The 52,026-nt window shown below is 31.4% G+C and carries 39 protein-coding genes; 33 read left to right on the top strand and 6 right to left on the bottom strand.

Features of this window, described 5'->3' with window-relative positions:
* Nucleotides 1-193 precede the first annotated feature (193 nt).
* From IJE13_RS07905 to IJE13_RS07845, 13 genes are all read left to right on the top strand, one after another.
* Nucleotides 194-3,187, top strand: coding sequence for an N-6 DNA methylase (locus IJE13_RS07905; protein ID WP_292779086.1), 2,994 nt, complete (start codon nucleotides 194-196; stop codon nucleotides 3,185-3,187).
* A 148-nt stretch (nucleotides 3,188-3,335) separates the two neighbouring features.
* Nucleotides 3,336-3,944 (top strand): hypothetical protein, encoded by a 609-nt coding sequence (locus IJE13_RS07900; RefSeq protein ID WP_292779084.1) that lies wholly within the window; start codon nucleotides 3,336-3,338, stop codon nucleotides 3,942-3,944.
* A gap of 106 nt (nucleotides 3,945-4,050) precedes the next feature.
* A complete protein-coding gene (locus IJE13_RS07895) occupies nucleotides 4,051-5,583 on the top strand; it encodes an LA2681 family HEPN domain-containing protein (protein ID WP_292779082.1) in 1,533 nt (510 codons plus the stop codon).
* A gap of 156 nt (nucleotides 5,584-5,739) precedes the next feature.
* Nucleotides 5,740-6,072 carry a helix-turn-helix transcriptional regulator gene (locus tag IJE13_RS07890; protein WP_292779079.1) on the top strand — a complete coding sequence of 111 codons (333 nt, stop codon included), beginning with the start codon at nucleotides 5,740-5,742 and terminating at the stop codon, nucleotides 6,070-6,072.
* A gap of 2 nt (nucleotides 6,073-6,074) precedes the next feature.
* On the top strand, nucleotides 6,075-6,800 hold the full coding sequence (locus IJE13_RS07885; protein WP_292779076.1) for an ImmA/IrrE family metallo-endopeptidase: 726 nt from the start codon (nucleotides 6,075-6,077) through the stop codon (nucleotides 6,798-6,800).
* A 12-nt stretch (nucleotides 6,801-6,812) separates the two neighbouring features.
* A complete protein-coding gene (locus IJE13_RS07880) occupies nucleotides 6,813-7,337 on the top strand; it encodes a nucleic acid-binding protein (protein WP_292779073.1) in 525 nt (174 codons plus the stop codon).
* Between the two features lie 10 nt (nucleotides 7,338-7,347).
* On the top strand, nucleotides 7,348-8,484 hold the full coding sequence (locus IJE13_RS07875; RefSeq protein WP_292779071.1) for a YaaC family protein: 1,137 nt from the start codon (nucleotides 7,348-7,350) through the stop codon (nucleotides 8,482-8,484).
* Nucleotides 8,468-9,379 carry a hypothetical protein gene (locus IJE13_RS07870; protein ID WP_292779068.1) on the top strand — a complete coding sequence of 304 codons (912 nt, stop codon included), beginning with the start codon at nucleotides 8,468-8,470 and terminating at the stop codon, nucleotides 9,377-9,379. The genes IJE13_RS07875 and IJE13_RS07870 overlap by 17 nt, the downstream gene beginning before the upstream one ends.
* A gap of 34 nt (nucleotides 9,380-9,413) precedes the next feature.
* Nucleotides 9,414-9,803 (top strand): hypothetical protein, encoded by a 390-nt coding sequence (locus IJE13_RS07865; RefSeq protein ID WP_292779065.1) that lies wholly within the window; start codon nucleotides 9,414-9,416, stop codon nucleotides 9,801-9,803.
* Between the two features lie 9 nt (nucleotides 9,804-9,812).
* A complete protein-coding gene (locus IJE13_RS07860) occupies nucleotides 9,813-11,519 on the top strand; it encodes an AAA family ATPase (protein WP_292779063.1) in 1,707 nt (568 codons plus the stop codon).
* Between the two features lie 352 nt (nucleotides 11,520-11,871).
* Nucleotides 11,872-12,174: a hypothetical protein gene (locus IJE13_RS07855; RefSeq protein ID WP_292779060.1), complete on the top strand. Its 303-nt coding sequence runs from the start codon at nucleotides 11,872-11,874 to the stop codon at nucleotides 12,172-12,174.
* A 24-nt stretch (nucleotides 12,175-12,198) separates the two neighbouring features.
* Complete coding sequence (locus tag IJE13_RS07850) at nucleotides 12,199-12,624, top strand: hypothetical protein (protein ID WP_292779057.1); 426 nt, start codon at nucleotides 12,199-12,201, stop codon at nucleotides 12,622-12,624.
* Nucleotides 12,625-12,723: 99 nt separating this feature from the next.
* Nucleotides 12,724-13,374: a hypothetical protein gene (locus IJE13_RS07845; RefSeq protein WP_292779055.1), complete on the top strand. Its 651-nt coding sequence runs from the start codon at nucleotides 12,724-12,726 to the stop codon at nucleotides 13,372-13,374.
* A gap of 90 nt (nucleotides 13,375-13,464) precedes the next feature.
* On the opposite strand, the gene IJE13_RS07840 is transcribed toward IJE13_RS07845, so the two are convergent.
* Nucleotides 13,465-14,748 carry an O-acetylhomoserine aminocarboxypropyltransferase/cysteine synthase family protein gene (locus tag IJE13_RS07840; RefSeq protein ID WP_292779053.1) on the bottom strand — a complete coding sequence of 428 codons (1,284 nt, stop codon included), beginning with the start codon at nucleotides 14,746-14,748 and terminating at the stop codon, nucleotides 13,465-13,467.
* Nucleotides 14,749-15,086: 338 nt separating this feature from the next.
* On the opposite strand from IJE13_RS07840, the gene IJE13_RS07835 reads away from it, so the two are divergent.
* Complete coding sequence (locus IJE13_RS07835; protein WP_292779051.1) at nucleotides 15,087-15,641, top strand: hypothetical protein; 555 nt, start codon at nucleotides 15,087-15,089, stop codon at nucleotides 15,639-15,641.
* A gap of 130 nt (nucleotides 15,642-15,771) precedes the next feature.
* Nucleotides 15,772-16,908: a toxic anion resistance protein gene (locus IJE13_RS07830; RefSeq protein WP_292779049.1), complete on the top strand. Its 1,137-nt coding sequence runs from the start codon at nucleotides 15,772-15,774 to the stop codon at nucleotides 16,906-16,908.
* 239 nt (nucleotides 16,909-17,147) lie between these two features.
* Here IJE13_RS07830 and IJE13_RS07825 read toward each other — a convergent pair whose 3' ends face one another.
* The gene (locus IJE13_RS07825) at nucleotides 17,148-17,423 is read right to left on the bottom strand and encodes a hypothetical protein (protein ID WP_292779048.1); all 276 of its coding nucleotides are present in this window, start codon (nucleotides 17,421-17,423) and stop codon (nucleotides 17,148-17,150) included.
* Nucleotides 17,424-17,732: 309 nt separating this feature from the next.
* On the opposite strand from IJE13_RS07825, the gene IJE13_RS07820 reads away from it, so the two are divergent.
* From IJE13_RS07820 to IJE13_RS07795, 6 genes are all read left to right on the top strand, one after another.
* Nucleotides 17,733-19,301 (top strand): asparagine synthase-related protein, encoded by a 1,569-nt coding sequence (locus tag IJE13_RS07820; RefSeq protein WP_292779045.1) that lies wholly within the window; start codon nucleotides 17,733-17,735, stop codon nucleotides 19,299-19,301.
* A 187-nt stretch (nucleotides 19,302-19,488) separates the two neighbouring features.
* On the top strand, nucleotides 19,489-19,704 hold the full coding sequence (gene gatC / locus IJE13_RS07815) for an Asp-tRNA(Asn) amidotransferase subunit GatC (protein WP_292779042.1): 216 nt from the start codon (nucleotides 19,489-19,491) through the stop codon (nucleotides 19,702-19,704).
* A gap of 89 nt (nucleotides 19,705-19,793) precedes the next feature.
* The gene (locus IJE13_RS07810) at nucleotides 19,794-20,279 is read left to right on the top strand and encodes an amino acid-binding protein (RefSeq protein ID WP_292779039.1); all 486 of its coding nucleotides are present in this window, start codon (nucleotides 19,794-19,796) and stop codon (nucleotides 20,277-20,279) included.
* An 11-nt stretch (nucleotides 20,280-20,290) separates the two neighbouring features.
* Entirely contained in the window at nucleotides 20,291-21,307 is a 1,017-nt protein-coding gene (locus tag IJE13_RS07805) for a homoserine dehydrogenase (protein WP_292779036.1), read from the top strand.
* A gap of 168 nt (nucleotides 21,308-21,475) precedes the next feature.
* Nucleotides 21,476-22,687, top strand: a complete 1,212-nt coding sequence (locus tag IJE13_RS07800; RefSeq protein ID WP_292779034.1) for a cofactor-independent phosphoglycerate mutase — start codon at nucleotides 21,476-21,478, stop codon at nucleotides 22,685-22,687.
* Between the two features lie 249 nt (nucleotides 22,688-22,936).
* A complete protein-coding gene (locus IJE13_RS07795) occupies nucleotides 22,937-24,130 on the top strand; it encodes a hypothetical protein (protein ID WP_292779031.1) in 1,194 nt (397 codons plus the stop codon).
* Between the two features lie 132 nt (nucleotides 24,131-24,262).
* Here the strand turns inward: IJE13_RS07795 and IJE13_RS07790 are convergent, their stop codons facing one another.
* Nucleotides 24,263-25,051 (bottom strand): winged helix-turn-helix domain-containing protein, encoded by a 789-nt coding sequence (locus tag IJE13_RS07790; protein ID WP_292779028.1) that lies wholly within the window; start codon nucleotides 25,049-25,051, stop codon nucleotides 24,263-24,265.
* A 348-nt stretch (nucleotides 25,052-25,399) separates the two neighbouring features.
* Between IJE13_RS07790 and IJE13_RS07785 the strand changes: the two genes are divergently transcribed.
* The 8 genes from IJE13_RS07785 (at nucleotide 25,400) to uvrA (ending at nucleotide 35,923) form a co-directional block, all read left to right on the top strand.
* Nucleotides 25,400-25,744, top strand: coding sequence for a helix-turn-helix transcriptional regulator (locus IJE13_RS07785; protein WP_292779025.1), 345 nt, complete (start codon nucleotides 25,400-25,402; stop codon nucleotides 25,742-25,744).
* The gene (locus IJE13_RS07780; protein ID WP_292779022.1) at nucleotides 25,734-26,519 is read left to right on the top strand and encodes an ImmA/IrrE family metallo-endopeptidase; all 786 of its coding nucleotides are present in this window, start codon (nucleotides 25,734-25,736) and stop codon (nucleotides 26,517-26,519) included. Before IJE13_RS07785 ends, IJE13_RS07780 begins: the two co-directional genes overlap by 11 nt.
* A gap of 216 nt (nucleotides 26,520-26,735) precedes the next feature.
* Entirely contained in the window at nucleotides 26,736-27,197 is a 462-nt protein-coding gene (locus IJE13_RS07775; RefSeq protein WP_292779019.1) for a hypothetical protein, read from the top strand.
* A 231-nt stretch (nucleotides 27,198-27,428) separates the two neighbouring features.
* The gene (locus tag IJE13_RS07770) at nucleotides 27,429-28,685 is read left to right on the top strand and encodes a zinc ribbon domain-containing protein (RefSeq protein WP_292779016.1); all 1,257 of its coding nucleotides are present in this window, start codon (nucleotides 27,429-27,431) and stop codon (nucleotides 28,683-28,685) included.
* Between the two features lie 320 nt (nucleotides 28,686-29,005).
* Complete coding sequence (locus IJE13_RS07765; protein ID WP_292779013.1) at nucleotides 29,006-29,950, top strand: replication factor C small subunit; 945 nt, start codon at nucleotides 29,006-29,008, stop codon at nucleotides 29,948-29,950.
* A 52-nt stretch (nucleotides 29,951-30,002) separates the two neighbouring features.
* A complete protein-coding gene (locus IJE13_RS07760; protein WP_292779012.1) occupies nucleotides 30,003-31,586 on the top strand; it encodes a replication factor C large subunit in 1,584 nt (527 codons plus the stop codon).
* 156 nt (nucleotides 31,587-31,742) lie between these two features.
* On the top strand, nucleotides 31,743-32,705 hold the full coding sequence (locus IJE13_RS07755; protein WP_292779010.1) for a M48 family metalloprotease: 963 nt from the start codon (nucleotides 31,743-31,745) through the stop codon (nucleotides 32,703-32,705).
* 314 nt (nucleotides 32,706-33,019) lie between these two features.
* The gene (gene uvrA, locus IJE13_RS07750; RefSeq protein ID WP_292779008.1) at nucleotides 33,020-35,923 is read left to right on the top strand and encodes an excinuclease ABC subunit UvrA; all 2,904 of its coding nucleotides are present in this window, start codon (nucleotides 33,020-33,022) and stop codon (nucleotides 35,921-35,923) included.
* Between the two features lie 157 nt (nucleotides 35,924-36,080).
* Here uvrA and IJE13_RS07745 read toward each other — a convergent pair whose 3' ends face one another.
* On the bottom strand, nucleotides 36,081-37,724 hold the full coding sequence (locus tag IJE13_RS07745) for a HEAT repeat domain-containing protein (protein ID WP_292779006.1): 1,644 nt from the start codon (nucleotides 37,722-37,724) through the stop codon (nucleotides 36,081-36,083).
* Nucleotides 37,725-37,787: 63 nt separating this feature from the next.
* Entirely contained in the window at nucleotides 37,788-38,591 is an 804-nt protein-coding gene (locus tag IJE13_RS07740) for a DUF368 domain-containing protein (protein ID WP_292779088.1), read from the bottom strand.
* A gap of 489 nt (nucleotides 38,592-39,080) precedes the next feature.
* On the opposite strand from IJE13_RS07740, the gene IJE13_RS07735 reads away from it, so the two are divergent.
* The 3 genes from IJE13_RS07735 to IJE13_RS07725 all read left to right on the top strand — a co-directional run bounded on the left by IJE13_RS07735 (nucleotide 39,081) and on the right by IJE13_RS07725 (nucleotide 41,981).
* Entirely contained in the window at nucleotides 39,081-41,264 is a 2,184-nt protein-coding gene (locus IJE13_RS07735; protein ID WP_292779004.1) for a hypothetical protein, read from the top strand.
* Nucleotides 41,265-41,487: 223 nt separating this feature from the next.
* A complete protein-coding gene (locus IJE13_RS07730; protein WP_292779001.1) occupies nucleotides 41,488-41,667 on the top strand; it encodes a hypothetical protein in 180 nt (59 codons plus the stop codon).
* A 29-nt stretch (nucleotides 41,668-41,696) separates the two neighbouring features.
* Complete coding sequence (locus IJE13_RS07725) at nucleotides 41,697-41,981, top strand: hypothetical protein (protein ID WP_292778999.1); 285 nt, start codon at nucleotides 41,697-41,699, stop codon at nucleotides 41,979-41,981.
* A 1,405-nt stretch (nucleotides 41,982-43,386) separates the two neighbouring features.
* Here IJE13_RS07725 and IJE13_RS07720 read toward each other — a convergent pair.
* Nucleotides 43,387-50,448 carry a DUF3320 domain-containing protein gene (locus IJE13_RS07720; protein ID WP_292778997.1) on the bottom strand — a complete coding sequence of 2,354 codons (7,062 nt, stop codon included), beginning with the start codon at nucleotides 50,446-50,448 and terminating at the stop codon, nucleotides 43,387-43,389.
* 408 nt (nucleotides 50,449-50,856) lie between these two features.
* On the opposite strand from IJE13_RS07720, the gene IJE13_RS07715 reads away from it, so the two are divergent.
* A complete protein-coding gene (locus tag IJE13_RS07715; RefSeq protein ID WP_292778994.1) occupies nucleotides 50,857-52,005 on the top strand; it encodes an aldo/keto reductase in 1,149 nt (382 codons plus the stop codon).
* Nucleotides 52,006-52,026 lie beyond the last annotated feature (21 nt).

Below are 52,026 nucleotides of genomic sequence, written 5' to 3'. Positions count from 1 at the left end.
TTTTTATATTTTTATTTCCTTATGTTAATTTAAAAGAATAATTTATCAATATTTCTATTGAAAAAGAATTTAAATGAATAATATTAAATGATAAATTATTCAAATCCTTTATTCACCAATTTTTTGCTAAATTATTTATATTTATTAATGATAAGGAATATATTTTTATTTAAGTAAAGGATTGGTGTATAATATGGTTGATTTTGAATCCAGTAAAGAACAAATCGCAAATTTAGTCGATGAATTTAAAGCAAATGAACATTATTTTAAATCTGTTTCTTTTGATGAAGAAAATACAAAAATTAACTTCATCAACAAATTTTTTATAGCATTAGGCTGGGACGTGTACAATGATGCGGGTGTCGCTCCACAATACAAGGATGTTGAATTTGAAGACACTGTTCTAGTTAGTGGAAAGCCAAAAAATCCAGACTATTCATTCAGAGTGGGCGGAACAAGAAAATTTTTTGTAGAGGCTAAAGCACCTCATGTCAATGTTGAAAATAGTAAGGAATATGCTTTTCAACTAAAAAGATACACTTGGAGTGGAAAATTATCTGTTGGTTTATTAACTGATTTTGAAGAATTATCAATCTATGTACCAAAATCCGCTCCAAAACTAAGCCATCACCCTAAAACAGATAGGATCAAGTACTACAAATATACAGATTATGTTGAAAATTGGGAAGAAATTTATAATATTTATAGTAAAGAAGCAGTATTATCTGGAAAATTTGATAATTACTTTAGTGATAAAGATCTTGATGGAAAGAACCCCACATCTTCTGTAGATTCCGAATTTTTAAAAACAATTGAAGAATGGAGATTAATCTTAGCAAGAAACATTGCATTAAGAAACAAAGAATTAGAAGTTGAAGAGTTAAATTATGCTGTTCAACTCATCATAGATAGGATTATCTTTTTAAGGATTGCAGAAGATAGGGGCATTGAAAGATATGGAAAATTGAAAAAATTACTGGATTTAGCAGAGAATAACATAGATAAATGTCCTGTCTATGAAGGTTTTATAGAATTATGCAAAAAAGCGGATGCAAAATATAATTCAGGATTATTTCATTTTACTGAAGAAGAAGACATCAATTTAGATGCGGATATATTAACACCAACTTTGCATGTTGATGATGGCACATTGAAAAAGATTATCAAAGGATTATATTATCCTGATTGCCCATATGAATTTAGTATGATTTCCACAGAAATCTTAGGAAACATCTATGAACAATTTTTAGGAAAAGTCATTAGGTTAACTGATGCTCATCATGCAAAAGTAGAAGACAAACCTGAGGTTAAAAAAGCAGGAGGTGTATTTTACACTCCACAATATATTGTAGATTATATAGTGGAAAATACAATCGGTGAACTCTTAAAAGGAAAAACACCGAATAAAGTTTCTGAACTACGAATTGTAGATCCTGCTTGTGGGTCTGGAAGCTTTTTATTAGGGGCTTATCAAAAACTCTTAGATTGGCATACAGATTATTATTCTAATTTAGATCAACCTCCAAAAAATGTAATATATACTGATAAAAAAGGAATTAAAAGATTAACTATCCAAGAAAAGAAAAGAATTCTTTTGAATAATATTTATGGTGTTGACATTGACTCTCAAGCTGTAGAAGTAACAAAATTATCTTTGCTTTTGAAAGTTTTAGAAGATGAGAATAAAGATGTTCTTGAGCAACAACAAAAATTAATCCAAGAAAGAGCATTGCCATATCTTGGGAATAATATAAGATGTGGTAACAGTTTAATTGGAACTGACATATTAGAAGAAGAGGATTTGACTGATGATGACATATCAAAAATTAATCCATTTGATTGGGAAGATGAATTTTCTGACATATTTGAAAATGGAGGTTTTGATGCGGTAATTGGCAATCCGCCATGGGGAGCTTCATTTTCAGATTTCGAACTTGAATATTTAAAAGAGAAAAATGGTGAGATAGTGGTAAGAATGATAAATTCATTTTTATATTTCACTTATGTATTTTCAAAAAAACTTACTAATAATGGATTATTTGGAATGATTGTTCCAGATGTTATTTTATACCAATCAAGTTATTTATTACTCAGACAATATTTGATAAAAAATTATCATATTTCACAATTGCTTAACATGGGTATGAATGTTTTTAAAGGAGTTAATCAACCGTCAGCGATTATAATCTTTAAAAATAAAGAAACTTATAACTCAAAAATTGTAGCGGGTAATTTTACTAATATTTCAGAAAAACCTCGAGCTATATTAAAACACTCTAATTTCAATACTTACAATCAAAAATTATTAGAGTACATCCCTTCAAACCTTTTTATAACTGATAATGTTAAAAATTATTCTCTTTTAGAGAAAATAGAAAATAAATCTAATTTAACTATTGATGATATTTTAGATGAAGATAAAATGCAAAGAGGAGCTTCACCGGATTATAAACAAGCTTTTATGGTTGATGAAGAAACAAAACTAAAAAACAATTTAGAAGAAACTCATGTAAAAAAAGCAATTTTTGGTGGTGTTCAAATCAAAAGACATTATATTGATTATAAGGACACTTATTTAATTTATACTACAAAAAAAGATAATTTTTCAACTATCCCTAATATATGTTCATATATAAAACAATTCAGAGATAAAATTACTTGTAAGGAAGTTAAAACCAAAAAACACCCTTTATATTCTCTTCATAGGCCTAGAAAAGAAAAAATATTCCTTAAAGATAAAAAAATTGTTGGTGTCATAACTGCGGATAAATTAATTGTTGCAGTAGATGAAAATAAACTTTATGCTACAGATGGAGTTTATCTTTTTGGAACAAACGAAAAATTTGACCCTTACTTTGTAACTGCAATTTTAAATTCTAAATTATATAGTTTCATTTATCGTCTTTATTCATTGGAAAATGGAAGAATTTTACCTCAAGTGAAACCTGTTATAGTAAAAGCAATGCCTTTCATTGATATTGGAATAAAGGATCAACTTCCGTTTATAGAATTATCTCATAAATTAAATAATTTAATTAAAGAACTTTTAGTTTCTAAAACTCCTTTTAAGAAAAGATTAATAGAACAACAAATTAAAATCACTGATAAAAAAATTAATCAACTTGTTTATGAATTATATGATTTAACGGATGAAGAAATTGAAACAATTGAATCTAGTTTAAATTAATTATTTATTTCTAATTATAACTATGATATTGAAGAGAAACAAATGAAATTTTTTATATATTCATGGATAAATATATAGAAAAAATACTCAAAATATTTTAATTTTTAAAATAATTAATTGGGAAATTTAAGAAAAATGTATGATTGTTATGACTGAATTAAAAAATACATTAATTAGTGCAATATTTGGAGCTATTATAACAAACATAACAAATCTTATTATTAGTTTGTTATTCTCAACAGATAAAAATTTATTTATTTTTGATCAACTTTATTTAAACTTTATAAATCATTGGATTATATTTTTATTAATATTTTTAATTACTTTTACAATAGCTTTCATAAGATTAAAAATGATTGAAAAGCCTCCTTATTTGTACATTCCTATAAACGATTTTGAAAAACGTTACAGTTTACTAGTTAGGAATAATAAAAAATTATTTTGGGAAGTGCATATTGAAGAACTTTTTGCTATGGTTTATAAAAGAAATTATCATTTTTATGTTGGTGATCCAATTTGTCCTAATGAATTAGAGGATAATACTTTATGTTTAACTGAATTACAGATAAAAGATTATGGGTTGTTCTATTTAGAAAGTTGTGTAAACTGTAGAAAAAATTATATCAGATTCAGTAATTTTGATAAAGAAAGACATGAAGTTCAATTAAAAATTGATGCCCTTATAAAAAGGAATATTTCTAAAATAAATTCTGCAAATGATTTGTTTAGTCTTCTAAAGAAAAATTGGGATTTATAATCTAAAAAATTAAGATATTTTAATATTTAGGTTTTGAATTGATGTCCGAGTGGACAATATTATTTACAAATGATTTAATTATATAAAAAGGAAAATATTTGATAATATGTTAAATAGGGATGAAATTGAAAAATTATATAAAGAAGCATATATTTTTTTAGAATCTAATGATTTAGAAGAGGTTTGGAGAATTATAAGCAAATTAGAAAGATCAAAATCTAAATATGCATGCTCTCTCTTGAGTAATTTATATATAGATTTAGGTTTAGAAACAAAAGATTCTTCCTTAATAAATAAAGGCATTATTTATATTGAAGAACATTTAGATTATATTTCACAAATTTTTACACCTGCTTCGATTTATTATAATTTGGCAAACGGGTACTTGAATTATTATTCAATTACCTCAGAAAAATTTGTTAATGGAGAGAATATTATAATTAAAATTAAAGATTTATACAAAAGGTCTTTAACTTATAATAATGGGGCTGAGTTAAATATTAAAGTTCAATCTTTAGTAAACTTGGGAAATTTACATATGGGTCTTGGAAGGTATATAGATGCACTAGAATATTATGAAAATGCATTGAAATTAAATCCAAATTTTGGGATGGCTTTAGTAAATAAAGGTTTATGTTTATTAAAATTAAGATTTCTTGTTAATCATGATGATTTAATATTAAAAGATTCATATCTTTCATTTAAAAAAGCATTGAAAAGTAATAATTTAACATTTTCAGCAAGAAATATTGCTCAAGAACATATTAAAATTTTTGAAGAGAATAATTCTAAGGAATTTTTAGATAATATAAAAATTTCAAGATTTAAAATAAATGATAATTATACAAATTTGGAGGAATTCTCAAATGTTTTTTGCTTAAAAAATAAGTTATATTTAAATTTATGTAATTTTTGTCAACAGTGTGTAAATTGTATTGGTGATTCTATATGTATAAAACGAATGACTCTTCCAATTAAAGAAAATGAAAAACTTGAGGATGACAAATTTTTAATTTTGTCTTCTTATTTAAATCAGATAAAAATGGATTTTATTTCAAGCAGATTAAATTTAATATTATCACAATATAATAAATTAGATTTAAGTTTTATAAATAATAATGTTATTATTATTGATTCCTATGATTATGAATTACACAATATTAGAATACAATTATTAAAAGATTCATTCAAGAATTTTTATAATATATTAGACAAAATTGCATTTTTTATAAATTTCTATTTAGATTTAAATATTAATAAAAAGCAAGTAAATTTTAAAGGACTTTGGTATAAAGACTTTAAGAAGAAAAAAATAAGAGAAACTTTTGATTTTGAGAATAATGGTTTAAAAGCTTTATTTAATATTCATGAAGATATTTTATATGGTGAAGAGAAAAAACTTAATGATATTAGGAATGCATTAACTCATAGGTCTTTAAAAATTAAATTATATCCTAAAGAAGATGAAAATGATGCAATGACTGAAGAGGAGCTATTAGAAGCTGTAATAAAAATATCTAAAATTGTTAGGAATGCAATAATTTATTTATTATATTTTGTGGACACTATTGAATCTGAAAAACAAACAGATAATTCTATGGTATTATTTGCATCAGAAATTCCGAATGATTTAAAATAAGTTATTTTATAAAAAATTATAAATACTTTTTATAATTTCACAGATATTTAAAAATTGTTAGCATCCAATTTTTCAACCATTTGGAATATTTTTTAGTTAAATTTATATAATAAAATATTCCAATATATTATTAAATGAATAGTGGGGTTTAAAAATATGGTAGAAACAGTAGGTGATAGATTAAAAAGAATGAGATTAGAACATAATTTCACTCAAAACCAAATAGCAGAATATCTTGGATTCAAACAGGGTCAAATAGCTAAGTTGGAAAGTAATGAAAGAAAATTAAAGAGTGATTCTATAATCAAACTATCTAATCTTTACAGATGCTCTCCAGAATATATAATATTAGGTATTGGAGAGTATTCCAAAACTAATATGGCATTCAGATCAAATAATAGAAACTTATCTTTAGAAGATATTGCAGAGATGAATAGAATAATTAATAATTTAGAATTCTTATCAAGGGTTACAAATAAACAGGAGTAATTATGTATTTGGAAATGAATGAATTGGCTTGTGCTTGCAGGAGACAATGGAAAATCGATATAAATGAATCCATTGACATATTTTCACTTGCCATAAATAAAATAAAGAACTTGACAATAGTATTTAAAGTAATGGATGATGACATTAGTGGAGCTTGTCTAAGATTAAATAATGAAAACATAATATTCGTAAATTCAAGGCATAGGAAAGGAAGACAGGCTTTCACAATAGCTCATGAATTGTATCACTTAAAGTATGATGATAATAATTTTAATATTTGTGGATTAGACAGTGATGATGAGATAGAGAAAAAGGCAGATCTTTTTGCATCATGCTTATTGATGCCTCATGGGGCAATAGAAACATATAAATTAAACAATGATATTCAAAGGTGGGATTTGGATTCAATAATAGATGCTGAACAATACTTCCAAATATCACATCAAGCTTTATTATTGAGACTCAGATTCTTCTTAAATGAAATTACTTATGAACAGTATATGGTATTTAAGGAAGATGTTATTCGTAATGCATCCATTAGAGGTTATGATTCAAGCTTATACACTCCGTATTTAAATAAGGAATATTTGACCATTGGAAATTACATCAAATTAACAGAAAAAGCATTTGAAGAAGATTTAATCTCCCAAGGAAAAAAAGAGGAACTATTATTAGATGCTTTTCGTGAGGATATGGTGTACAATTTAAATGATAATGAATCATTCTAAGTAGGTGATAAGATGAAGCCTACTTTTTATGATACTGATTGTTTAAGCTGTTTTATTGTAATAGATGATACCTCCATTTTAGAAAAACAATTTGAATGCATTTTCCTTCCTTATGAAGTTTATGAGGAATTTGACAGACCACATATACAAAAACTTAAGAATAGAGTTGATAATCTAATTGATAAGGGTTTTGTTAAAATAGTTAAATTTGATACAGATACGGAAGATTATCTTCTTTTTATGAAATTATCTTCAAATTATTTCTCAGATAAAACTATAGGAAAAGGGGAAGCAGCTGTCATTGCTCATGCCAAAAAGCATAATGGTATTGTGGCAAGCAATAATACAAAAGATGTAATGCCTTATGTGGAAAAATATAATTTGGAAAGAATCACTACAGGAGATATTCTTGTAATGGCCTTAAAAAAGGGTATAATCACTGAAAAAGAAGGTAATTTGATTTGGTCAAAAATGTTAAAATATAATAGATGGTTAAATGCAGATAGTTTTACAAGTTATTTAAGAAAAAATAAATAATATGATTATTATGGAAAAAGAAATTATTTTAACAGAAAATCCCAATAAAGAACTATGGAACCAATTTAAAAAATTTGAAAATATTGATATTTGTTTGAATTATTTTAAAAAAAATTGTAAAAAGTTTGATAATAGTGAAAAGTTCGAAAAGAGAGCATATTTGATGAAATATTATATTACTCAAGCAAAAGAGTATTATGTTTCCTCTAGAGATGCATCTGTCTTAACTAAACCTACATTGTTATATTATGGAGCATCATGTTTAGTGAAAGCCTTAATATTAGCAAAAAGATGTTATCAGGATGATTCAACAGGACATGGTTTAAACGTCCATAAATTCAAATCTGAAGATTTGCTTGATTTTAAAATTTATCCTGTAACAGGAACTTTTTTGCAATTATATCAAGTTTTAGAAAATAGTGATATTAGTTATATTAAGTCTTTTGATTTTAATTTAGATGATTTACTTTCATTTATTCCAGAATTAAAAGATGATTATGAAATGATATTTAATAAAAAATCTTTGGCTATAAAAGTAGATAGAGTAAAAGATGAAAATGGTGTATATTTATTATATCAAGGAGATTATTTTGACAATGAAGATTTAATCAATAATTATTTTAATAATTTGCCTAACTTTGAAAAATATTATTTTACACCTAATGTTTCTAAAGATCATATGAGTTGTTATAAAAAACCTTACGAAAAAGGAGATATTGTAATAAGAAATATTATGGGTGAAGAATTTTTTATATCTTCATTAAATCAGGATAATCGTTTCATTTATTTTTCTCAGATAACAGTTCATTTTTTAATTTTGTATTTATTGAGTATGTTGTCAAGATATTATATTAATCCATGGGTTAGTGAAAATTCATTAGATGAGAATCGTTATTTTTATATAATCGAAAAATTTTTAGACATAAATATGCGAAAATTTCCCAACTTAATTTTAAACGAAATATTAAATAAAGAATTAATTTTTTCCGTTGAATATTATAAACCTTCTGGTTTTGATTTTGATAATATAAAAGGTTTGGTAGAAGAAATAGTCAATGAATCTATTGAAGAAAATAATCTTAGAGAAGAAAAAGAAGAAATTAAAAGGAAGTTTATGGATGATGTATATAGTGGAAGAAATTGGTGAATCTTTTTTAGAATTAAAAGAGGTTTCTGAATTTAAAGAGGAATTTGAAAGACTAAATTCATTAGCAGATTATAAAAATTTGTTTTATTATAATTTTTTTCATTTTTCTTTAGAAGATAAAAATCAATTTGAAAGTTTTTTAGCAGCTTCATTATATTTTTTTAAGAGTTTTCCTGAAAATGCATTGCCTATCTTAAAAATGATAAAAGATTATTGCTTTCCTTTGGCTTTAAAAATAAATTTTATATTATGGGTTTTAAATCATTATTATTATGATGATAAAGTTATACAATTAATTAATTTGCCTTATTCCCATATTTTTAATCAATATGATGAAAACTGTCATAGGGATAATCTTGAATTAAAAAACATTTTTAATGATTTTTTTCCAGAAGATAATAATATTTTCGATTTAATTTTGAATTTAAGAGATTCCTTTCATGATTCAGATAAATTTAAAAAATTTATAGAGTTATCAAAATCAAAAAATGAGGAATTTGAATATTATGAAAAAGCTTTAAAATCATATTTTTATATTGTAAAAGAGATTATTTTTGAAATAATTTTATTTAATAAAATTGTGGAAATAGATAGAAATAATATTTTAAAATTAAAAGAATCAAATTCTGCCGAAGGGTCTTTATTTGACATTAAACTAATTGATTGCTCTATAAAAAATTTTAGGATAGTTAAAATTAGGATAAATGATAATCTTAAATTTGGAGTGATAAGGTCAAAAACTACAAATGTTTCCCCTAAAAAAAGCACAATAATAAGAATAAAAGGAGAATATATAAATAATGGGGTCTTTGGTAAATATAGTAAAAATATGGAATTTTATTCTCAAAATTTTGATAGATTAAACAATTTTGATTTTTTTCCTAATTTAATTTAATAAAAAAATTTTAATATAAAATTAGTGTGATAACATGCAAGTAGCAATAGCTAAAAACTTAGAAACTAAAGAAATACTAGAACTAGACGACATTACATTCCAATTCGTCTTATGGCTAAATGAAAACAATTACACAGAATTAGACAATGTATACGCCAGATCAACTCTAAAAACAACTGTAAAAGAGTTCAACGAACTAAACAATAAAATGACTTTCCAAGGAGAAGATGAAATGTTAGTTCCACAAATTAACTACTTTGTAGAACTAAACACTTGGGTCTGCTTTGGAAAAGAACAAGACGAAGAAATCAACTTAAGTTTTGAAATTTGTGAAGTAATCTACGATAATCAAACCAGAAAAGAAACTTACAAACCTATTGAACTTACATATCTAATTCCATTTTTAAATTCATTTAATGAGTAAGTGATATCCATGCTAAAATCAATTAAAATCAAAAACTTCAGGTCATTAAAGAACTTCAATATGGAATTCAATCAAGGCCTGAATGTAATAATAGGGGAAAATGATGCAGGAAAGACATCACTTATAGATTCACTTAAAATTCTATTTAGTAAAAAGAAAATAGACATAAACGATTTCAATGAAATAGAAAATCCTGTAACTATAGAGCTAGAGGATATTGACTATACCTATTTCATGGAATCAAAAGTCAATGAAGACACACTTAATAATACATATAAGATAAAACCTTCTATAGAAAAATCCAATCAAATCAAAGAAGAGTTAAACAGTCAAGAATTCAACAGTTTAGAAGAAGATGAGCAAAAGCAAATCTTAAAGAAATACTCATTTACATTCAACATTACATACAGGTCCAATTCTAAAGTGGAAACATTAAAGGGAAATATAATCAAAGAGTTAGAAAACGATGAATTCACAGAAGTAAAAACTCTAAATTATCCAATCAGCTTTTTAGGTAGTAGAGAATTTGAAAACATAGATTCATTCTTTGAAAACACCTTCTTTAAGGAGCTAAAGGAAGACATATGGGACTATAAGATAGAAGGAAAAACTATCAATCAGCATATTGATGATTACATAGACAATTTCAAAGAGGAACAATTGAACAATGAAAATGCACAGGAACTGAACACTCAATTGAAAGAATTCCTTCCTGACTTCAAGGAAATAAATCCAATAGTTACAAGCGAACCTAAACTCAATCTAAAGATCAATGTAGAATTACTAAATAATAATAACCAGCAAATGCTTCTTGAAAAGATGGGAGACGGTACAAACAGGCGTACCACACTTGCTATTTTCAAGCATAAAAAGGACAAGAATGACCTTGTATATGTATTCGATGAGGTTGAAACCCACCTTCATATCAAAGCCCAATTAGATGTTCTACGCTTATTAAAAGACCTTTCTAAAGAGGGAAAACAGATAATAATAACCACTCACTCTCCATTCTTAATCAATCAAGTCAATCTTGATGAAATCAAGTTGATAAGTCTTGATGCAGAAAGAGGATCTCAAATTTTTGAGTTGGACAGCACTACCCAAACCCAGATAGCATTGGCAAATCTTGGAATAATGAACATAGACCTCTTCTTTACAAGCAAGTTACTTATTGTGGAGGGGGAATCAGAGCTTAAGTTCATTCCAATCATGTATGAGAAATTGTATGGCTATCCAATCACCCAAAACTTCCTAAAGATTGTAAAGGCAGATGGCATAAAGGACATACCTAATTTCATACGCATAATAAAGAATTCATTTTCCAAAACGGATATCTTTGCATTGATGGACAATGATGCTGATGAGGAAACAAAGGAAAGATTAAACAAATGGATTGAAAATGGAATGATTGAAAACTCAAATATCTTTGTTATTGGCCAGAAAGAGTTTGAAGACACTTTCCCAAATGATGTGCTCGCTCAGGCATTATCCAAATACATAAGCGATGAATGTGGATATGAAGTGGAAATAGATGCTAAGGCAATTCAAAAGATAAGAAAATCCAAGAAATTTTCAAAATCTTTAGGAGACATATTCTATAATATGACATATAGAGGCTTCAGCAAACCTACATTTGCACAATACTTAGCTTTATATGCTGAAGAGAAGGACATTGATGAGAAGTTCATAAGGTTATTTAAATTGATTTCCGATTAGTTTTTTTATTCTATCTCTTTGCAGATAGCTTTTAACTTCTTTTTAAATTTTTATTTTTTTCACCCCTCTTTTTTTTAAAATAATTTAGATTTTTTACTAACTTTTTTTTTAAAATTTTAATCATTTATTTTCCATATATAGTAAACTATACATAAAATTAAAAACGATTTTTAACACTTTAATTTTAATATAACAATAAAATTGTAAGTTATATTCTAAATAAAACTATAATATTTATATATGATTAAAATAAATACTAAAATAAGCAAAAAGGAGGAAAAACAGATAAAAAGAGTTGATTTTCATTAGATTTAATTGGATTAAGTTTTGGCATGTAGGTGAACATCTCAGAATGTTTTCAAAAAATGAGGAATATCAAAGAACAGCTGTGGGAAGATACTATTATCCTTGTTATCTAATTGCTAGAGACATTTACAATAATAGAAAGGGAAGAAAACCTGGCAGTAAAATTTCTCATAAGGACTTGATAAAACACTTTGAAGGCTTGGATGGTGAAAAAGGAAAAATAGGTGATCAATTGAGAATTCTTAGAGACATTCGCAATGAAGCGGATTATGATGAATTTTTTGATGTGAACAAGGTGTCTGATTGTAAAATCATCTCAGAAGAGGTTTTGAAAAGCTTAAAAAAATAATTTATTTTGATATTTGGTGATAAAATGTACACTTTTAAGGGGGTTGTAAATAAATTGAACATTAATAATTTAGTTTTAAATAAGAAGGCAAGAGTCGAAGGGTTTAGGGATGAATTCATATTAGTTAATCCAAATGAAATAAAAGAATTCTGTTTAGATAAATCAAATCTAATTGATTTAATTAATATCAGTTCATATCTTATTTATAATTTCTTCCCAAATTCAAAAATATATTTGGAATATAAGGATGATCCGGAATATGATGATTTTGATGCAATATTCGCTTATATAATAAATAAAGATTCGATTGATGAGAACAATAATGTCTATAATGAATTATTGGATGAATTTGTAAAGCTAAAAAAGGTTTTTCCAAGTTTATATTCCTATTTCTATATTAATGTTCAAAATGATGATGAATTTTTAAGGAAATATAAAATGAAATGGTAATTTTTGCCGTTATATATTTTTATATATTAAATTTTTATCCATAAATTTATATATGTCAATTTGTTCAATATAATATAAACAAAGATAAAAAGTGATATGATGGCAGGAGATAAGGATTTAAAGTTAGAAACAAAATGTTATGATGCAATGGAATATGGCTATCTCTACGGATTGAACAAGAAGATACCTGATGAGGAATGGGAAAAGGTAAAGCCATACATGAAAAAATGGAAAAGGATGGACTTTGTAGAAGGTAACATCAAGGTTACAGGAAGACCTGAAGGATACAGATGCCTGGAAGAGGACGTGCCAAAAGTAGAGGAGATACTTGGAATAACAAACACATTGGCTAAGAGAAGAGAGAATATAGAATCCAAAATGTCTGATCCAATCAAAAAGGTTCAGTTTAAGGACCAATGCTACAATTGGCTCAATATGTTATTCAAAAGCGGTACACAGCCAAAACAGGATTTAAGTCGTTTGGCAATCCATTCCACAAAGATCTATGACCCTGCAGACAGCTTCAAGAATGGTGCAGAAGATGGCTATGGGGAGCTCTTCATATACACTCCACATGGAATGTGGTATGTAATCAATAATGGTAGTGACGGTGCCAACAAAGCTTTGAACAATCTTGAAAGCAAGTTTGGCGGTGCAATCGGCTACAGATTGATGTATGAGGATACAGTTGATACATTGATTAGAGTGTATACAGAAGAGAATGAGTATACAGGTCCGCAATTATATTAAAATAAGAACTATTTTTTAGAGATTTATCTCTATTTAAAAAAAGAAAAAAAAGAAATTTTTTAAAGAGGTTTTATCCTCTATTTACTATTTTTATTCAACAGCTTTTTTCAAAGCCTGATCGATATCTGCAATGATGTCTTCCACATTTTCAATTCCTACAGACATTCTGATGAAGTCTGGAGTGACTCCAGTTGATATCTGTTCCTCTGGAGACAATGTAGAATGTGTGGTTGAAGCAGGATGCACTACAAGAGTCTTAGCATCACAGATGTTTGCAAGGTGTGACAATAGCTCAACGTTTTCAATGAACTTCTTGCCCTCTTCTATTCCACCTTTGATACCGAATCCAAGTACACAGCCGTATTTTCCATTGAGATATTTCTTAGCGATCTCATGGTTTGGATTGTCTTCAAGTCCAGGATAGTTCACCCATGATACAAGCTCATGGTTTTGTAGGAACTTAGCGACTTCAAGAGCGTTTTCGGTGTGCTGTTTTACTCTTAAGGACATTGTTTCAAGTCCTTGAAGAAGCATAAATGCATTGAATGGGCTGATACAGCTTCCTAAATCTCTCATTACTTGTACACGTGCCTTGGTGACATAAGCCGCATCACCGAATGCATCAACATAAACAAGTCCATGATAACTTTCATCAGGTTCTGTAAACTCTGGGAACTTGCCGTTTGTCCAGTCAAAGTTACCTGAATCGACAATTGTACCACCTAAGGAAGTACCGTGTCCTCCAATGATTTTTGTTGCTGAGTGAACTACAATATCTGCTCCATGTTCAATAGGCTTTACCATTCCAATAGCAGATGTGTTGTCTACAATAAGTGGAATTCCATGCCTATGAGCAATATCAGCAAGGACTTCAAAGTCAGGAACATCCAATTTAGGGTTACCTATTGATTCACAGTAGATTGCTTTTGTCTTATCGGTAATTGCATCTTCAAAAGCTTTGGTGTCTTGGGAATCCACAAAATTCACTTGAATACCGAATTTCTTCAATGTAGTCTTGAATAAGCTGTAGGTTCCTCCATAGAGATTGTCTCCAGATACAATCTCATCTCCGCATTGTGCAATATTTAATATGGCAAGGGTGATTGCTGCCATTCCACTTGAAGTGGATAATGCACCAACTCCTCCTTCAATGGCTGCAACTCTTTTTTCAAATACCTCATTTGTTGGATTGTTCAATCTTGTGTAAATGTTACCTGGCTCTGTTAGAGCAAATATGTTTGCTGCATATTCAGCATCCTTGAATACATATGAACTTGTCTGATAGATAGGAACTGCCCTTGCGCCAGTGAATGGATCTGCCTCTTCCTGTCCGGCATGCACTTCCAAAGTTCTGTCTCCATATTTTCTTGTCATTAAATTCCTCCAAATTTTTAAATATAACTATGTTAATATTATGTATAGTATTATATTGTTTTTGATTAATAACTATAATCATTAAAAACTTGAAATTTATGGAATTATAATCAAAAATCTAATAAATTTATATAATTTAACTAATAGATGTATATTTAGAAATTAACAAAAGATTAATAATCATCATAATTAATTTAAAATAAAGAAACTATCAATTATTTTAATAATAAAATATTAACAATTAATTTTAATCAATCATTATTTCAATTAAATTGATAGTAAATTCAATTCATAAAATTAGTAAAATTTGGTTTTAGAAAAATTAGGAAAGTGATGTCATGGCTAAAGATAATTTTTGCATATACTGCGGATTCAAATTATTCCCAGAAGATCATTTCTGTCCCAACTGTGGAAAGAAACTGGATGAAGCAAAACCAAAAGACATCTTTAAGACTACAACAACCACAACCAATACAACACCTAAAACCAATAAACCTGATTATTCATTCTATAAGAAAAGAGTTGAAACACTCAAGGAAACCTATGAAACCAAGGAAGAGAAGGTCATTGAACTTCTTGAAAAGAAATTCCCTAATGGCCAGATGTCCTATTGCAGATTCAGAGCTGAAGTTGACAGCTGCAGGGTAAGCTTCTTCAGGGAAGCCGAAGCAGCAGTGAGCATGATTGAGCTATCTGATGAATATTCAGAAAAGATAGTTTCTGCCCTAAAGGAAAAGATCAAGACTTTGGAGTCAATCATTGGCAAGATGGGTGAATTGCAAAGCGAACTCATCATCAGCATAAGCAATGGGGAAGAGGAATCCTATGATGAAATAGACTCTCTTCTTAAGGAAATGAATGAATTGATCGATTCCGTAAAGGATTATGAATAATTTTAATCTATTTTTTTATATCTTTATCAAATTTTATCCAAAAAAAGCAAAACTTTATAAATAAGATGTGTCATAAAATTATATGACACATTGTATTTTGATTTATTGTGTATAATGAAAGGGTGATATTATGGCTGAATTTTCACTTAATGTAAATGATATTAAAGAAGAAGTAGACAAAAGTTTGAAGGAAGAGGAAGAAAAGATTCCAAATCCTGAAATCAAGAAACAGGCAGATGACAATGCTCATGCAATCTTTGAAGCTAATTTCGATAATGTGGCAGAAAGGGAAAACATCTTGAAACCTTTGGATGATTTCGGTCTTGCCACCATCAACAGATCTGCAAACAAGAACAATCTCCTGACCACTCGCTTTGTTGATATAGCAAAAGGGGGAGATGAAGCAGCCAATATTGGCGTAAAACTAGAGGAATTGGAAAGGGAAATCAGAAACCTTGACCCTGCTGCAATTGAATTCGGTCAATCAGGCATATTGGGAAAACTCTTGAAACCTGTCAGGAATTATTTCTCAAGATATGAAAAGGCTGATGAGGCCATCTCCAATATCTTAATGTCCCTTGATGCAAGCAGCAGAGTATTGCAGAATGACAACACCACTCTTCTTGCTGAAGAAAACTACTTAAGGGAACTCACCAAAAAGCTCATGACTGACATTGAACTTGGAAAACAAATGGACCTATCCATTGAACAGCAAATCCGTCAGGCTGAAATAGAAGGTGTGGACCAATATAAGATTGACTTTGTACGTGAAGAGGTTCTCTTCCCGCTAAGGCAAAGAATCATGGACATGCAACAGATGATTGTTGTAAACGAACAGGGTATCATCTCCTTGAACGTTGTAAGAAGAAACAACAAGGAATTGATCAGAGGGGTAACCCGTGCTAAAAACGTTACTGTAACTGCACTTAGAAACGGAGTAATGGTTGCAAGTGCATTATACAATCAGAAAATTGTAATCGACAAGATCAAGACCTTGAATGAAACTACTGAAATGGTAATCGAATCCACTTCCAAAATGTTAAGGGAACAAGGAAACGAGATTCAAAAGCAAAGCATGGAAACCATGATTTCACCTGAAGTCCTTAAGGCATCCTTTGCAGATGCATTGGCTGCAATTGAAGATGTAAGCAATTACAAGAACCAAGCACTTCCAGAAATGCAAAAGACAATTGCAACATTCTCTGAAATGGCTGAGGAAGGACAGAAGGTCATTGATAAAATTGAAGTAGGAAATAATGTTAACTAATTATTTTCCTATACTTTTCTTTTTTTATTAGTATTTTACTTTTGATATAGTCTTTTTTTAATCTTTTTTTAAAACTATTAATCTTTTTGCAGTCTTTTATTTGATTATTCTTTTTTTTAAATTAATGATTATTGTAAAAATAGTTAAATAAACATAAAATCAGTAAAAATAGTTAAAAAAGTAAAAAATAGTAAAATAAAAAATAAATAAAAAAATTTATAAAAAGAGTTTTTTTTAATTTAAATAGCTTCGTTTCCTCTGTTTACATCAATAGTGGTTCTTAAAGTGTCATAAAGACCGAAGATCCAAGTAATGATATATGCCAAGTAGCAGCAGAAACCGGTATTGTCAATTTCAGCATCCAAAGGCATTCCGAAATGAATCCAGAATCCTGCGAATATAATGCCCAATACCAGATAAATTAAAAATCTTTTTACTTCTCCATCGTATGCTAAACCTAAACCTGGAACGATTGCTGATAGAATCATTGCCAAGTATGTATTTTTCTTTGCCATATCTAACACCTATAAATTTAATAATTATTCTGTAATTATCATAAAAAATAATTTTTTTATACTTACAGTAATAATTAAGTATTCCTAAATAATATTTAGGTATAACTAAATATTTGTACTTTTTTATTTATATATCTTTTCTTTTTTAAAAAAAGTTACAATCTGATTATAATATTTTAAAATAATCATAAAATTATAGTCAATTAAGCCAAATAATTAATTATAAAAGTAATCAAAACAATATTATTAAATGTAAAAAAGGAATATAAAGTAAAATTTAAGATTATTAAACTATTAATTGGTGAGATTATGTGTGGAATAGTAGGTATGGCAGGAAATATTAATCCAGAATTGTTGGATTCTGCCTTAAAGTCAATAAAGCATAGGGGAGAAGATTACTCCAATACATTTATTGATGAAGAGAATGGTATAGGTTTAGGTCATAATCTGCTATCTATTTTTAATCTTCTAAATGAAAACAATGAAATATATGACAATCTGGAAGAGAATAAACAGCCAATTATGCTTAATGATCTTGTTTTGGTCTTCAATGGAGAGATTTATAATTTCAAAAAGATTGAAGAATTCCTAAAGGAAAATTATAAGAATTATTCCGAGTCTAAAAGTGATAGTCAATTATTGGCTAATCTAATCAATTATCATTATGATTTAAATGAAGAAAATCTATTGGAATCAGTTAAATCATCAATGAAGGAATTGGATGGAGACTATTCTTTTGCAGTTTATGATAAGAAAAATAATAATCTTGCAATCTCCAGAGATCCAATCGGAGTCAAGCCTTTATTCTATGGAATGGATGAGGAAAAGGACTTGAAATCCTTTGCATCAGAGAAAAAGGGCCTTTGGAGAGCTGGAATTGATGATGAAAATATTCATGATTTAATCCCTGGATCCATATTATATAATTGGGAAATGGTAGATTTGGAAAACAATCTAATCAATAAGATTATCAGCACTGATTTCAAATCAATCAAATCCAACTATAATGAATATAATGAATATTTGGAAACAAAAGACAGTTATGAAGTCTATAATGAATTATTAAAGGATGACTTATATTCAGCTGTGGAAAAAAGAGTGGAGAATATAGTTGATATTGGATTGATATTCTCTGGTGGTGTAGACAGCACTATTTTAGCGGTTTTATTAAAACAAATAGCTGAAAATAAACCATTAAACATTAAATTATACTCTGTTGGAGTGGAAAATTCACAGGACATTAAGTTCAGCAGGGAAATAGCTGAAGAATTGGATCTTCCGCTAAAGACAGTAATCATTGATGAAAATACAGTAAAGGAATCAATGGAACCAGTTCTCACTGCAATTGAAGATGACAATGTTATGAAATTGGGAGTTGGAATGACCATCTACTTAGCCACAAAAGCCATGAAAGAGGATAATATTAAAGTGGCACTATCCGGTCAGGGAGCAGATGAACTCTTTGGCGGATATAACCGCTATCTGAAGCACTTTGAGGAAAACTCATTATTTGATGCCTATTTTGATTTAGATGAAGAGATCTATCATGACATAGCAAACATGTATCATGTCAACCTTGAACGTGATGATGCGGTATCCATGGCAAATGGAGTGGAGCTTAGAGTGCCCTTTTTAGACAAGGACATAATAAACATAGCTTTGGACATTCCTGGAAAATATAAGATAAAAGACAATGAAGACATATTGCGAAAACATATCTTAAGGGATGTTGCAAAATCCATTGGAGTTCCGGATTATATAGCAGACAGGCCTAAGAAGGCAGCCCAATACGGTTCTGGAATCAATAAGATACTTAAAAAGAGAGTATTAAGGTCCTTTGACATTGAGGAATTTATTGATAATCTAAAGAATCAATAGGATTATTTTAATCAATTTTTAATAATTTTAAAATAATTTTCTTAATTTATAAAAGTATATTAATATTAATAAACATATATTAAAGTAATATAAACTTAATTTATATTCCAAAACATTATAAAATAAGCTAAAAAAGCATTTATAATTAAAATAATCAAAATATTAAAAAATTTTAAGGAGAATTTAAATGGCAATTGAAAAAGATGCAGAAAAGATCTTGGAAGAATTTTCAAAAACCTTGGATAAAGTTCCTGAATTGGAAGGAACCTATTACATCACTGACAATCTTAACTTGAACCGTGAAGATGAATCCGTACAGAACGATGCAAGCAAAATCGTTAGAAACGCAAGAACCGATAAGGACGGAAATGTAGTTGTTAAAAAAGCGGAATGGACTGGTTAAATAATTGGTTTATTCTATTAAACAGTTATAAATTGAATAAATTTATTAAAATTATATTAATTGTAAATTACTGAAAAGGGGATTATATTATGAGAATGAATCTGATTCTTGAAATATTGGATGTTCCTGGACAATTGGTATCCATCTTGAATCCTATAGGAGAGCTTGGAGCTAATGTAGTAACAATTGTTCACAAAAGGGAAATCAAGGCTGGAGAAGGAAAAGCTGCTATTCAAATAGCACTTGAAGGCGAAAGGGAAAACCTGCAGGCTGTTGTTGACAAGTTCAAGGAAATGGGAGTTTCATTGATTGAAGTTGACGACACCATCAAAAAGGAAAAGCTAAGCGCCATTCTCTATGGACACATCATTGACAGGGATTTAAGAGACACCGTAGATAAGATCAATGCTGTCGATGGCCTTGTAGTAAGTGATTTGCAATTGAAACTAGATGGCGAACTCAAATCCACTGCATTGCTTACAATCGAGCTTGATTTAGGCAAAAGGGAAATAGCATACAATAAGGTTATGGAAATAGCTGAGGAGAAGGACTTCTTGGTTATCGATGAGGTCTAGGAGGAATTAGAATGGATGAATGCAAAATTATACTAATAGGATTCGGAGCTGTAGGAAAGGGAGTTGCAAAGGCTATCTCCTTGAAGAAGGAAATGGTCAAAGACAAATTTGGAATCACATTGAAAGTGGTTGCAGCTGCTGATTCATCTACCTCAGCAATCTGTGAGGATGGTTTGGATGAGGAAATGCTCCTTAAGACCAAGGAAGAAACCGGCAAATTGGCTAACTATCCTGATTATGGAAGCGAGAAATCAGGAATTGAAGTGTTGGATGCTGTTGATTATGATGTCCTGATAGAAGCTACTCCAACAAACATCAAGGATGCTGAACCTGCAAAATCCTTGACATTGAAGGCTTTTGCCGATGGAAAGGATGTAGTGACCTCAAACAAGGGACATTTGGCATTGTTCTACAAGGAATTGATTGAAGCGAAGGAAGCTGCAGGTGTTGACTTCAAGTTTGAAGCATCTGTAGGCGGTGCCATGCCTATAATCAACCTATGTCAGGAAACCCTTGCAAGCTGTGGAATCAGTTCAATCAAAGGTATCCTAAACGGTACCACCAACTATATCCTTTCAAGAATGACCACAGAAGGAATGAGCTATGAAAATACCTTGGAAGAGGCTCAACAGTTAGGAATTGCTGAAACAGACCCTACACAGGATGTGGAAGGTATCGATGCGGCATGCAAAGTTGTCATTTTAGCAAATTCCGTATTGGGAATCGATGCGACATACGCTGATGTCGACGTTAGAGGAATATCAGACGTATCCCTTGATGCAATCAATCTTGCCAAGGAACAAGGTTACTATGTGAAATTGATTGGAGAGGTATCTGAAAAGCAATTGAAAGTATCTCCAAGACTTGTCAAGAAAAACAGTCCGTTTGCAATCGATGGCACATTGAACTTGGCAAATGTCACTACCGATCTGGCAGATGACATCACTGTAATGGGTAAGGGAGCAGGATCCTTGGAAACCGCTTCTGCAATGCTTACAGATTTAATAAACATTATTAAGAACAAATAATTATTAAATTAGCTGATTTTAATTTAATATTATTTTACTTTTTTTATTTGTTTTAATCAATATTTAGACAGTATTAGATTAAAAAATAAAAGTTTTAGATTATTACAGTTTGATTATTACAGATTAGACTTATTTAATAACATTGTTAAAAGAAAAAGGAGTTTTATAATGAAATATGTTATTGTTATAGAAGATGGTGCAAGTGATTATCCATTAGAGGAAATAGATGGAAAAACCCCTCTAAAAGTAGCTGATAAACCTATTTTGGATAAGATAGCTAAAGAAGGAAGAACCGGATTAATCCAAAATGTGCCAGAAACATTGCCTCCAGGCTCAGATGTGGCTAACATGAGCATATTCGGCTATGATCCATTGGATTATTATAGCGGCCGTGGCCCACTTGAAGCTGCAAGCATGGGCATAGAGACCAAAGAGGGAGATGTTGTGTTCCGTTGCAACACAATCACCGAAAGGGACGGATTGATGGCAAGTTCCAATGCAGGACACATCTCATCAGAGGAAGCTGCAGAGCTTATGGAAGCCTTGAACGAATACTTCAATGATAAATATCCTGACTTCAAGGGCAAGTTCTATCCTGGCGTAAGCTACAGGCATATCTTTGTATATAATGATAAGGAAAATGCTGAAAAGCTAGCAAAATTGGATATGGTCCCTCCACATGACTTTGTAGGAGATACCATTGAAGATAAGATAGAGTTTGATTCATTTGCAGATGAAGTGAAATCAATCATGATAGAATCAAAAGAGGCATTGGCTGACCACCCAGTAAACCAAAAAAGAATAGAAGAGGGCAAGGAACCTTGCAATATGGTTTGGTTCTGGGGTCAGGGAACCATGCCTGACATGCCAAAGATGGAAGATGTCTATGGCCTTAAAGGTGCTGTAATCACCGGTGTGGACCTAATCAAAGGTTTAGGAGTCTGTTCAGGTTGCACCAATCTTGATGTTCCTGGAGCAACTGCATTCTTTGATACAGACTATAATGCAAAAGGTGAATATGCAGTTAATGCATTAAAAGATAATGATATTGTATTTGTGCACATAGAGGCACCGGATGAAGCAGGACACGCCAAAAACCTTGAAGAAAAGGTAAGAGGAATTGAAAATATAGATAAATTCATTCTTGCTCCATTGGTTGATGCATTGGAAAATGAATACAAGGACTTTAAGATAGCTGTATTGCCTGACCATCCTACTCCAATAGATGTAGGTACCCATACAAGAGATTCTGTCCCTATTGCAATCTATTCATCTAAAGATGAAGCTGATGATGTTTCAGTCTACGATGAAGACAGCGTTAAGGATGGTGCTTTAGGTGAATTGGTTGGCTGCAATTTGCTTAAATTATTGTTAGAATAATTTTAATATTATTCTAATTTTTACTCTTTTATTTCAAGTATTTTAATAATATTCTAATTTTTTACTTTTTTTTATTTTTTTATCTAATTTTTTTAATATAATTTTAAATATTATTTATTTCAAACTTTTTTTAATAAATTAAAAATATTTATATAAAACGAATTTTATACTATTTTTATAATCAGTAAAAAAATACATAAATATAATTAAAATTTAAAAAATATAACTCATAGTAAAAGGGGAAACACAATGTCTAGCAAGGAAGTAAACATAGAAAAGGCAAGAGCATACAATAAGGTTAAAAAATATGATGAATCATTGGAGCATTATGAATTGGCATTGGAAGAAGGAGTAGAATTATCCCCAGGTGATAAGGAAAAATATGCCTGGGATTTATACTTTGTAAAGATCAAGGATAACGAATTCACAGATGAAATAGAGGAATCAGCCAAGAAAGTGGTTGATACAGTAAAACAAAAGGATTCCTCAAGAGCTCCTAAACCATGCCCATACACATTGTCTGTAATCAAATTGATGAAAATCTACACTGAAAACGAACAGTATTTGGATGTATTGCGTTGGGCCTCCAAATTGGATCCGAAACTATTGAGCAACCAGCAGTTCAAGCCAAATGCTGAAGTCACTATGAATTCCAATAAGGAAAACTATTATCTTCAAACCACAAAGGCATTGCTTGCAATAGAGAAATACGACCAGACAATCAAGTATTGTCAGGATGCATTGGTTACAATCCCTAATTTCAACAATGACAATGACATTTGGTTCAAGTTGAGAATAGCCAAATCATATAAGGAACTGGGAGAGTATGACGATTCCATAGAGTTCCTGCAAGACATCTTGAAAACCAAACATGACTGGTATCTCTCAAGGGATATGGCTGAAAACTACTTCTTCAAGGAGGAATTCGACGAATCATTGAGATGGGCTGCAAAAGCCATACTGGCCCGTGATGGAAAGATAGAAAATAAGGTGAAGCTCTTCTCATTAGTAGGGGATATCCTGGAAATCAAAGGCTTTGAGGATGAGGCCATAATGAATAAATACATGTATTATGTCATTAGAAACGCCAAGGAATGGACCATTGAAGATGACTTGAAGGAATTGTTAGCCAATTATGGCCTTGATTTGGAAAACACAGACTTCAAATCATTGTTTGAAGAATATAAGAACATGTGGGTCAGCCTGAAATACTTCGGTCAGGAAAGGCAGTATGGTGTCATTAGCAAGGTATTCGACCATGGAAATTCAGGATTCATAAAGGCAAACGGCAAGTCCTATTTCTTCTATACCAATGAATTCATGGATGACAAGTCATACATTTATGAAGGAACCGAAGTCTCATTCTACTTGGAGGATGCCTACAATAAGAAAAAGGATGAAATGGTTCAAAATGCAGTGAATATCTACTGTGAAATGATTTAAAAACAGTATATTGTATTAAAAAATAGTAAAGACTTAAAAATAAATTAAAATAAAAATAGGGATTGATTATAGATATAATCAATCTTTAAATTCTTTTTTCTTGAAAGTTTTATTAAATTTTAAACTTTTTTCTTAAATCTTATATTCAATATTCAATAATTCCTCTTTCTTCTTTTCAAACTCTTCTTTAGTCAAATATCCTTTTTCTAAGAGCTCTGCATACTTCAATAATTCCTCTGCAGGTGAAAATTCAATATTGAGAACTATCTTTTTATGCTTATGATGGCATTTGCATTTATCCTTATGATGCTTATGCTTTTTGTCATGGCATTTGGAATATTTATCATCATCGTCCTTCTTATCCCTGTTTGCCTTGATGCCAAATACCTTATCTGAATCCTCATACTCCTTTGATTGGAAGTACTTTCTATTGGATGATTTCTTGTTTTCCTCTTTCATTTCCTCTTCAATCTCCTTTTTAACATCTTCCATCTGCTTTGCAAAGCTTTCCCTTAATGCCTTTGTAGGATTCAATTCAGGATCATCGAGGTCTATGCTTCTATCCTCCTCATCATGAATGAATATCTTTTTATAATCCTTGAATCCTCCATATTCCATCAGGTCCTCTTCGGTTATCTTCTCAGGCTCATCTGCCAATACATTCAATCCCTCTTCAGTGATGTTGAAGTACATGAAACGATTGGATTCAATCAGTTCAGCCTTCTTAAGGTAAGTGTTAGCAGTGCTTATTCTCGAATTGATCACCGGTTCATTGTTCGGTAATCTGATTTCCTTATCCTCATCTGAAATGTCTATAAAGTCTATGACTTCATCCATAATTTCTGAAACTTTATATTCATCCTTGTCTTTAATGATTTCAAGCAATGGTAATACTAAATCATAGGTGTCTGGAATTGCCATATTTTTTCTCCTCTTTTTGCTTAATTAGTATTTTGTCATTTTACTTATTTAATTTTATTATTTTTCTAAAAAAATCAAAAATATTATTTTGTAATATTGTTTTATTATTATCTAATTCTATTTTTTTATCAAAATTATATAATTTTTATTAAATTAATTGAATTAAATCTAATTTTAGATAAAAATATTAATTTTTTGTATATATTTTTAAATTTCATTAAATAAAAAGATATAAAAATCATTAAAAAATTTTGGGAATTTCATAAAAATAATTGTTTGTAATATTTTAATCGTAATATTTATATATTTTTATTACTAAAATAATATTAGAGATATTATAGTGATTCCATGAAGAAAATAGGCAAAAGATTACAAGAGCTTAGAGAGTCTAAAGGATTGTCTCAATCTGATTTGGCCAATTATTTGGGGATTTCCCAGCCATTATTGTCTCAGATTGAATCAGGCAACCGTAATTTGAATCTATCTCTCCTTGATAAGCTATGTTCCCTTTATGGGTGCAGCGATTCATATATTCTCTGCAAAAGCGATGAATACAATTCAATAAACTTCTCATTCAGATCCAAAAATGCAGCCACACAGGATTTGGACTGCATCGCTTCAGTGCATAAGATAATCATGAATATGCGCTTCTTGAATGAATTGAACGACGATGGTGATTTGAATGAGAGATAAGATCAAATTGAATTCATTGGCAGTTGAATTGAGAAGGGATTGGGACTTGAATCCATACAGTCCGATTGACTTGTTCTCTATTGTATTATCCAAATTGCCTGATTTGACCATTCTATTTTATCCAATGAGCGACAATACAAGCGGAATGTGCATAAAGAACATTAATGGCATTGACTTGAATGGATCCAATGAGAAGAAAAAGTCATCAATAGAAGATCTTTCCCATGATATGGTGGTCTGCATCAATTCAAACATGTCCAAAGGAAGGCAAAGGTTCACTTTGGCACATGAGTTATACCATCTGCTCTTTGAAGAGGATAAGAGGGATCTGATAATCTGTGAGGATTCCAATGATGACGATTCTGAAGTCGAAGCCAATATATTTGCATCATACCTGATAATGACCTATGAGGGATTGGAAAGATATGCAAAGACAAATGGCCTCACAGAATGGACATTGGAAGAGGTCATAAGGGCTGAGCAGTATTTCCAAATTAGCCATCATGCCATGCTGTTTAGACTTAGGGAGCATGAATTCATTAGTTTGGAAGAGTGTATGGAACTTCGCTCCGTTCAAATAGGCTATAGTGCCAGAATCAATGGATTTAGCGATAGCTTGTATACTCCTTCCAGCGAATCTGAAAAGTATTTCTCATTAGGCAAATACATCCGTTCAGTTGAGAAGGCATTCAATGAGAATAAGATCAGTGCTGGAAAGCGGGATGAATTGTATTTGGATGCATTCAGAAGCGATCTGACTCATAAGTTCGTGTAAAAGAGAGGCGATTCACTATGATTTATTAAAAAAACTATGAGGATTTTACTCATTAATCTTCTAATTGGGGTGCAGTTTAATCCTTTTTTGGATTAAATTTTTATAAATATGCAAAGGTTTAGTTTTTAAATCTAAATTAATAGATTTTGTGAAGGTTTAGTAAAGGGTTTTTGTAGTTTTTAAGTAAAACTAGCAACATATGTAAAGAGGGTGAATATGAAAACTATTTATGATATAGACTGTTTATTGTATTTTTTAAAGATAGAAAGGGCAGATTTATTGGAAAAAGTATTTTATCATATTGTCATTTCCAATAAGGCCTTCAATTCCTTGAATAATCCGAGCATTCCTGATTTCATAAAGGATAGCTTAAACGATCTGGTGGATAAGGGATTCGTTAAGGTAGAAGAGATTTCACTGAATACCAAGACTTTTGACATATATTATGATATTAAAAATGATCATAAGAATCAGGTTTTAGGGGATGGAGAAGCCTCTTCCATTGCAATAGCAATAAAAAACAATGGAATAATAGCCTATAACAATCCTGATGCCATAAGGGATTATCTGGAAAAATACGATTTAAGATGCATTACACTAGAGGATTTATTCAATCATTTGCTTAAAAAGGGAATCATTTCACAAAAGGAGCTTGAAGACCTTTTAAGAAATAAATGATTTTTATTTCCTGTTCTTTTTTTAATTTTTTATGGTATAAGTCAAATAATTTCTTTCCTTCTTATTTTTTTATTCTATTTTTAATTATTTCACATCAATTTTATGTAAATATTTAAATATTAGTTAACTAATATAATATTGATGAATATTTATATGATAATCAAATAATTTTTATTTATTATTCTAATTTATATTCATGCAATCATTTTTAACCTATTCGGGGGTGAAAATATGATTTGTCCTAAATGTCATACAGTAAATGATGATGAAGAGAAATATTGTAGAGAATGCGGTTTTCAATTGAATTCGGCAAGAATTTGCCCAACTTGTGGAAAGACAAACGATTCCAATTCAAAGTATTGCAAGGAATGCGGAACAGTTTTGACACCGGTGAATACATTTAGAAAACAGGTTATCGAAGAGAATACGAAACAGTCTTTCTTTAGCTTGTATAAGGTACCTATAATCTGTGCTTTGGTTATCATATTGGCCATTGGCGCTGTAACTGGAATGGCTTATTACAATGGCGGTTCCGGTGGAGATGACGGCTTCAGTTCAATCATACCAACAGATGATAATGGATTCTTTAACGATGATGTAAGCAATGATCCGACTCAAGCTCAAATGCAAGAGGAAGATAATAAAACCAATGAGACAAACAATCAGACTAATGATACCAATGCAAGCAAAGCGCTGACAGAAAAGATTGAAAATAAAACTAATCAAACTAAAAACAATACTGAAGTCAATAAGACCAAAGAGCAATCAAACAGCTCCAAATCTTTAAACAGTTCAAAAGACAATTCATCCAAAACTCTAACTGAAAAAGTCAACAAAACTGACAATAAGAACAAGACAGACAAGTCAGACAATAAGAATAAAATATCCGATTCAGACAAGAATGATTCCGGAAGTTCTATAGTGATTCCAGGAATCTCAACTAATGATTCAGATGACCTTATTGATGATTTGGACGATTTGAATGATTCTGAAGATAATGATTTGGATGATAATGATACAGATGACCTGAATGATACAGATGATGATGACTTATCTGATTCTCCAACTGAAATAGAGATGACAGATGTTCCTAATCTTGCTCAAAAGGTATCCGAAAGGAACTATGATTTCACAAGCATAGAATATGAAGGAAATGAATACACTGAAGCTCAATGTATTGATATTTTCTCACAATATCTATTGAACGTTGACAAGAACAAGAATTCTTCAATTGAAATAAGGGATATCGATGAGGCTTCCAATCCTTCAGGTGAAGACTTAAGCCAAACCATTGACAAGTCAGATTACTTGAGCATGGCCCAAAGAGTCCACAGTTGGATTGATCAAAAGGATACAGTTCCTAATTATGTTGGAATAAGCGGTATCGGAGCAGCTGACCTTTCTCCTAAAATGATGCTTAAGATGTTCACTTTAGCAACATTGGAATATTCAATCACCGAAGAGTTGCCTGAATCTGTTGAAATCTAATTGTTTTATTAAATTAGAGAATATCTATTCTCTTTTACTTTTTTTATTTTTTTACATATTTTTAACATATCTTTAGGCTATTTTTTTATATTAATATTATAATTAGATTAAATTTTTTGATTTTTTTTACTAATTCTTTACTAAAATTTTTATTTAAAATTTAAAAAATAATAAGTTTTAAAAAATATGAAAATCATATTATATATAGTATAAAAAAATATATTTTAAGTATTTTCCAAATGAAAAATTCAAATCCTAAAAAGGATTTAAAAACGTTTAATTTAAAAAACAAATGAAATTAATGATTATAAAGTGATAATATGTTAGGACCTTGGGTAGAAAAATACAGACCGCAAACTTTAGATGATGTTGTTGGACAGAAGCATATTGTAAGCAGGCTAAAGCAATATGTCGAGGAAGGAAGCATGCCAAACTTAATGTTTACCGGTCCGGCAGGGGTAGGAAAGACAACATCCGCTCTCGCACTTGTAAAATCAATTTTAGGCGAATACTGGAGACAGAACTTCCTTGAATTGAATGCTTCAGATGCAAGGGGAATTGAAACCGTAAGAACAGACATTAAGAATTTCTGCCGTTTGAAACCTGTTGGAGCTCCATTCAGAATCATCTTCCTTGATGAAGTGGACAACATGACAAAGGATGCACAGCATGCATTAAGGCGTGAAATGGAAATGTATACAAAAACAGCTTCATTCATTCTTTCCTGTAACTATTCCTCTAAAATAATCGATCCTATCCAATCCAGATGCGCAATATTCAGATTCACACCAATAAAGGCAGAGGAAATAGCTGACAGATTGAAATATATTGCAGAAGCTGAAGGCTGCCAATACGATGAGGCTGCAATCAACACCATCGTAAACTTTGCAGAAGGGGATATGCGTAAATCCGTCAACATGCTCCAATCTGCAGCGTCCACAGGTTCAATAACTGAAGACCATGTGTTTGAAGTCGTATCCAAGGCAAAGCCACAGGAAATCAAGAAGATGGTCAATGCCGCATTGATGGGAGACTTCATGAAATCCCGTGATATCCTGAGGGAAGTGATGATAATGCAGGGTACAAGCGGAGAGGATATGGTCAATCAGATCTATCAGGATGTTTCCTCTAGAGTGATGGAAGGGAAGATGGATGGAGACGTCTATATGAATCTGATTGGAGCAATAGCTGAAACAGACTTCAGAATCAGGGAAGGAGCCAATCCAAGAATACAATTGGAAGCATTGCTTGCCAAATTCCTTTAGATCTTATTGTAACTTATTCTTATGAATTATTATTTAATTTCAGGTAACAATCATGTTATGGACAGATAAATACCGGCCAAAGACATTTGATGATGTTGTCGGTAATGTAAAGCAAAAGCAGATCATTCAAAAGTGGGTTGAGAAGTGGAAAAACGGAGAGCCTCAACCACCATTGTTATTGATAGGGCCTGCAGGAACAGGAAAGACCACAATAGCCCATATCATAGCAGATGAATTCTCCGAATATATTGAACTCAATGCAAGTGACAAGCGTTCACATGACCTGTTGATGTCAACAATAGGTGAATCAGCAAATACATATTCACTCTTTGGAAACAATAGAAAACTGATCATAATGGACGAAGTTGACGGTATTCATGGAACCAATGACAGGGGCGGAACAAAGGCCTTGAACAAAATCATCAAGGAAAGCAAACAGCCTATCGTAATGATGGCAAATGACTTTTACAGCAATAAGCTTACCACTATAAAGAAGAATGCACAAGTCATTAAAATGGATAAGATCAAATCCCCTTCAATCAACAAGTACCTTCGTGATGTGGTGCTCAAAAGTGAGGGAATTGAAGTTGATAGGGAAGTCCTGATGAAATTGGCAAAGAGGTCCAGCGGAGACTTGCGTTCATCAATCAACACCTTGCAGGCTCTTGTTGAAAATGGAGGGGAATTGACAGAGGAAGCCCTTGATTCAACAAGCCAAAAGGACAATACAAGTACAATATTCGATACCGTAACAAGGGTATTGAAAAGCAAGAATCCTGAGCATGTGAAGCGTTCACTCTTTGAAAACAATGAGGATCCTACATTGGTTATGGAATATATTGCTGAGAACATTCCAAGGGAATATGAAAGGAACAATGAAGTCAAGAAGGCTTATGAAATGATCTCTCAAGCTGACCTATACTTTGGAAGGACCCGCTCCAGCCAGTATTACGGCTATTGGAAGTATGCATCTGACTTTATGGGTGTAGGAGTATCAGTCTCCAAGAATGAAACCTATAGGAAATTCAGCAAGGTAGTTGGCCCGATGGCATTCACCATGATGGGAAGAACCCGTGGAAAAAGGGCATTGAGGGACCAGATAGCCTCTAAAATGGAAGAGAAAATGCATGTTTCACTTCAGGTGGCCTATACAATCTTCCCCTATTTTGAAATAATGTTTGAAAATGATGAAGTGGCTTGGGAAATATCAGACTTCCTGGAGCTTGAAGACGATGAGATCAAGTTCTTCAGAAAGAAAAAGATTCCTAAATCCGTAATAAACAAGATGGAAAAGATCAAGGCAGAGATGAGGGAAGAGGAAAAAGAGGAATGGAGAAAGACCATTAAAGATGGAATATTCAGAGAGATTCCTCCTCAAGATATGAATATTGAAAACGAATCTGCTTCCAATGAAGAGGATTTAGAAGATATCGATTCACATAAGAATGCAACTGTAATAGATATCTTTGATGATTTTGATGATGATGAATTGGATGAGATAGCAAATGAATACTCATTGGAAAACAGTCCTAAGTCAAAATTAAGAAAGAAAAAATCATCTGATGGAGACTCTGAATCTAAAAAGGAGAAAAAAGAGGAACTTGATAAGGGACAAACTACTTTATTCAGTTTCTAAAAATAATATTTTTCCTTTATTTAAATATTATAAATTGAACATTGGAATTTCATTTTAATTAAAATATTAAATTATATTGATTAACATTAAGTAATTAGATAAATTTAAATACTTAAACATTAATAATCATTATGAAAAATATAAGAGGGGTTTTATATGAAAGGAACTTGGAAACTCAAATTAAGATTATGGCTTTCTATGCTGGTCATGTTCGGTCTATTATACATATTGATCATGCTGGCAGGTAATTTCTTAGGATATGGAGGCTTCTATGGATTCTATGCAATAGCAGGATTAGTTGTCCTATTCCTCCAATATCTGTTCGGTCCAAAGATTGTGGAAAGTTCAATGGGAGTTCATCAATTAAGTGAAGCTGAAGCTCCTGAACTTCATAGAATGGTGGCAGAATTGGCTGCTGCAGCAAATATTCCTAAACCTAAGGTGGGAATATCCAATACAATGGTGCCAAATGCTTTTGCATATGGAAGATCCAAACGCAGCGGACATGTATGTGTCACCAAAGGAATCCTTGGTTTGCTTGATGAAGAGGAACTTAGAGCTGTTTTAGGCCATGAGATGTCCCATATCAAGCATAATGATATGGCAATCACAACCATTGTCAGTGCGATTCCATTGGTCTGCTACTACCTATCATTCTCACTGATGTTCTCCGGCGGTGGAGACAATGACAATGGTGGAGCAATCCTTGGTGTTTTGGCGTTGATCGCTTACTTCTTAGGCCAATTGATTGTACTCTTCATCTCAAGAATAAGAGAGTATTATGCAGATGCAGGAAGCGTTGAATTAGGTTGCAAGCCTGAAAAATTGGCTTCTGCATTGTATAAATTGGTTTACGGTGCTGCAAGAGTCCCACAATCTGAAATCAAGGATGTGGAAGGAACAAAGGCATTCTTCTTGACTGACATATCCAATGCAAGAAATGAATTCAACAATTTGGCTCAATTGGACTTGGACCATGATGGAACCATAAGTGCAGAAGAGCTTAACGTACTCAGAGATTCTAAAGTAAATGTCAAGACTTCCAATAAGGTGATGGAACTCTTATCCACACACCCAGACATGCTTAAGAGAATCAAAAGATTGGCTGATTATAGCTAATCTCATCTTTTTCTTTTTTTATTTTTTCTTATTATAAAATAAATTTGCTTTTTTTAATTCTTTTAAAAAAAGTCTATTTTTTTAATTCTTATAATTTAAATTAATCCTTATTATTTTTAATTAAATTTATAATAACAAATATTTATATAATAGTTAATACTAATATTAGTTTGTATGTATAAAAACTAAAATTATATAAATAATATTTTTCAAATGCTCTCTGTAATCCTATTTATATTACAATAAAGAGAACTTAAAATAATAATAAAATAATATAAAAAATAACAATTAATTACGCTTATACAGGTGAAATAATGAGTACCGAAAGAAAATACATTGTACTGAAGGGAGGAAGGGAACATAACCTCCAAAACATTGATTTATCCATACCTAGAGATAAGTTTGTAGTTGTTACAGGCTTAAGCGGTTCCGGTAAATCAACACTTGCATTTGACACTATCTATGCTGAAGGACAGCGCAGATATGTTGAATCCTTATCAGCTTATGCAAGACAGTTCTTAGGCCAAATGAAAAAGCCTGAAGTGGATTATATTGAAGGATTATCCCCTGCAATTTCAATTGACCAAAAGACAACAAAGGTAAATCCAAGATCAACAGTAGGTACCATTACAGAAATCTATGATTATTTGCGTTTATTGTTTGCAAGAATAGGAGTTCCACATTGTCCGAACTGTGGAAAGGAAATTTCCCATCAGACCATTGGACAGATAACAGAATCCATTATAGAAGAGGGAGAAGGAACCAAGATTCATGTGCTTGCACCGGTTGTAAAGGATCGTAAAGGTGAACATAAGGACATTCTAGAAGACTTCAGGAAAAAGGGATTCGTAAGAGTTAGAGTCGATGGTGAAATTAAAGGCCTTGATGAGGATATAGAGCTTGGAAAGAACTTCAGGCATAATATAGAGTTAGTAGTCGACAGGCTTGTAATAAGAGAAGGAATAGACTTCCAAAGAAGATTGTCAGATTCTGTAGAAACTGCCTGTAATTTTGCAGAAGGTCTTGTAACCGTCATGTTTAATAAAAGGGATGATGAAGGGAATGAATCCACATATGAAAAAACCTATTCCGAAGACTTTGCATGTACCAGTTGCGGCATAAGTTTCCAGGAATTGACTCCTCGTATGTTTTCATTCAATGCACCACAAGGTGCCTGTCCTGAATGTAATGGTATTGGAACAAAAATGGAAATGGATCCTGACTTGATCGTTCCAAACAAAAACCTCAGCTTGAATGACGGTGCTATAGTCCCTTGGTCCAAATCAACCAAAAGAGAAAATTACTATTATCAAATGCTGAAATCAGTGGCCGAACATTTCGGATTCAGCATGGACACTCCATTCAAGGACCTGACTCCTGAACAGCAGAACATCATTCTCTACGGGTCCAATGAGAAAGTTTCATTTGCATTTAAAAGAAGAAACAGGTCCTACAGAGTGAACCGTAAGTTTGAAGGTGTCATCACAAGAATGGAAAGGTTATATATAGAAACCAAATCAAATTACAATAGAAGTTATATCTCCAAATTCATGAGTGACCGCAAATGTCCTGTCTGTGGCGGTAAAAGGTTGCGCCCAGAGGTATTGGCAGTTACTGTTGGTGATATGAACATTATGGATGTGTGTGACTTGTCAATCAAGGACAGCTATCAGTTCTTCCAGGACTTGGAGCTTACAGAAAGGCAATTGTTCATCGGTAAGGAGATCTTGAAGGAGATCAAGGCCAGATTGAAATTCCTTGTTGATGTTGGATTGGATTACATTACAATGTCAAGGTCCTCAGGAACATTGTCCGGTGGAGAGGCACAGAGAATCAGATTGGCTACCCAAATAGGTTCAGGACTTGTAGGTGTATTATACATTTTAGATGAGCCAAGTATAGGTCTTCACCAAAGGGACAATAAGAAGCTCATCGGTACCTTAAAGCATTTAAGGGACATAGGAAACACCTTAATAGTAGTGGAACACGATGAGGAGACCATCTTGTCTGCAGATTATGTCATTGACATAGGACCTGGAGCTGGGGAGCACGGAGGAAAGATAATCGCTGAAGGAAGTCCTGAAGAGATTATGCAGTCTCAAGAGTCCATTACAGGCAGATACCTATCAAGAAGGGAAACCATTCCTATCAGCACTGAAAGAAGAACTGGAAACGGCAAGTTCCTAACAATTAAGGGAGCTGCTGAAAACAATCTGAAACATATTGATGTTGATATTCCATTGGGGCTCTTTACCTGTGTTACAGGAGTGAGCGGTTCAGGAAAAAGCAGTCTGATCAACCAAGTATTGTATAAGGGATTATCCACTATCATCAATAGAAAATACCTGCACCCTGGAAAGCATGATTATATTGAAGGAATTGAAAACATCGATAAGATCATAAGAATTGACCAGACTCCTATCGGTAGAACTCCACGTTCAAACCCTGCCACCTATGTGGGAGTATTCACTCCAATAAGGGAGCTCTTTGCAGAGACTCCAGAATCCAAGGCAAGAGGATATAAGCCTGGAAGATTCAGTTTCAATGTAAAGGGAGGAAGATGCGAGTCATGCTATGGTGATGGAATCATACAGATTGAAATGCACTTCCTGTCTGATGTTTATGTTCCTTGTGAAGTCTGTAAGGGTAAGAGATACAATGATGAGACCTTGGATATTCGCTATAAGGGAAAGAACATCTATGAAGTATTGGAAATGACTGTCGAGGAAGCATTGGCATTCTTTGAGAATGTGCCAAGAATAGCTAAGAAGCTACAGACATTATATGATGTAGGTTTAGGTTACATAAAGCTAGGACAGCCTGCCACTACCCTTTCGGGTGGGGAAGCGCAAAGGGTGAAACTGGCTAAGGAGCTCTCCAAATCCAGTACCGGACAGACATTATATATATTGGATGAACCTACTACAGGTCTTCATTTCGATGACATCAAGAAACTGTTGAACGTTTTAAACAGATTGACAGATGCAGGAAACTCTGTAGTGGTCATTGAACATAACTTGGATGTCATAAAAACAGCGGATTATATCATTGATTTAGGTCCTGAAGGTGGAGATGGCGGTGGTGAAGTCATTGCCACAGGAACACCTGAAGAGGTCGCAGAATCCGGAACTTATACAGGAGATTTCCTAAAAGAAGTTCTAAGTGAGAATATAACCGCTCATGCAAAAGAGTTGGTTGAAGAAAATGCAAGTAAATAATGGTTATCTCTTATTTACTATTTTTTTATTTTTTTAGATTATTTTTAATTTTCTAATTTTTTTAAATTTTTTATTTTTATTCTAAATTTTTTTTTAGTTTTACTTTTTTAAGAGTTAGTTTTTAATATATTATTTTTTAAAAAAAGAGAATCAGATGCTATTTTTTAAGCAATTTAGACCTTTGTGCAGCCACTTCCCTGACATATTTGTCTTCGTCATTATTTGCAATATCATCCAATGCAGTCACATTCTGAATGTTCTTACAGGCTGCCTCACGAATCTTTGGATCTTCATCATTACGTGCTAAATCGGTTAATATCTCCTGATTCTTTACTTTAGAGATGGCTTCAATACGTGCATCATTGAATTGGCCATTAACTGATATGTCTTCTAAAAGTTTTTTATCCTTAATCTTCTTGATTGTATTAAACCTAATATTGGAATCATTATTGCTTTTTGCAATTTCAGACAGCACATTTTCAGATCTTATTTTGGATATCGCTTCAAGCTGGCTGTCCAGATAATTGGATTCCTCGCTGACTTTTACCAATAGCTCCTCATTTTCAATACTGCCAATGGCTAACTTACTTATTTCCTCGTGTTTGGATGATATGGCAACTTTCATCAAATTGCTTTCATAATCAAAAGAGTCATCATCCCTATAATTTTCCCTATTGGAAATCACTTTATTTAAAGCATTTTTAGCTACAATTAAATCATCATCATTGATAGAAATATCAATTAAATTAGTCAATGATTCAATATTCTTGATAGCTTCACTTCTAACGAAACTATCGTCCTCTGATGTATAGATATCCTTAAGAATATTTTCATTTTTCATGTCTTTTATTGCTTCAATTCTAACGAACTTGTCCTCATCATTCAAGGCGATTTCCTTCAGGACATCTTCATTTTCTATTTTTTCAGTTGCCTTAATCCTTGATGATGAAGATTTTGAATTCAATGCAATTTCAATAAGGTCCTCTTGGGAACCTAATCTTTCTATTGCAGCGGAACATACATGCTCATCCTTCTCATTGAATGCAATTTCCTTAATGATGTCATTATTGGCATCAGCATCCAACTTATTCAAAGCTTCAACCCTGATGAACTTGTCATAATCCTCATTCAATGCAATATTGGATAGGATCTCATCGTCAGTGAAGTTCTCATTGTTTATTATCAGGTTTATGATCTTCTTGTCAGTTGAATTCTTCAATATTTCCGCTAAAATCTGATTGTTTTCAATTCTTTCTATGGCATTGAAGCATACTTTCTGGTCTTTTGAATTGAGGCAGACATCCATCAATACAAGTTCATCCTCAATTTCACGAACTGCGACCAATCGGTTCTTGCCTTTCTTGTCAAATTTGGCAATTTCTGCAAGGACATTTTCTTCCATGTCCAATTTGTCAAAGGCTATTTGCCTAACGTCAGTGTATTTGGCGTTGTATGCCAATTCCTTCAAGATGTTAGGGTCTGTAATCCTTGATGCAGATATGGTCCTCACATATCTGTCCTTATTGTCCATAGCCAGATCTTCCAAAACATCTTGTGACTTCATTTCCATAACTGCAGCAATCCTGTTGTTTCTGTTGTCGTGAGATATTGCAATTGCCCTAAATGCTTCATCCTTCAAAACGTCCTCTTTAGATCTGGAGTCATTCTTAAGACGTTTTTCCTTGGCAATTCTTATATCATCAGGGCTTATTTTTTCTAAAGAACTGAAATCAATTGCATTATTGTCCTTTTTATTCTTATCGTTCTTTTTATCTTTTTTTATAAAGTCAAATAAACCCATTTTTTCACCAATTTGGAAGATTATTAAGAATATTATTTATTTTGTCAGAATTTTATTATTTTACTATTCCTTTTTGAATTTTTTCTCTAAAGCAATGATTATTGCAAATGCTATAAGGGCTAGCAAGATGCAAATGAACCAAGACCCATTGTTTGTTGTAATCTGATTTATAGGTAATCTTAATGTTCCAACCATTATACCAATCAAAAATGCCATAGTGGAGGATTCGTACCTTTCAAGCAGATAGTTCAATAGCTTTGAAAATCCTAGGATTCCTATGGCCGCTCCAATGCAGAATACGAAAATCTCTATGAGATTTCTTGAATTCAAGGCATTCAGCATGTATTGATATTGCCCTAGCAGCAATAATAGGAAAGATCCTGATATTCCAGGCAGGATCATAGCACAGATTGCAATAAGGCCTGAAATGAATATTACAATCAGGCTGTGGTTTGTTGCAATCGGGTTCAATCCTACAAAAACATATGACAGAATGATTCCAATTAGAGTGATGATCAGCAATCTTAGATTGAATTTGCCTAATTTAGTGTATAATATATATGCAGAAGCCAAGATTAATCCCAAGAAGAATGAAAAGGTATATGCTGTTTGGGTATCTAGAAGATAGCTGATCACTTTAGCTAATGTGATGAATGCAATTCCTATACCTAATGCCAATGGAATAAAGAGTTCAAAATCAATTTCTTCAATCAGTCTTTCCTTGAAATCGGAGAGATTGCCCTTTAAGAGTGGCTTTAGGAAACTGAATCTTATGCGGCTGATGGCATATATCAATCTTTCATAAATTCCAGTGATCAATGCAATGGTTCCTCCTGAAACGCCAGGAACAATATCTGCAGATCCCATAAATAGGCCTCTAAGGAAGATCAAAATCATCTCTTTGAAATCAAAATTCATAAAATTCCTCTATTTCATTTATTTCTTTAAATGTTTTCTATTATTTTAATATTATTATATATTTTTATTTTATAATAAATAGATAACTAAAATTATTCATTATGTATATTTTGATATATTTTATGTTTTTAATATATTTTTAAGTATATTTTTAAGTATATTTTTGAGCAATTATTTCAAAGAATTCTTTTTTTAAATCATTCAAATTTCAAAAATTAATATTTGATTTTTATTTAGGAAAATATTCTCAAATTGTGCTTATTTTCTAATAAAAAGGCCAATTTTTACTAAAAGTATATATAAGATAAAAAATAAAAATTTTAGTACAAGAATTTAAAATAGATAAATTCAGTTTATACGAACAGTTTATTTCAAAAAGGAGGTGTAAATATATCGAAGAAGATAAGATTTACCCTGATTTTTGCATTGATATTGTTCTTGAGTATTAATGTAATATCAGCTAATGAAATAAATGACAATGATTTGAATGGTATTGATTCAGCTGACGCTATAGGAATCGATTCAGTTGATAATGCCAATTACATTTCTTCTGATTCAGATGAGAATCAGATTGAATATGGTGATTCTAATTCAAATGGTGATGAGGAAAATGATTTATCACCAGATTCATCAGGGGCCAATACTGGGCTTACAGAAGAGAATATGCCTGATGAAGATGATTCTTCCATAACAAATAATGAAGAGGAATCAAAAGAGAATACATCCATTTCCATTTCAAGCACTTCTGTGGTTAGAGGTACAACCTTTTATCTTTACCTGAAGGATAATGATGGAAATCCAATATCCGGCAAGAATATCACAGTAAATATTGCAGGTAAGGAATATACAAAAACCACCAACAAGAATGGTGCGATTTCATTAAAATTTAGCTCATACTTAGGCAAATATGCACTAAAAGCTAAATTTGAAGGAGATTCCGATTATCTCCCTAGCAAAAATTCTTTTACTATTAATTTTTATAGATATGAAACAAAAATAACCGTTACAAGCAAATCAATTGCTAGAGGCAAATATTTCTATGCCTACTTAAGAAACAGTAGCGGTAAGGTTATAGCCAATCAGACTATTACCATAACTTTGAATGGCAAGAAATACACTAAGACTACCAATAGCAAAGGTAAGATTAGTTTAAAATTGACAGATCCTGCAGGCAAATATGCATTTAAGATCAAATTTGCAGGTTCAACATCTTATATGCCATCCAACAGGTCTTTTACTCTAAAAATCTATAGGCAACAAACCAATATCAGTGTTGCCAGCAAATCAGTCATTAGAGGAAAATATCTATATGCATACTTAAAAACCTATAATGGTGAGGCATTAGCCAATAAATCAATTAGAATTAAGTTCTATTATAGCAAAAATGTCTATAAATATTTCTATAAGACTACTGATAAGAATGGTAGGGTTAGCTTAAAGATTAACTCAAAACCTGGTAATTACACAACTAAGATTTATTATGATGGTTCAGGCTATTATAAGTCTGGATTTAAATCCTTTAAATTGAAATCTTATGTTGCAAGCACTAAAATCAGTATTGCCAATTCCTCTGTAGTCAGAGGCAAGTATTTATATGCCTACTTGAAGGATGGTTCCGGAAAGCCGGTATCAGGTGAAAAACTTGTAATAAACTTCAGCGGCACTAAATATACAAAGACCACTGACTCAAATGGTAAAGTGTCATTGAAGATTGATTCAAAGGTTAATAGTTATGCCGTTAAGATAAAGTATGCCGGTTCCGTTGGCTATAAGTCCAGCAGCAAATCATTTACTCTTAAGGTATTGACTAATGCCACTGCAAAGATAATCGTGAAAAATGGCACACCTGGAGAGTTTACTATAAGATTGACAGATTCAAAAGGAAACCCTCTTGTTAATCAAACTGTTAGCATCACTTCCATGTTCGGAAATCAATCATCAGGAACTGGAGTCAAGATGACTAAAAAGACCATTATCATTGATTCCGATAATATATACAATAAGGAAAAGGACTTGAAATTCATCAATGATATAGCTAAAATATTAAGATCCAAAGGATATACTGTTTTAGTTAATGATGATATCGGTCCTAACGAACATTGTAAAGACATATATAAATATGGATATGAAAATGTTTGTGTCTTCTGTATTTTTGGAGGATGCGATAGTGGTATGTTTTATGATATGAGCAGTAAATGGTATCAGAATTATTTAAAGCAATATAATAATAGGGTTGTATTAGGATTTACTAGAACTCAAGTCGATTTGGCTACTTGCACATGGCTTAAAAGGGCTCATGATGACAACTATAGTCCTAGCAACTTTACAGGTATATCCAATCCTGGGTCTTATCTAAATGACCATAATATGGATTACGTTTATGGAAGAAATGCTACTGAAATGGCTAATAATTTCCTTAACTATGCTGTTAAAGGTTTAAGCATTGGTTTAAATAATACAGTACCTTGCGATATAAATACTTATAAAGTAACTACCAATGAAAACGGATATGCTACTATAAGCGGTTTGGCTTCAGGAACTTACACTATGAAGTGTTCATATTCCAATACTGCATTAGGTTATGTTGCCGATACTGTTCAAAAGAAAGTAAATATATTATAAAGTAATATCTTAGGATATTACTCGTTTTTATTTTAATTTTTTTTTATTAATTTTTTTCTAATTTTATCTTCTAATTCTTTTTTCTATTTTTTAAATAAATATTCCATTATTTTCAATTTTTACTAATAACTATTAATATTAGAAAAATCATATATTTAATTGTATTTTTTAGAATAATAATTTAGATATGCTTAACAATTTATCTCAATTATATGGTGAAATTATGTTTTATAGTACTATTATGAAAATTGATTCTATTGACAGATTAAGAGATATCAGAGATGCATTATTAGTTGAACAAGGTATTAATCCTACTAGAAATGGTGAACAGGCCATTCGTGTAGTAGTTGATAGGATTGATGAGATTCAAAATACTTTAGATAAAAGAACCAATACTTTATAAATTCAGATCTTTTTATTTTAGGTTTTAAAATGTCAATATCAATTATTAGAAGCAGGAGAAGACTAATTCATAGAAATTCCTATAATCCTCCTCACCACCGAAGAAATAAAAAACTATTAGCCACAACACAAGCTCAAAGAGCTCAAAGAAACAGAGAAAAAAAGAGGGCTCAATTGGATAGGCTTAAGAATAAGAATAAACCTAAAGCTAAAAAGAGACCTAAAAGATCTAAAATGCCTTATAGATTTAAGTATTATCAGTTCCAGGATTATAAATTCAAGGCTGAACTGGAAGAATTAGAGGAAATAAAGTAATTTTATTTCTTTTTTTACTTTTTTTAATTTCATACTTGCTTTTTTTTAAGAAAATTGATAAATTTTTGTTTTATATTTTACTAACTATTTGCATTATATAAAAATATTTCTTTTTTACTGAACTATTTGTAAATTAACAAACAATTTATATTATATTAAACTATTAGTTTATAATAAAACTAATTATTTTTTATATTCGAACTGATTTTTTTATTTTTATAATTTAAAACAATTCGTATTAAATGAAACTAATTTTAATTATTTTAAAATTTATAATTTTTTTACAGAATAAAATAATTCTAAAATAATTAAACTATTCGTATAAAATTAAACAAATTTCCATTTTTTTAAATTTAATAATAGGGATAAATAGAATATTATAATGACCAATAAAATTGTGATAATAAATCTAATAATTTTCAATAAACACAGATCTTAAGAAATTATGATTATTTTTGAAAAAATTCCTATAAAAAAATCGATTTTTCATTAATCAAAAAGAAGGCCATTTAGCTGATTTTCATGAATTTTTTATAAAAATTTACTTCGTTAAACTACAGTATAACGAAGTTAAAAATATACAATATTCAAAACTATCAAAAAACAACTAATTGATATATATGTAATTGTATCTTTTTTATATTTTAGAACATTTTTGATTTTTGGCCAGAATTTTTCATTTTACACTTGAAATCTAACTAACAGATTTTTCATAAGAAAAATTGCAATATAGTTTTCAATAACATGGACTGTTCGCATTTTATGATATGAAATAGTACTATTTTTCAGCTGAATTATTTTTCTCTCTATTTGTTTTAATCTTTCAAAATGAAATTTTTATTAATGCCAAAAAATTTATCATATTTCCAAATTTTCAGGATTTATAATTAAAAAATCTTAAAATTATAAGATCTATAAAAAGTAATACTTTTTATCAAATAAATAATAATTAAGTAATAATAATTATCAATTTTTTATTACTTTTAAAAATCAATACAGTATTACTTTTTATAAAATTAGTAATAATATATAAAAATTTTAGTATTACTTTTTTTCAATTTTTTAATAATTTTAAAAAAATTTAAGTATTACAAATATAGAAAAAAGTAATAAATAAATAATAATTATAATAGAAAAAGTAATAATATTAATTATTCTGATAATTATGATGTTAGAAAATTATTAAAGTAGAAAATTATTAGATCATAAGGATATGGAGATTCTATAAAAATTGACTAAAATATTAAAAAATAATAAGGATATGTATATCAATTAGTTCAAAATTATAAAATTGAAGTAATATTTAATAATTTAAAAAGAAAGCCTCATTTATATTAAAGAATTAATAAAAATTTGAATATAAAAAAAGATAAATTTAATATAAAAAATGTATAGTAAAATAAAATTATCTGAATTCTATTTTACCATTATTATTGATTAAAATTCCTTTGCCAATCATGGAATCTATGACTAAAGTGATCTTATTTGAAGTCTTTTTAGATGTTGATCTAAAACCGAAAGCTCTGGAAACATTTTTAGCCAGATCTTGAACTTTCAAGGATTTTTCAAAACTTAAAACCAAATCAATGGCCTTTTCTATTTCAACTTCAGAAATCATGTCGATATTTGGCTTAACTCTTTTTCTAACCTTTACAGAGTCATAGTCTATGAACAAGAAATCATTTTCTCTAATCAAAAGCAAATGATTTTCATTGCGGTCAATGATATCAAGTATGGTATTCTTAAATTTAGTTCCTGCACGGGATAAGCCGCAGCCTTCTCTTAATCTACGAATAACAATGTCAATATGAACAGGACCTTCAGCAGCAACTATATCCATGACAGCAGTAGCCAATTTCTTCTCATCGTCATAGATTTCAGCTGGAGACTTGATGATTATGTCTTCAATTTCCTTGTAGTCTTCAATATAATCGCTTAATTTACCGGAAGGAGTTAATCTGGTATTATCTACAGCACTGAGAACATTAGCTTCCTGTATTCTTTGATCCTCCAAGTTCTGATAGCCTTGACCTACATCAGTGATGATTCCTTCAAATTCATCGTCATCGATTTCGATGTCATCTATATGTTCAAATTCATCATCTTCAATGAATTCTGAACCTAATTCCTCTATAATAACTGATTCTTCAGGTATAGTTTCAGCAATTTGGGAATAATCATCAGAAGAATGATAGATTTCGGTTTCCTGACCAATAGGAATTATAGGTTCAGATTCCTCATCAATATAATCGAATTCAGGAATATCCTTTAAAAATGAATCAGAAGAATCTTCAATATATTCAACATCAGAAGATGAATTGGTATATTCCTCGATTTTATCTAAATATTCATGTTTTTTAGAGGTAAATAATGATTCATAGTTATCCTTTTCTGTATTTTGAGTATTATAAATAACTTCAGGTTCTATATATGGGTCATATGGATCTTCAAAGAACTCATCATCTGCATTACGGTCTATAACATAAACCATTTCCCTTTCAGTAGGATTCTCTATCTCATCCATAGAAGCCTTTAAGTAGAGCATTTCATTTTTAAGGCTATTGACCGTTCCTGCAATTCCAGTCTTGTTCCTGTCATTATTTTTAGGGTATTGAACAGCATTCTTCTTAAGGGCATTTTCAATTCCAACTGCACTGTAATAATACGGATTATCAGGATCATTAGGGTCTTGTGCTGGATGATTTTGAGTTTGTGGATGATCATTTGCTTGAGATTCTCTATTGCTTTCCTCATTCAAATCATCAGATTCTTCAAAAAATTCTTCAAATTCATCTTCTGATTCAGATTCTTCTAAATATTCCTCAAATTCCTCATCATCGATAGGAGAAATATAATCTACATCTTCATCGTAATGATCGTTTTGATTATTGTTTCTCATTTCAGCACTAATAGGAACAATAACATCTGGAGAATCATTGAATTGATCATCGTCTTTCTTTCTTCTTGGAGCCTTATATTCTCTCATATTTTCAATACCTTCAGCTTCATTGTTTTCCATATCTTCTTCTTTAATCTCATTGATAATATCTTCTGAAATCTCTTCAATGCCCTCTTCTTCATCTTCAAGGCCGAATACAATTACATCATCCATATCCTCTTCATCATCCTCAAAGATGTATACTGGGGCACCGCTTATATCGTTTATATTATTTTCAATTATATCTTCTTCAGCATATTCGAAAATTTCTTCAGTATTATCTTTTTCATCATATTCTATATTATCTTCAATAATATTTAGTTCCTCTTCTTTATAAAGATTTACATTTTCATCTATTTCATTATCCTTACTTTCATTATCAAAATCAATAGATTCATCTTTAATTTCTATTTTAGTTTCTTTTTGAACTTCTTTCTTATTTGATTTTTTATTTATTTGCTCTTGAGCTTTATCAATTGATTTTTCTTTTTTAGGCTTTTCTATTTTCTTTTTTTGTTCTTTTTGAACCTTTTTAGGTTCTTTAATGTCTTGAGAATCATTATTTTGCTTATTATTTACTAATTCATCCCCTATATTCCTCAATCTGTTCATTAAAGATTTTGCCCTATTATTATCATTGCTTCTGTTTCTATTTGAAGAATTTTCAAAACTTTCAGAACGTTGAGCTCTTTCTTTGACTTTGAATTCCCCATCAAGAACGTCTTTTTTATTTGAAGCATCCCCTTTAACTTTAGATTCTTTCACTTTGGATTTTCCTTCAAATTTAGAGGAGACATCATCTTTAGATGAATTGAATTTTGTATTCTTAGATTGTTTAGATTTAGTTTTTTGACTTTTTTCCTGTTTTTTATGAGTATTGGATTGTTTCAGTTGATCTTTTTCATTGATTATATTATCTTTAACAGGAATATCCGGTATTTCATCTATTTCTTTTTGAATAGGTTTTTTATCTTCAACAGGAATATCCGGTATTTCATCTATTTCTTTTTGAATAGGTTTTTTATCTTCAACAGGAATATCCACTTTTTTATCTTTTTCTTTTATTATATCCTCATTAATATGAATAGATTCATCATATTCATCATCAACAAGATCAGGAATATTTTCAATGGAAAATTCATCTTCAATAGAAGTTTTATCTTCAACAGATGATTTGCTTTCATCAGAAGATTCTTTAGTCAATTCATCATCAAAGTCTTCCAAATACCTATTGATCAGGTCTTCCTTTTCTTTTTCCTTTTCAGCCTTTTCATCCATCTCCTCCTTAATGGATTGGATATTGGCCAAATCATTATCAATAATGCTTATATCATCCTCTTCATTATCAGCAATATAATCATCATCTTCATTTTCATCATCTTTTCCAAGGACAACAGTGGTTACAGGGTTGATTTTCATTGATTCTACGTCGTTGATTTTCTTCTTCAAGTCCTTTACTTTAGTGCTTGTGATTGTTGATTCAATATTCTCCAATAGCTTAGCTCTTGCCAAGTCCCTATTTCTATACCAGTCTGTTGACCAGATATGATAGATGTTCCAGCCTAAACCATTCAATACTTGCTCTCTCAGCCTATCCCTATCTCTTGCCACCTTGCTTGAAGCGTAGTTATGGCCATCACATTGGATACCTAAGATATATTTTCCGGGATTATCCGGGTCTATGATTGCCAAATCCACTCTAAATCCAGCACAACCTACCTTCTTGTCCACTTCATAACCGTTTTCTGCTATGAAATTGTAGATTGCATCTTCAAATGGAGCTTCATCATAGTCATCATACTGAACATCCTGATTATAATGCAGATTTTCAGCATATTCCAGGAAACTTTGCAATGATTTTACACCAAATGGTGGATTTGCAGTCAAATGAATGTCATGAGCTCTGAAATTGGTGAATACAACACATTTCTCCCTTGCCCTTGTGACAAGAACATTCAAACGTCTTTCTCCTCCGTCCTGATTCAATGGACCGAAGTTTAGAGACATCTTTCCTTCAGTGTCATAACCATATCCAACACTGATTAATATGACATCCCTTTCATCTCCCTGAATGGTTTCAAGGTTCTTGACGAAGAATCTTTCTTCCTTATTTTCTGAAAAGAGAGCTTCAAATTCAGGATGTGCCTTCCTTTCAATCTCCAATTCCTCTAGAATCGCATTCTTTTGAGCTACAGAGAATGTGCCGACACCTAAACTCTTTTTGTCACCATATCTCTCAAAGTGTCTGAATATCTCCTTGACTACGTCCTTTGCCTCAAGAGGATTTGCAGAGCCTTCTCCCCTATGATATTGGGTATTAGGATTATAATGGAACTTAAGACCTAATTCAGGGTCTGTATGTGATGGAGATGGATAAACCAATAGCTCATTGTCATAGAATTCCCTGTTTGAAATATTGATTAGAGACTCATGACGGCTTCTATAGTGCCATTTGAGCATTTTGACTGGGAATGATAATTTACATAAATGCAATATGCTTTCCATATCCAATGCGGTAGCAACCTCTTCACCGCTTTCACTGTCAGTCATCTGATCAAAGAAGCTTGTTGGTGGTAATTGTTGTGTGTCACCCATTACAACAGCAGTCTTTCCTCTCATGAATGCGCCTAAAGCGTCTTCAGGCTTTACCTGACTTGCCTCATCGAAAATGACCACATCAAACTGCAGTTTAGGATTGGTAGGATCAAGATATTGTGCAATTGACAATGGACTCATCATGAAGACAGGTTTGATCTTCTTAATGGTTCCTCCTGCCTTTTCCAATAATGTTCTAACAGGCAAATGGCCGCTTTTTCTTGTAAATTCACCAGCCAATACCTTGGCTTCAGGGTCATTTGCAGCACCATATATCTTAGGAATTTCACTGTTTAGTTTATTGAAAATCCTTTTTCTATTCAAGTTGATGATCTTTACATCCAAATCCTTGAATTCCTTGATTCTATTCTCATGCAATTCCCCAATGAAGGTTGCCAAAGTATCATTCTCATTAAATACAATGTTTAAAAGGCTGTCTGCAAAATTGCCTAAAACCAAAGATTTGACATCATCCTTTTTGATGTTTCTCTTTTCAATGGTCTTTATGAATAATGATGCTTCGCTGTTTCTGCATGCCCTTTTGGTATTGGAATATTGTGACCATAAATGGAGGCTTGACAATTGTCCTTTCCACTTGTTCAATTGGTTTTCCCAAGCATCAAATGGAACATCATCTGTTTCTCTTTTAAATATGATTCTGCTTCTTGGATTTAACTTGGATTCAAGCTTTTTAAGGTTTTCATAGAACCTATTGCCCTTTTCAACATATTCTTCAATGCCGGAATCTATATCCGGTAGGAAAAGGTCATTTGAAAGCATTTTAACGGTATTTTCACTGAAAGTTCCATTTTTAATGAGATAGACAAACTTGTTCATCCAGTTTGCCACTTGCTTCAACTCATTAATGTCTGCATTCTTGCTCCATAGATTACCGAAATATGCCCTTCCAAGGATTTCATTGTCATTTAGACTTTGTCTTATCTTGATGTGGTTTCTAACTTTTATCAAATCGTTTAAAGCTTCCCTATCGCTTGGCACATTTCCATTATAAAGCTTATAAAGCTCTTCCTTATGGGAATTTCCGCCAAATAGTTTGAATTTCTTATTGGATTCCCTTTCCAAATCATATATGATTGTATCCAAGTCTGCAACAAGCAGATAGTCTGAAAACTTATTGAATAATCCGGAAGCATGCTGATAATGTTGAAGTAATTTGATTAATTCCAATGATTTCTCAGGATTGTTGAACCAATGCTTGCTAAGCAATACTGAACTGTCCACCAGATTGGCGCTTTCACTGTTTAGAATATTCAAGGCGGTTATTGAATCCTCATATTCCTTAAGGGTATTTGGTATTCTTATTCCATAGACCTCATTGACGATGTTCATTTCATATCTGAAATCATTCAAGGACTCTAAACTGTCTCTAATCAATAATTCAATTTCCCTTAAATCAGCAGGAAGCAGGCTTTTAGGATTGCAGTAGCTCCATGGATTGTTTTTGGAAATTGTGGAATACAATTCAGCCAGGTTCTCCAATGAAATTATTATATCATCCAAATCCTTCATGGACAGGTCTTCAGCATTATCGAATCTCACCAATGGCAGCATTCTATTCTGACGTGCGAAATAGTCTTCAGATGCCTCCTTCATACCATACAGTTCAAATGGTGAGAGATTCACATTTGCCACAGGAGCATGAATGACTTCAGCATATTCGTCCAATTGGTCACGTAGGTTTTCTAGCTTTCTAAGGGTTTGATCCAGCTTCAAGTCTCTTGTAGCCCTTACATTGCTTGCCTTTTTAAGGTTTTTCAATAATTGTTTTCGTCTGGTCTTATGTGAGTGCAATTCCAAAACGAATTTTCCAAGGCCTACACTATCCAATCTGCTTTTTACAACCTCCAATGCAGCCATCTTTTCACTTACAAAAAGAACTGTCTTTCCCTCTGCGATAAGCTCTGCAATCAGGTTTACGATGGTCTGTGACTTACCGGTTCCAGGAGGCCCTTCCACAACAAGGTTATGCCCTGCCTTTACGTTTTCTATAACTGCAATCTGTGAGGAATCGGCATCCAATACCTGATACATTGTCTTGTAATGGAGTTTTTCATCCACATCCTCCTCTTCAAATGTATCCTCATAGATGTTTTTGCTTGGATTGAATATTGCTTGAATCAGCTCATTTTCAGTCAAATCGACATCCTTGCTCCAGCTTTCTGGATTCAAGTCATTGTACATGACAAATTTAGTGAATGAGAAGAATCCCAATGCAACATCATCCTTCACATCCCATTTGCCAAATGGTCTGATAGCCTTCTTGACATCTGCCAAATATTGGTTAACCCCTTCTATGTAGGAAGTCTGCTCAAATTTAGGCAGTTCTATTCCCGCTTCTCGGAGTTTGGCTTGGATGGATATGTTGTTTTGAATGTCCTCACCTGTCCAGGACAATGAGAATGAGTTTCCAACCTTTTTTCGTTCCAAAGCTACAGGAATAAGAATGAGAGGTGCTAAATTCTTTTGTCTAGGTTTCTTCTTGTCAATCCATTCTATGAATCCCAAGGCTATGTATAGGATATTGTAACCCTGTTCCTGAACCATGGTCTTGGATTGCTGGTCAATATAAAACAGTCTTCTTTGAAGCTCACTAGGTGTCAAATCAGCCTTTAAAGTCTTATCGGTTTCTGATGACAGGAATTCCTTTGTCTGGTCTATGAAAGTGTGAGCCCTGGATCTTTTAGTCTCTGCCTTGTTAGGGGAGAAATACATCCTCTTGTTTTCTATAACAAGGATCTTATATGCATTCATTGGTGTTTGATTAATGATACTGAGATTCCTATTCCTTGGCTTGAAGCTAAGAAGAGGGTTTCTTAAGGTCAAATCCAAGAGTTCCTTTCTTAGATTCTTAAACTCCTTCTCAATATCCTTATTAGATATAGTGTTGTTTTTTGATGGTGTTCGAAATTGCATATTAAAATCCCTTTACTTTAGAAATTATATTTGTAAGATTAAATAAAATTCTAAATTCAAGAATATTTTCATGAAGTTATCTAGAATTTTTTGATACAATAATATTTATATAAATAGTAATTTATAAAGTTTTGTAAATAGCAATTTTTATATAAATCCCTAATTTTAATCAAATTTAAATAATAAGTATTTTCGGGCTTTTTTTAGTAAAATAAAAGAATATGGAAGAAATAAATTGCTATTGTTTTTTCATATAAAAACATTTATATTTACAATAAATTAAAATTATGATTATATAACAATAAAACAACAATTTTGAAAGAATATTTTCAAAATTTCATACAATTTTTTTAATTTTGTATAATCTTTTGTGATTTTTGTGATTTTAAAAATATTTGGAGATTAAAAATGAATTATAAAACAAAATTCGGTTTCGGATGCATGAGATTGCCTCAAACTGATGAGAATGACCCTGCAAAAATAGATCAGGAACTATTCAATGAAATGGTGGATATCTATATGGAAAAGGGATTCAACTACTTTGATACATCTTTTGCCTATCATAATGGAGAAAGTGAGACAGCCATCAGAAAGGCAGTGGTTGAAAGATATCCCCGTGAATCATATCAAATCTGCGATAAGATGCCTACATGGGCATTGACAAGTGAAGAGGACAATGAAAAGTTTGTAAATATCATGCTTGAAAGGCTTGGAATTGACTATTTTGATGTGTTCTTTGTACATAACATAAATGTTCCTTGGCTTAAATTGGCTGAAGAGCATAATTCATTTGAATATGTTAAAAGCATGAAGGAGAATGGAGTTGCTAAAAAAATAGGCATTAGTTTCCACGATAATGCTGAACTCCTTGAGAAATTCCTTGACAAGTATGCTGATATCCTTGATATAGTCCAATTGGAACTTAATTATTTGGATTGGGAGGATTCTGCCATTGAGGCCCATAAATGCTATGACTTATGCGTAAAGCATGGCCTTGAGGTCTATGTTATGGAACCATTGAAAGGCGGAGTGATTGTAAATCAGCCGGAACATATTGAAAATGACTTTAAGGAGTTTGATGAAAATAAGTCAATTGCCAGCTTTGCAATGAGATTCTGTGCATCATTGGAACATGTGAAGATAGTCTTAAGCGGCATGAATAAGATGGAAGACCTATTGGAAAACATCAATACCTTTGAAAACTTTGAGCCATTAACAGAAGAGGAAACAGAATTCCTGCTTAATGAAGCGGATAAGTTAAGGGAAGATCTTGCCGTCCCTTGCAGTGAATGCGGATACTGCCTTAAGGCATGCCCTCTGGAGATTCCAATTCCAGAATATTTCACCTTATACAATTATCATAAGGTACAGCCGGAATCAAATATCTATAGGCTGTATTATGATAAGTTAGGGGATGAAAAGGTTCCTGCAAGCGATTGCACCAAGTGTGAAACTTGCATAGATTACTGTACACAAAAAATAAACATTCCAGAAGAATTGGAAAAATTATGTGAGCATTTCCAAGAAGGGTTCAGCCCTTATGCAGGGGCTCCTTAACTTCTATTTTATTTTATTTTA

Origin of the sequence: Methanobrevibacter sp., assembly GCF_017410345.1 — an archaeon.
GTDB lineage: Archaea > Methanobacteriota > Methanobacteria > Methanobacteriales > Methanobacteriaceae > Methanobrevibacter.
Note: the sequence above shows the minus strand (reverse complement) of the source record. Positions and strands in the feature narration are given on the sequence as shown.

Bases quoted from the DNA above. Each gene is read 5' to 3' on its own strand.
- IJE13_RS07905 (WP_292779086.1), top strand. From the start codon at position 194: ATGGTTGATTTTGAATCCAGTAAAGAACAAATCGCAAATTTAGTCGAT.
- IJE13_RS07900 (WP_292779084.1), top strand. From the start codon at position 3,336: ATGACTGAATTAAAAAATACATTAATTAGTGCAATATTTGGAGCTATT.
- IJE13_RS07895 (WP_292779082.1), top strand. From the start codon at position 4,051: ATGTTAAATAGGGATGAAATTGAAAAATTATATAAAGAAGCATATATT.
- IJE13_RS07890 (WP_292779079.1), top strand. From the start codon at position 5,740: ATGGTAGAAACAGTAGGTGATAGATTAAAAAGAATGAGATTAGAACAT.
- IJE13_RS07885 (WP_292779076.1), top strand. From the start codon at position 6,075: ATGTATTTGGAAATGAATGAATTGGCTTGTGCTTGCAGGAGACAATGG.
- IJE13_RS07880 (WP_292779073.1), top strand. From the start codon at position 6,813: ATGAAGCCTACTTTTTATGATACTGATTGTTTAAGCTGTTTTATTGTA.
- IJE13_RS07875 (WP_292779071.1), top strand. From the start codon at position 7,348: ATGGAAAAAGAAATTATTTTAACAGAAAATCCCAATAAAGAACTATGG.
- IJE13_RS07865 (WP_292779065.1), top strand. From the start codon at position 9,414: ATGCAAGTAGCAATAGCTAAAAACTTAGAAACTAAAGAAATACTAGAA.
- IJE13_RS07860 (WP_292779063.1), top strand. From the start codon at position 9,813: ATGCTAAAATCAATTAAAATCAAAAACTTCAGGTCATTAAAGAACTTC.
- IJE13_RS07855 (WP_292779060.1), top strand. From the start codon at position 11,872: ATGTTTTCAAAAAATGAGGAATATCAAAGAACAGCTGTGGGAAGATAC.
- IJE13_RS07850 (WP_292779057.1), top strand. From the start codon at position 12,199: ATGTACACTTTTAAGGGGGTTGTAAATAAATTGAACATTAATAATTTA.
- IJE13_RS07845 (WP_292779055.1), top strand. From the start codon at position 12,724: ATGGCAGGAGATAAGGATTTAAAGTTAGAAACAAAATGTTATGATGCA.
- IJE13_RS07840 (WP_292779053.1), bottom strand. From the start codon at position 14,748: ATGACAAGAAAATATGGAGACAGAACTTTGGAAGTGCATGCCGGACAG.
- IJE13_RS07835 (WP_292779051.1), top strand. From the start codon at position 15,087: ATGGCTAAAGATAATTTTTGCATATACTGCGGATTCAAATTATTCCCA.
- IJE13_RS07830 (WP_292779049.1), top strand. From the start codon at position 15,772: ATGGCTGAATTTTCACTTAATGTAAATGATATTAAAGAAGAAGTAGAC.
- IJE13_RS07825 (WP_292779048.1), bottom strand. From the start codon at position 17,423: ATGGCAAAGAAAAATACATACTTGGCAATGATTCTATCAGCAATCGTT.
- IJE13_RS07820 (WP_292779045.1), top strand. From the start codon at position 17,733: ATGTGTGGAATAGTAGGTATGGCAGGAAATATTAATCCAGAATTGTTG.
- gatC (WP_292779042.1), top strand. From the start codon at position 19,489: ATGGCAATTGAAAAAGATGCAGAAAAGATCTTGGAAGAATTTTCAAAA.
- IJE13_RS07810 (WP_292779039.1), top strand. From the start codon at position 19,794: ATGAGAATGAATCTGATTCTTGAAATATTGGATGTTCCTGGACAATTG.
- IJE13_RS07805 (WP_292779036.1), top strand. From the start codon at position 20,291: ATGGATGAATGCAAAATTATACTAATAGGATTCGGAGCTGTAGGAAAG.
- IJE13_RS07800 (WP_292779034.1), top strand. From the start codon at position 21,476: ATGAAATATGTTATTGTTATAGAAGATGGTGCAAGTGATTATCCATTA.
- IJE13_RS07795 (WP_292779031.1), top strand. From the start codon at position 22,937: ATGTCTAGCAAGGAAGTAAACATAGAAAAGGCAAGAGCATACAATAAG.
- IJE13_RS07790 (WP_292779028.1), bottom strand. From the start codon at position 25,051: ATGGCAATTCCAGACACCTATGATTTAGTATTACCATTGCTTGAAATC.
- IJE13_RS07785 (WP_292779025.1), top strand. From the start codon at position 25,400: ATGAAGAAAATAGGCAAAAGATTACAAGAGCTTAGAGAGTCTAAAGGA.
- IJE13_RS07780 (WP_292779022.1), top strand. From the start codon at position 25,734: ATGAGAGATAAGATCAAATTGAATTCATTGGCAGTTGAATTGAGAAGG.
- IJE13_RS07775 (WP_292779019.1), top strand. From the start codon at position 26,736: ATGAAAACTATTTATGATATAGACTGTTTATTGTATTTTTTAAAGATA.
- IJE13_RS07770 (WP_292779016.1), top strand. From the start codon at position 27,429: ATGATTTGTCCTAAATGTCATACAGTAAATGATGATGAAGAGAAATAT.
- IJE13_RS07765 (WP_292779013.1), top strand. From the start codon at position 29,006: ATGTTAGGACCTTGGGTAGAAAAATACAGACCGCAAACTTTAGATGAT.
- IJE13_RS07760 (WP_292779012.1), top strand. From the start codon at position 30,003: ATGTTATGGACAGATAAATACCGGCCAAAGACATTTGATGATGTTGTC.
- IJE13_RS07755 (WP_292779010.1), top strand. From the start codon at position 31,743: ATGAAAGGAACTTGGAAACTCAAATTAAGATTATGGCTTTCTATGCTG.
- uvrA (WP_292779008.1), top strand. From the start codon at position 33,020: ATGAGTACCGAAAGAAAATACATTGTACTGAAGGGAGGAAGGGAACAT.
- IJE13_RS07745 (WP_292779006.1), bottom strand. From the start codon at position 37,724: ATGGGTTTATTTGACTTTATAAAAAAAGATAAAAAGAACGATAAGAAT.
- IJE13_RS07740 (WP_292779088.1), bottom strand. From the start codon at position 38,591: ATGGGATCTGCAGATATTGTTCCTGGCGTTTCAGGAGGAACCATTGCA.
- IJE13_RS07730 (WP_292779001.1), top strand. From the start codon at position 41,488: ATGTTTTATAGTACTATTATGAAAATTGATTCTATTGACAGATTAAGA.
- IJE13_RS07725 (WP_292778999.1), top strand. From the start codon at position 41,697: ATGTCAATATCAATTATTAGAAGCAGGAGAAGACTAATTCATAGAAAT.
- IJE13_RS07720 (WP_292778997.1), bottom strand. From the start codon at position 50,448: ATGCAATTTCGAACACCATCAAAAAACAACACTATATCTAATAAGGAT.
- IJE13_RS07715 (WP_292778994.1), top strand. From the start codon at position 50,857: ATGAATTATAAAACAAAATTCGGTTTCGGATGCATGAGATTGCCTCAA.